The sequence below is a fragment of the Dyadobacter soli genome, from assembly GCF_900101885.1.
In the GTDB taxonomy this organism is placed as follows: domain Bacteria; phylum Bacteroidota; class Bacteroidia; order Cytophagales; family Spirosomataceae; genus Dyadobacter; species Dyadobacter soli.
The window spans coordinates 57,672-115,342 of the sequence record NZ_FNAN01000024.1 but is presented as its reverse complement, the minus strand read 5'-3'; the positions used below and the strand labels follow the sequence as shown (position 1 = coordinate 115,342).

Here is a 57,671-nt window from a genome sequence, read left to right as displayed (position 1 = left end):
ATTGTCGAACAGGCTTTGCTGGGCTACCAATGCAAAAGGCTTTTCGCCCCGCTTCCCATTCCCCACATTCCGCTCGTACCGCACGATTTCTTCGAATGTATTCCCCAAATGCACCGTACCCGCTCCCCGGCACTCTTCGCGCTGGAAGGGTATCGGCTCGTCCAATGCCCAATCGACCTTGAAAACACCCGGACCTTGTCGGTAACCTTCCAAACGCCGTTTATAGGAAGAACTCAGCCTGTCGCCCGCGATACGCACGATCTGCTTTGGGGTTACATCCATTAAAAATACTTTGGCAGAAGGCAATTCATCCACAGAACCAACCATCCAGCCCGTCTGGATCTTCCCGCCAAGCGACTGAAAATAAGCCGCCAATGCATCCGCAATGCGCTGGCTGCCGCCTACGGGAATCACCCATCCTTTAACGTGCGCCGCAGCCATGAGCATGATCCCAAAGGCCGACGTCGCGATATTGCCCAGCGGTTGGATCGAATGTGCCGCCATTCCGGCCCATAACGCACGCCCTTCCGCTGTTTTGAATTTCCTGGCCATCCAGGTAGCCGGCGGCAATGCATTTAGCCCGAAAGCCGCAAGCCTGAAAGGTTCGTCAGGCCATTGCAACGGGCCGAGCAGATCCGGCAGCAACTTCGGAATGGATTCCAGCAGGCCGCCCATCCATTTGCGGTACATAGCGCCGTCGGCACCCAACTGGCGCGCCGTCGCTTCCACCGATTTATCCAGCACCGCCACCCGGCCGCCATCCAGCGGATGTGCCGCGTCGTGCGTCGGCTGGACGAATTTCAGCCCGAAATCCGCCAACGGTAATCGTTCAAAAAACGGCGACATCAACGCCATCGGATGAACCGCCGAACAAATGTCGTGGCGGTAACCCGGTAGTGTCAGTTCCAGCGTTCGCATACCTCCGCCGATCGTGTCCTTGCCTTCAATAAGCAATACTGAAAGTCCGGATTCCTGTAAGGTAATGGCGGCTGCAAGTCCGTTCGGGCCGGAGCCTACCACGATGGCATCGTACGCTGTTGTCGCCACGCGGGTCATGGCTTGGCCGTTGCGAGGATTTTCAATGCCTCGTCGTCCTTGTATTCGTTCATCAATGCTTTCAGCTTGCCTTTCAGGTCGGCTGTAAGCGCTTCCGTTCCTTTTGCTCCATAAATATTGGAAACCTCTTTCGGGTCTTTCTGCAAATCGTACAACTCCCACGAATCGGCACCGCCATAGAAATAGGCCAGCTTATAGCGGCTCGTGCGCAGCCCGAAATGCGGGTGGACGTGGTGCGGCTGCGGGAATTCGTAATAATGGTAGTAAGCCTCTTTACGCCAGGGAACCTGCGCAGTGCTGCTGGCTTTCAGCAATGGAAGGAACGATTTCCCCTGCATGTCCGAGGGCGTTTTCACCCCCGCAATGTTCAGCACAGTCGGAGCCCAGTCGATATTCACCACGAGGTCGCTCACTTTGGTACCCGGCTTGATCACCCCCGGATAGCGGATCACAAACGGCGTTTTCAAGGATTCTTCGTAAATAAAACGCTTGTCGAACCAACCGTGCTCGCCCAGGTAAAAGCCCTGGTCGGAAGCATAGATTACGACCGTATTTTTAGATAAACCGCTTTTGTCGAGGTAATCGAGCAGCTTGCCGATGTTGCGGTCGAGGGAATTGGCGGTAGAGAAATAATCGCGGAGGTAACGCTGAAACTTCCATTCCACCAATGCCTTGCCGGTCAGGTTCTTGTCTGTTACTTCTTTGGAAACCTTGTCGTAATAGGCTTTGAATACTTTTTTCTGCGTAGGATTGAGTCGGTTATACAGGAAATCCTTCTCATAATCCACGCCCACTTTCAGGTCAAACTTCATGCGCATCGTTTTGTCGATGGTCATATCCTGGTCGGCGGCTGCTTTTCTGCCTTTATAGTCGTCGTAAAATGTCGAAGGGAGCGGAAAAGTTACATTATCGTACGCACCCAGGTCCTGCAAATCGGGCATCCATTCGCGGTGCGTCGCTTTGTGGCCGACGATCAGGAAGAACGGCTTGCTGTTGTCGCGCTTGTCGAGCCAGCCGGTCGCGAACTGGGTAATGAGGTCGGACACATAGCCGGTGTATTGGGTGGTGTCGTTCGGCTGTCCTACGAATTGCGGATTATAATAATGTCCCTGGTCGGGCAGCACATTCCAGTAATCGAAACCTGCCGGTAAGCTGTTCAAATGCATTTTACCGATCCACGCCGTTTGGTAACCGTTACTCTGCAGCGTTTTCGACAGCAGCGTCTGCCCCGTATCGAATTTCGTGCGGTCGTTGCGCTTATACCCATTCAGGTGGCTGTATTTGCCGGTCAGCAATGTCGCCCGGCTCGGGCCGCATATCGAGTTGGTAACCAGGTTATTGGTCAGCAATGCACCCTCGCGGGCAATGCGGTCGATATTAGGGGTTTTAACAATTTTATTTCCATAGGCACCAATGCCCTGGTAAGCGTGGTCATCGGAAAAAATAAAAATAATGTTCGGGCGCTGCGCGGTTTGGGACAATGCCGTTGTGATCGGCATCACCAGCGCAATCAGGCCGCAAAAGGCCTTTAAAGTCAACTTCACGGGACGGGTAAGGATAGTAAACATGAAATACTCTATATAATAGGTAGACAAAATAAACTTATGCAAAATCAAATCGCAAGCTTTTACCGGAATTACTTTACGGAGCCGGTTTTCAGCCGGGTTTAAAATTACAAATTGGTGATTTGTTTTCACTATACAGCATTTCTTAAAGCAAAAAGCCCGAAGCGAATAACTCGCCCCGGGCTTTTGAAACCGTTCATAATGGTTTACTTGGTCTTTTTATCAATGGCCTCTGCCATTTCAAGGTGGTGTTTCAAAGTAGGAACTTTACCGCCCGCCCAGGCTTTTACGTCCGGGTCTTTGGCATCTTTCGCGGCTTCTTCAAACTCGCTGATATCTTCCTTGTGGTCGTCGACCATGAAAGAAATGTAGGCTTTGTCGAAATCCTTGCCTTTCTTTTTGGCGAGGTCGTCATACTTTTTCTGCTTGTCGTCGCTTAGCATTGCCGGAAGCGTGATATTCTTCTGAGCGGCAAGGGCTTTCAGCTCATCGTTCGCTTTTGAATGGTCCGTTACCATCATTGCCCCGAATTTCTTCACGTCCGCACTTGCTGCGTTCGTCTTCGCTAATTCGCCGAGTTGTACTTCCATCATACCACCGTCGGCAGCTGCTACCGCAAACTCGGAGTCATCCTCCAATGCGGTCGTGTCGAGTTTGGCTTCGTTCTGCTCTTCGGCAACTTCTTTGCTGTCCTCCGTCTTAGTGTTGTTACAATTTGTAAACGCCACCACGGTAGCTGCCATCAGGATACTCAATGCGATCTTTTTCATAACAGGTTTTCATTTTTTGATGATTTGGGTCCTAAAAATTAAAAAACTGTGCCATCGCGATCGAAAAAACGGATATTTTTGTAGCTATCCGTCGACAACCACAGCGTCCCGCGGGTTGTACTGCCTTTTTCAAAACCACCATCTACCCTGATTAATGAGCCCCGTTACCCCTCTGCGGATCCTGCTGGCCGACGACGACCATGACGATACCTTCCTTTTTCAGGAAGCACTGTCACATATTCCCATTGAAACAAATCTGACGGTCGCAGAGAATGGTATGGAGCTACTGGGAATCATAAAGGACGCAAGCGACAAGCCCGACATTATATTTCTGGACATGAATATGCCTATCAAAAACGGGCTGGAATGCCTGGGGGAAATCCGCGGAACAGCGGGGTATGAACAAGTGCCGATTGTGATACTTTCCACGTCGGTAGCGCAATACCTTTGGGAGTCGGCCTACCGGAATGGCGCAAACCTGTATATTCAAAAACCCACCAGCTTTAATGGCCTGATAGCAATCCTCAAAAAGTGCCTTCTCGAACTTGAAGGAGCGGCGATGCCGGAGGGGCTGGAACAATTTTTGATAGCCAATTAATCTTACAGATTTCAATAAGCATTCAAGTATGAGTGAAGCAACTGCTTTCAACACGGAGCAAGACTTATTTTTTAAACGACTAAGACAAGAGACTGCGGAAAGCCATCAGAGGCTGGAAGACAATCCACTTTCCAAAGCGATACTCACCCTCTCCGCTTCCGTTCATGACTATCAGACCTACCTGGCTGCGCTCTTCGGAGTGACCATCGCCTGCGAGGATCAGGTATTCCCTGCCATTTCCCACATTATCACCGACTTATCGGAAAGATATAAATCGCGGTTGATCATCGACGACCTGCTCGCCACGGGCCTTACCGAAGCGGATATCGACGCGTTGCCGGTATACCGTTTCGAATTTTCCTCGTTGGCCGAGGCGCTGGGAATCATGTACGTGCTGGAAGGCTCCACGCTGGGCGGAAAGATTTTGTACAGGCATATCCACGAAGTACTCGGGCTCACTCCCGAAAACGGCGCTTCCTACTTCTGGGGATATGGAACGCAGACGGGAAACCTGTGGAAAAGTTTCATCTCTTCCCTTACCCAATTTGTCGACGAGCATGAGGAACGGGATGAAGTGATTGGCAGCGCTAAAAAAACTTTTACTATCATTGACAATTGGCTCAGCCACCGTGCTCAAACTACTCGGCCCGGTAGGTCGTAACTGATCAGCAGGAATGAATATTAAGGACATCGTGAATCGCGACATTGTCAATCTGACAAATTGCGAAAGTGAACCCATCCACATACCAGGCAGTATCCAGCCCCACGGTTTTCTATTGGGGATTAAAAAAGGGGATTCCAGAATTGAATTCTGCAGTGCCAACAGCGCCGAATACATGGGTATCGGTCCCGAGAAGGTACTGGGTAAAGATATTTCGGAGATTTTCGCGGAAGAACAAGCTTCCCGCTTCCTGTTGTACACCAGCGAGGAAGTGATCGACACGGCGAAACCGTTTGTTTTCGAACTGAACGGCACTTCGTTCAATACCACCGTTCACCAGAGCGGCGGCAATGTGATCATGGAACTGGAACCCTTCCCCGACGGCACATTACACCTCCCGAACTTATATACCCAGACACGCAACTTCGTGTCGATCATGGAGAAATCCAGCGGGTTACTCGACCTCTGCCAGGAGATTGCGGACGAAACGCGCAGCATTACCGGCTACGACCGGGTGATGATCTACCGCTTCGACGAGCAGTACAACGGAGAGGTGATCGCCGAAAGCCGGCGCGAGGACCTCGTTTCATTTGCCAACCAGAAATACCCGCATACCGACATTCCGGCACAGGCGCGCGAGCTGTACATCCGCAATCCGCTGCGCATGATCGCCGACATCAGCTATACCCCGGTACCGTTGCTGACGATCGACGATTCGGCGGAAAAAGGCAACCATTCGCTCGATTTGAGCCTGTCGATCCTCCGGAGCGTGTCTCCTATGCACATCGAATACCTGAAAAACATGGGTGTGGGCGCTACGCTGACCATTTCGCTCCTGCAAAACCAGAAGCTTTGGGGCCTTATTGCCTGCCACCACTACGCGCCCAAGGTACTACCGCATTACACACGCCTCTCCGCATTATTACAAGGCCATTTCCTGACGTCGCAGATCGCGGTGCGGGAGGTTGCCGAGGAATATAATATTGGTGAAGAAGTTGACAAAGCCCTCGTGGACGCGCTCGCGCTCCTGCACGAGACCGAGAACTTTATGGAGGCCAGCCACCAGTCGTCTTCGCTGCTGAAACTTGCGAATGCTTCGGGTGCCGCCATTTATTATGAAGGGAGGCTGTATACCAACGGCGTAGTCCCCTCGGAGGCGGAGCTGCTCGATTTGTTCAGGTTTCTTTCAAATGCTTATCCTAACCAGACGTTCGAGACGGATAACCTGTCCGACGTTTATCCTGATGCGAAAGGCATTTCCAAATATGCCGCCGGGGTGGTTTATCATTCGATGTTGTCGGGTGAAAACGACGGGATAATATGGCTGCGGCAGGAGAGAATCGAGACCATCAACTGGGCAGGCAATCCCGATAAGGCCATTTTGCCGAATGAAGACGGCGTACGGCTTTCACCACGCAAGTCGTTCGAACTCTGGATGGAAATTGTGAAGGACAAAAGCGCGCCGTGGCGCAAATCGGAGATCAATGCGGCTTCGAGCTTTTCCTATGCTTTGCAAAAACACATTAATTACCGCGTGATCCGGACACAGGAAGATCAGAACAGGACGCTTAACGAGGAACTGAGGCTTGCTAACAAGGAACTCTCGAACCTGAACTGGATTTCGACGCACGACTTGAAGGAGCCGCTGCGGAAAATACAGATTTTCGCCTCCAAAGTGCTCGATCGCGAAGATCCGGACCTGTCGGTTCAGGTGAAGGACTCCGTGGAAAGAATGCGTTTCGCGGCCGAGAAAATGCAATTGCTGATCGAGGATATCCTGGCTTACTCGAAAGCGGGTACCATGGAAAAGACTTTCTTGCTCACGGATTTGAATGACGTAATGCGGAATGTAGTTTCTGAATTGCAGGATACGATCGATGAAAAGGGCGCTACGCTCCATGCGGACAAATTGCCTACCCTCGAAATCATCCCGTTCCAGGTGCATCAGCTCTTCGTAAACCTGATCAGCAATGCCCTCAAATTTATCAAAACGGACGAGCGCCCGGACATCCGGATTACTACCGATGTCGTCGACGCGGCAGACATTCCCGCTGAAAAGACCGCATTAGGCCGCTATCACGCCATTGCATTTCACGACAACGGGATCGGTTTCGAAGCGGAATACGAGAACCGCATTTTCGACATTTTCCAGCGTCTGCACCCCGCTCATAAGTATCCGGGAACGGGCATTGGGCTGGCCATCTGCAAGAAAATCATGGAAAATCACGCCGGGTTTATCGGCGCGAGATCGGTATTTGGGGAAGGTTCTGTCTTCACCATTTATTTTCCCGTCGCATAACAACCGGTACCTGTGAGTACATTGTTCCTCAGCTCAGCCGCTCACCCGGCGCGGCTGGGGATTTTTTATATACTACTAAATGAATGTATAGCGGCTGGCGGGCGGTTTCGGAATGCACTACGGGTTGGTATTAAATTATTATGATTTGTGGGACAACAAACGGTAAACCACATGTCAGTAGCCGCAGCCCTAGCATTCGCCACCGATGAGCCGGTAATTACGGCCCGGCAATTTAAAAAACTCAGAAAGAACCCTGCATTAACGGCCGAAGCGGCAGGGCTTCATTACGTGCAGTCGGCCGACGCGCCCGGCTATATGCGCAAGGGAAAAGCGCCCCGCTTTTACTACACCGACGCCGATGGCCAGCGCTGTAAAGATCCCCAAACGATCAAACGCATCAAGTCGCTGGTACTCCCTCCCGCGTGGACGAATGTGTGGATCAGCGCCGACCCCGACGCACATTTGCAGGCCACGGGCATCGACGCCGCCGGCCGGAAGCAATATCGCTACCACCCCTACTGGAACCTCGTCCGGAACCAGACCAAATATTACAAACTACTCACGTTTTCGGAAGCACTGCCCGCATTGCGCGAGCAGGTGGAGCACGATCTCCGTAAACGCGACTTCGACCTTTCAAAAGCCATCGCGCTGGTGATCAAGCTCATGGACAAGACCTGCATGCGTGTGGGCAACCAACGCTACAAGATCCGGCACGGCTCCTCGGGCATTACCACCCTCGACGCGCGCTGCGCCACGATTACAGGCAGCCTCATTCGCTTTATGTTCACGGGTAAAAAAGGCATTAAACAGGATATCGTCCTGCGCGACAAGCAACTCGCGCGGCTGGTAAAGCAATGCAAGGAAATGCCCGGAAAAAGGCTGTTTCAGTACGTCACCGAAACCGGCGGGAAGTGCGCATTGAACGCGCAGCAAGTGAACGACTACATTCGTCGCTACACGGGCGCCAGCTTCTCTGCCAAGGATTTCCGGACGTGGATGGGTACCGTCACGGCATTTGAATACCTGAGCCACCAGGAAAAAGCCGCATCCCAAAGGCAGCTGACGCGCGTCATAAATACGTGCCTGGATGCCGTAGCGGCGCATTTGGGGAACACACGGGCTGTTTGCAAGAAGTACTATGTGCACCCGGCCGTTTTCAGGGCTTACGAAAACAACCGCATTCAGCGGTTTCTCAACAAAGAGGTAGAAGAAACTGCCTATTTCTCCGAAACGGAGCATCATGTGAAGACATTACTGGCACGTCCGGCCTGAGCATTCTGATGACATTCACACGCACGTGCGTCGCCAGCGCGTGCGTGGCGGGCAATATCTCCTACATATACGCAGGCGAAAAATGGCCTCCACAGCGTGTAAAGCCCCATTTAAAAAAGTGGCACAGCATTTGAAAGCCATGCAACTGTTTAAGAACAAAACTTGTCACAAACTAACATTGACACTCATGGAAACCAATGAAAATCTAGTTGAAGTACTGAACGACCTGATCAGAATTAATAACGACCGTATCGACGGCTACGAAAAAGCACTCGCGGAGGTTGAAGACATAGATGTAGACCTGAGGGGAATTTTCCAGAAAATGGCCAACGAAAGCCGCGAAAACATTAATGAGCTAAGTGCTGAAATACGCAACCTGGGTGGCGAAGTCGCAACAGGTACTACTGCTTCCGGGAAAATCTACCGCGTATGGATGGACATTAAGGCCACATTTACCGGCCACGACCGCACTTCGGTGCTCGAAAGCTGCGAATATGGCGAGGATGCAGCACAAGAAGCTTACGACGACGCCTTGGCCACCGATGCCGACCTTCCGGTAGATATCCGCCAGATCATCGCGAACCAGAAAGCAGAGCTGCTCGAATCGCACAACCTGATCAAGAAATACCGTGACCTGCACCAGGCAGTGAACTGACAAAGCAATATATAACGCGTATAAGAAAAATGGGTGAGACCGAAAGGCTCACCCATTGCTATGTTATTATGTTTTGGAAACTATCGCAGATCCACCACTTCCACGCCCGGATATTGCTTGGCATTGAAAGTGAATGAATTATCAGGAACATTTACATCCGCTACAAACTGGTCTACTTTGTAAGTTACTTCCTGTCCGTTTTTCTGGAAAATTTTCCAGCTGGCGATCGATTTATCAGCCTTGTTCACCTCGATCTGTACCTTATTAACCTGGCTGTTTTTATTGGTTGAGGTCAACTCCACTACTTCGAGCGCCTTACCGGCTTCCTGTTTTTCTTTTACAAAAGCTGATTTAAAGCCCTTTTTGTAGGCTGTGTAAATCTTCGTCGGGTCGAGGTCGCCGCCGGCTGCGGGGTCGACATCCTGCAAATTCACTTCGTTGGTTTCCTTGATGTACGTCGCCATCAGCTTACCGTCGTTAAAGATCTCCTGACCTGCCATTTTCAACCGAAACTTCGTGCCCTTCACGGTCGCTTCTCCTTTCAGCGGCTTTTCACCTTTGGTAATGTAGGTAAAAAGTGCTTTGAAGGATTTGATCTTCTGGTACTTGCTGCTCATGGCGTTCAGGATATCCGATGACTTTTTATCCCCCTGTGCATTGGAAGCCAATGGGTTCAAAAGGAAAATCGTCAATACCGCAAGCAGACAAGCACTCTTCTTCAAATTTCTCATATTCAATGATTTAAATACTTAGTGAGTTTATTAATTTAATTTACACCCATTGCGCGGAGGTGTTCTTCGAGCATGTTCAGATCGTGGAACATCACATCCCGCGCTTTGCTGCCGGTAAATGGCCCTACCACGCCGAGCACTTCGAGTTGATCCATAATGCGGCCTGCGCGGTTGTAGCCCAGCTTCATTTTGCGCTGGATCAGGGAGGTACTGCCCTGCTGATGGGTCACTATTAATCGGGCTGCATCCGGCAATAAACTGTCGAAATCGTCCGGATTCAGCTCGGCCTTGCCTTCCGCGGCATCTTCGCCTTCGTATTCAGGCAATGCGTAAGCTTCGTCGTAACCGCGTTGCCCGCCGATGTACTCGCAAATATCCTCGATCTCGCGGGTATCGATGAACGGACATTGCAGACGGATCACCTCCGAGTTGATCGCCAGCAGCATATCTCCTTGTCCTACAAGCTGTTCGGCACCACCCATATCGAGGATCGTCCGCGAGTCGATGCTCGACGTTACCCTGAAAGACAGACGCGCCGGAAAGTTGGCTTTGATCAAACCCGTAATAACTTTCACCGAAGGCCGCTGCGTCGCCACCACCAGGTGAATCCCCACCGCACGCGCCAGCTGCGCCAGACGTGCAATCGGTGTTTCCACTTCCTTGCCCGCCGTCATCATCAAATCCGCCAACTCGTCGATTACCAGCACGATATATGGCAGGAAGCGATGCCCTTTTTCCGGGTTCAATCTTCTCGCCGCGAATTTCTGATTGTATTCCTTCAAATTCCGTACCGCCGCCTCTTTCAGCAGGTCATAGCGCGAATCCATTTCGATACACAGGGAATTCAATGTAAAAATCACCTTTTTGGTATCGGTAATGATCGCTTCTTCCGCATTCGGGAGCTTAGCGAGGAAGTGCCTTTCCAGCTTGTTGAAAAGGGTCAATTCCACCTTTTTCGGGTCTACGAGCACAAATTTGAGCTCGGCCGGGTGTTTTTTGTAGATTAATGAAGCCAGAATGACGTTCAAACCCACCGACTTACCTTGTCCGGTAGCACCCGCCATGAGCAAGTGGGGCATTTTGGCCAGGTCGGCGATGTGGATATCGTTTGAAATGGTTTTACCCAAAACAATGGGCAAATCGTAAGTCGACTTCTGGAAGCGGTCGTTCGCCAGTACCGATCGTGCAAAAACCGTCTCCCGGTTCTTGTTCGGCACCTCGATACCGATCGTCCCACGGCCGGGCATCGGCGCGATGATACGAATACCGAGCGCGGCAAGGCTCAATGCAATGTCGCCTTCGAGGTTTTTGATCTTCGAAATCCGTACGCCCGCTTCCGGGATGATCTCGTAAAGCGTAACCGTCGGCCCGATCGTCGCCTTGATTTTAGATATATTGATACCATAGCTGCCGAGCGTGTCGACGATCTTGGTTTTATTGCTTTCTAGCTCTTCCTGGCTTACTTTTTCATGCTGATTTTCATGAACCTCGTTCAGCAGGTCGATCGTCGGGAAATGGTATGAGGGCAAATCCAGCATCGGATCATACTGCCCGAATTCGCGCAATATCGACGCGTGTACATCTTCGTCCTCGAACTCCTCTTCGGCGGCTTCGTTCTGCGTCGTATCCTCTACTTCCAGTTCAAGCAACGGTTCGGACGGCACAGCCGATACTTCCATCGGCATTACCGGCAGTTCAATGCTCGTTGACGCAGCTACCGACGGGGCCTGAGGTACGGCCGGCAATACTACCGCGGGATGCGGCGCTACGTGCGGGGCTTCTTCTTCTGTTTCCAGGTCATTATCCGGCTGTTCATCCCCTACCAGTACTTCGTCATCGTAAGTATCATTCACTACCGACACGAATTTGCTCTCAGGCACAGCTGCCTCTTTGGATTCTGCGGGAGAAAGCGATTCTTCTTTTCCATCTTCCACGGCGACTTCCGGTTTCGCATGCCGCGCCTGCCACGACTCGTACCTGTCGCGCACATCGTAAAAGAACACCGCGAAAACGAACAATGCGAAAAGGATCGGCACTACGCTCCCCCATTTCAGCCAGTCGAAAAGCGCGATATTTACCATATAGCCAAAGCCACCGGAAAGGAAGCTCAGGGTATTTTCGGTGTTGCTCATGAGGATAATGTAGCCCATCAGCACACTTACCCACAATGTAAAAAAGATCGACTCCTTGGTAGTCTTGCTCAATGGCAATATTTCCCTGCCGAACGCCATTTTCCAGCCTGCTACAAATGGTACCAGGGGCAGCAATAACGCTCCGACCCCAAACCAGCGGTAGACAAAAATGTGCGAAACCACCGCCCCGAGCACGCCCAGGAAGTTACGCGTCTGTCGGCCCGCATCGCGGATCGATTGATTCCCCAGGCCGTCAAGCACGCTCTGGTCCGACAGCCCGGTGACGATGTAGGAAAAAAAGGATGTTTCCAGGATTAATCCCAGGATGATAAAGAATGTGCCCCAGGCCAACGTATTCTTCGGGCTGGTGAAAATGTGCTCCCAATCGAGGGATACACGAAAACGGGGAGCGGCCGCGGCTTCCTCCGGTTTCTGGCGCTGTGTGTTACCTCTTGGCTTATTGACTGACATTTATTTCAATTCCGGGAATGCGTGAAGTGCTGTTTTACTGATGTTACTTCCTGACCAATGCCTTGCAGATCCTGCTGACCACACCGGGCCCTTCGTAAATAAAGCCGGTATAGAGCTGAATCAGGCCGGCACCTGCGTTTATTTTTTCCAAAGCATTGCCGGGAGTGGCGATACCGCCGACTCCGATAACGGGGAATGCATGATTGGATTGTTCACAAAGGTAACGAATAACTTCCGTCGAGCGATGTGTCAAAGGTGCGCCGCTCAATCCGCCCGCCCCTAACTGCGACACTTCCGCATGATCGGTTACAAGTCCTTCACGGCTGATCGTCGTGTTCGTCGCAATCACGCCCGCGATGCCTGTTTCCTTTACAATATCGATAATATCGTCGAGTTGACTGGTGGTCAGGTCCGGCGCAATTTTCAGGAAAATCGGTTTAGGGTTTGCCTTTTCGATATTACGCGTTTGTAATTCTTTCAGGATTTCGGTCAATGGTCCTTTTTCCTGTAAATCCCGCAGTCCGGGTGTATTCGGCGAGCTTACATTCACCACAAAATAGTCCACCACATCGAACAGCTCGCGAAAGCAGATCAGGTAATCGCTCAATGCCTGCTCGTTCGGGGTATCCTTGTTTTTACCAATATTCCCTCCTACCAGGATTTTCGATTTACGTTTCGCCAGTTTGGCGGCAGCCACCTGCACGCCTTTATTATTAAAGCCCATGCGGTTGATCAGCGCCTTGTCCTTTTTCAATCGAAACAGGCGCGGCTTGTCATTACCTGGCTGCGGTCGCGGCGTCACCGTCCCGATTTCGATATATCCGAAACCCAACGCCTCGAGCTGATCCACCAGTTCGGCATTCTTATCGAACCCCGCCGCCAGTCCTACCGGATTACGAAACCGCAAACCAGCCACTTCCTGAACCAGATCAGGATGCTCGTACGTGTACATTGCGCGCATGATCTGCGGCGCAAACGGTATCTTGAATGCAAAATGCAGCAGCTCACACACAAAATGGTGAATGCGCTCAGCGTCAAACAGGAAAAGTATAGGGGAGATCAGAATCTTATACATCCTGCAAAAATAGAATCTTTCGCAGGAAGGCGCGGGGAGGTTGGGGAATTTTATTTCTGAAAGTTCACGAGGTTACGATCAATCGCCGCCGTCGAGTCTTTTACCCAGTTTTTCGAGCAATTCGTCTATCATAAGTACATCGTGTAAATCTTTGGGGCGCCTGGCAAGTATCTTCAGTTCTCTCAGATCATTGATATGAATAAAATGAATTGTAAGACCTTCGACGGTGAGGAACTCCCTGGCACGACTACGGCAAGTATCATATTCCATGCGGAAGTGAACGACTGTCATGACATCAATAGGGCCAGCCAACCGAATATGCTGCGCCTTCTGAAAATCAACTTCTCTAAGTCTTGCGATTTCGTCCTCCTCGTAACTAAGTGCCATCAGCGTTTTGACAAATCGTTCTTTATTCTCCTTGGTAGGCCTTATCCATACATCGGCGTCTTGCGTATATCGCGCGATACCATTCATAGCCAGTGCCAGGCCGCCAATCAGCATATATTCTAATTTGTTTTCGGCAGCAGCTTTTACAAATCTGAGAAACTCAACATCTTCAACGTCCATAGGTTTATAGAGAATTAGTTTTCTAACAGCCTCCGGATAAACGATATCTTCCCCAATCTCACGAAACAGCAGGCGATGAAACCTTCTCAGCTTCCAGTAGGATTCCCATCGCTCTTCGAGACTGGATTCGATATTCATTTCCAGCTGGTCCTGATCGAGCTCCTCGAAGGAACCGAAGACTTTTATCTTTTTCCTTTCCATGTTGAACGTTGCCTGTTAACAAATATAACCAAAAAAAGCACCCCGCCCGGCGGGATGCTTTCACAAATGTGCAAAGTAACAGAACTACTTTTTTTCCGGCCAGACGTACTCGAAGTTGCCGTTGATCGGGGCGCCGAAGTAATTGACACCCAGGAAATCGAGGCGTTTTTTGTGGGTTTCGAGGCGTTTGCTGAAATCTTCGAAGTTGCGGCCTTCTTTGGAAGTCCAGCCTACTTCGGCCAATGCGGTGGCGCGGGGCCATACCATATATTGTACATAGGCGGGCGTTTTCATGTATTCGGTCCACACGTTGCCTTGTACGCCGAGGATGTGCTTCGCTTCGTCCGCTGAGAGTTCCGCCGGGGTTGGTTCGAAGGAGTAGGACTTCGCCAGGTCGGTGAAACCGCCGAATGCGACGGGTTGGGTCTTGGCATCGGCCTGGTAATGGTCGAGGTAGCAGAAGCCGCCCGGCGTCATCACCACGTCGTGGCGCTCTTTCGCAGCCGCAATGCCGCCTTCGGTACCGCGCCAGCTCATGACGGTCGCATTAGGCGACAAGCCGCCTTCGAGGATTTCGTCCCAGCCGATCATCCGGCGGCCTTTGGCGGTGATAAACTTGTCGATCCGCTTGATTACATAGCTTTGCAGCCCGTGCTCGTCTTTCAAACCTTCCTTCTGAATGATATTCTGGGCAAAACGGCTTTCCTTCCATTGTACTTTCGGGCATTCGTCGCCGCCGATGTGAATGTACTTGCTTGGGAAAAGGTCGATCACTTCGGTGAGTACGTCTTCCAGAAACTTGAAAGTCTCCTCGCGGGGCATGAAAACGTCGTCATAAACGCCCCATTTCGTGCCTACTTCATAAATTTTATCGGGATTGTTGCCCAGTTGCGGATATGCCGCCAATGCTGCGAGCGCATGGCCCGGCATTTCAATTTCCGGGATCACATTCACGAAACGGTCTTCGGCATATTTGATCACTTCCTTGATTTCCTCCTGGATATAGAAGCCCTCATAAGGTGTCCCATCGAACTTCTGATCGCGGTAATGTCCTTTCATGGTCTGCTTGCGCTTTGAACTGATGGTTTTCAGTTCAGGGTATTTCTTGATCTCGATCCGCCAGCCCTGATCATCGGTCAGGTGCCAGTGAAACTGGTTTTGCTTGTGCAATGCGATGAGGTCGATGTATTTTTTCACAAACTCTACCGGCATGAAATGGCGGCAGACGTCGAGCATCAGCCCGCGGTAAGGGTAACGCGGCACATCTTTTATCGTGACATAAGGAACAGTCCATTTGACACCGGCCACCGCCTTCTCGCTGAATACTTCCGCGGGTAGCAATTGCAAAAGCGTCTGAACGCCGTAGAATGCGCCCTTGGCAGTCTGTGCCTGAATGGTCACGCCCTTGGGGGTCGATAGCAGGCGGTAACCTTCTTCACCGAGGCTGGCATCCGAGGATACGGTAAGGGTAATGTCACCCTTGCCTTTCGTGGTTGTTACCGCTTGTCCGGTTGCCTTGGCGAGTTGCGCGGTGAGCATTTCCGCTACATGCGCCCACTTGGCGTCGGCGGGTGCTCCGACCTTCGTTTTTGCTTTAAGCGTCCATGCGCCTTTGGCGGTCAGGACCTGGGTGGGTTTGGGGATTACGTTGATCTGAGCAAATGCAGAGTGCACGAGCACGCAACAGATCAGTCCGAAAAGGAAACGCTTCATGGAGATAGGAATTCGGTATTTATTAAAATAATTTAAAAATAATGCAAGTTATCGTATTCCTATTTTAAAATACTGCGAATCTTAAATTTTTTATAATTTTATGTAATTATTTGAAAAAAGGGTACGTTACCATTAATACTTGTAACTTTGTACTCATTAAAGCTTTACAGCTTGTTTTTGTTACATTTTACAATATGCAATCAGCATTGTTGCGCTGCTTAACTCCTAATAAAATCTAAAATCCTATACCCGTGAAAAGAAGTCTGTTGCTGAACAGCATTGCATTACTTTTACCTACACATCTACTTCTCGCAACCCCCGGCACCCGCCCGGTTCCTGTGAAACATACAAAATCACAGCGAGCGCTCGGTGGTAAGCTTGTGGGCAAAATCGTGGAAGGCCCCGGCAGTACCGGCGTTGCATTTGCTACGGTGGCGTTGCTGATGCCCAAAGATTCGTCGCTCGTCAATGGCGCAGTGGCGGATGAAAACGGCGCATTCACGATCGCCGAAGTGGCGGCGGGCAGCTACATCCTCCGCGTAACCAACATGGGCTACGAGACGCTTTACCGCCCGAATGTCAAGCTGGCTGCCGAAGCCAGCCTGCTCGACCTCGGAAGCATTACCGTAAAGCCCGAGGCGCAAAAGCTCGCCGAGGTGATCGTGAAAGGCGAAAAGACCATGATTGTGGACGATATCGACAAGAAAATCGTCAACATCGGCAAGGATATGCTCGCTACCAGCAACAATGTGAGCGACCTTCTTGAAAAAGTACCGGCCGTCTCGCTCGACGAAAACGGTAACCCGCAGGTGCGCGGAAAAGGCAATGTGGTGGTGCTGATCGACGGCAAGCCGTCCAACCTCTACGGCAGCGACCTGCCTACAATCCTTCAATCTTTCCCGGCAAACCTGATCGAGCGGATCGACGTGATGACTACCCCTTCGGCGAAATATGAAGGCGAGGGAGCATCCGGGGTGATCGATATTATTACCAAAAAGACGAAAATCCGCGGAATGAACGGCGGTGCGCGGTTGAGCCTCGGCAACAAGAACAACAATGCGGCCTCGGGCTACCTGAGTTATAAAGCCGGGAAGTTTGGATTGAATGCATCGCTCAGCGGGCAAACGCGCGGTACGACCTGGGAAAGAGCATTGAGCCGCGACAATTTCGTAACGGAATCGACCTCTCATCTGCAACAGGACGGTACCGGCAGCAACAAAGGCAAGAACGCATTCGGCCGCGTTGGGATGAATTATGATTTCAACGACAAGAATTCCATTGAAGCCGGTGTGAATTACTCGCGTGACAACAATCGCAACAACAGCAATATCCTCAACGAAACAACGCTGGCCTCGGGTGTGGTATCCGAAAGCTTCCGCCGCCTGAACAACAGCAAAGGCAATGGCGACAACGTCAATTTCAGCTTTGACTACCGCCGGAAATTTGCCGATAAAGACCATCAGCTTAACTTTAATTCGAGCTACTCGCTGGGCGGGTCCGACGGGGAATCGTATTTCGCACAGGAAAGCACTGTCGACAGCCTGTTGCGCAACCAGCAGAACCTGCGCAATAACAATCGCCATTCGCTTTTCCTGAACGCCGATTACACCTGGCCCATTACTCCGAAAGCCACTCTGGAAGCCGGCGTGCGCTCCCGCACCAGTTCCAGCGACAACGTGAATGCATTCTATAACCTCGACCGTGAGACGAACAGCTACGTTTTCGACAATAATATCAGCAACATATTCGGCTACAAGGACGCTACTTACACAGGATTTATGACGTTCTCGCAAAAAACCGATCTCTGGGGTATCCGGGCGGGTTTGCGAGTGACCGATTACAACCAGGACATCGACCAGATCAGCCGGAACCAGGATTTCAGCGTGCATTTCCTCACGCTCGTGCCCTCCCTCGCGGTAACGCGCAAGCTGGGCGAATCGTCGCAGGTGAAGCTGAATTACAGCCGCCGCGTGCAGCGCCCCGAGGCCGACTGGCTGAACCCATACACCGACGTTTCCGATCCGCGCAACGTCAAAACGGGTAACCCGCACCTTCGCCCCGAGTTTACGCACAAGGCCGAAATGGGTTATTCCAACTATGAAGCCAACGGCGGCTGGGGACCATCGCTTTTCATGGATTATTCCAACAATGCGATCACGCAGATCCGCACGATCGACGAAGCGGGTGTTTCGCTTACCCGATATGATAATGTCGGTCGCGAGTTCAACTATGGCTTCGAAACCGATTTTTCTCAAAAACTCTTTGGCGACGTGCTGAAACTCAATGGCAGCGGCCGCATTTTCCGTAGCGAGGTGGTTTCGCCCCAGGCGCAGATCGACAACCGTACGTGGAGCTACTCCGGTAACCTCAATGCATTCATCACGCTTCCGGCCGATTTTCGCGCATCTGCGTACGTGAACTACGAGGGCCCTCGCGCGATTGCGCAAGGCACGCGTGAGGGCGTTTTCATTGCCAACATGGGTATCCGCAAAGACCTGCTCGAAAAGAAAGCGACCATCTCTTTCAATGTGCAGGATATTTTCTTGTCGCGTAATTACAAAAGCCAGCTCGCGACGGATACTTATATGCAGACTTCGAACTGGCACCAGACCAACCGACTCGTAAATGTGACTTTCCAATACAGGTTTGGCAAAATTTCCGCAAGTGGTGACGATGCATGATCTTTCGGTCAACAATTGTTAATATATGTGAAAAGGAAGGGTCGTATCGGCCCTTCCTTTTCATTTACAGACAGTTCCCGATTAGCGCAGGAAGCGCTTCCGGAATCATTTTTCCCAACCCGCGGCGCAATGGAACGGTTTTTGCAAATAGCTGGCGCAGGAGTCGATTAATTTTACTTATTTAAACCCCGAACACGCAAAGTGATCTAAAAAACGTGGTTCCAGGCAACCGAAATGCCGCCTACCGAACTTCGACAAAAGGTCTCAAACTTTAAACAAAAATTTTTACACAAATGAAAAAGCTCAAAATGCTGGCCGCATTGCTACTCGTAACGGCTGGTTCGTATGCACAAAAATTGCCTGCCGACTCCATATTCTCGCAATTTTACAAAGCGACGGGTGGGAAAGCGCTATGGGACGGCGTTAAGTCCTATAATCTGACGAGGAGCTATTCCGCCGCCGCAGCCACTCCCTATAATGCGGTGATCACGGCATCCATACCCGAGCAATCGATTTACAAGAATAAAACCATCATGAAACGCAGCTTCGTGTACACCGTGAAGGGCGACCAGGGATGGATCAAAGTGCCGATCGGGCAGAGAACGGACGTGAAAGACCTGAGCCAGGCCGAACAGCAAAATATGCGCATGGAATTGTACGATAACCTTGTGCCGTTCATCAATTACAAAGATCGCGGACTGATTGCAACGACCGTCGGCACTGAAACGCTCAATGGCGCGCAGGTGAACAATGTGGAATTGCAGGGAAAAGGGGTGAAATACAACCTTTACTTCGACGCGAAATCCGGATTGCTGGTTCGTCAGAAAACAAACCAGGGCGGTGTTGAAACCACTTCCGATTTATCAGAATATACCAAATCCGCGTATGGTATTTTGTACCCCGCCAAACTCGTGGAACTCAACAGCTCCGACAAAAAGCCGGTAACGATCAAATCAGCATTGAACGTGAACCAGAATGTAAACGTCGAACTGTTTAAAAGATAAAAACCAAGATTCTCAACGCCTCGATATGGCGGAAAACAGCCTGGGATGAAGAAAGCACTAAAAGTATTGGCCATAATAATCCTGACAGTTTTGATTCTGGTTGGCGTGTTGATCTGGGGACTCCAGACTCCGTTCGGCCAGAATTTTTTAACATCCCAGGCAAATTCCTTTTTACGTAAAAAGCTCAAAACCAAGGTCAATATCGAGAAAGTACGTTTCGATATTCCTGATTGGGTATTGCTCGAAGGCGTCTATTTCGAAGACTTGCACGGGGATACGCTCGTGGCGGGCAAGCGCCTGTACGTGGATCTCGATATGTACAGCCTCATTAAGGGCGACATTGGCATCAACAAAGTAGAACTGGAAGGGATTAATGCGAATATCAACCGCGTTTTGCCGGATACCACTTTCAATTTCCAGTTCATCGTGGACGCATTTGCCGGCGATACCACGGAGATCGATACTACCCCGTCGAAACCGCTCAAAATGCGGCTCGATCAGATTTCGCTCAAAAACGTCCGGTTCTCCTACCGCGACGCGGTGATCGGGACCGATGCTTCGGGGAATATCGACTCGGCATTGGTTAAGTTCGACAAATTCAACCCTACCATTTCGCAATATCACCTCACTACCACCGCATTGCACAATAGTGAGGTAAAACTGCGGATGTACCAGGCATTGAAAGTAGCTGCCGCTGGGCCGGAGCCGAAGCCTGATCCGGCGGATTCACTGGATATTAAGGTGGGAGATATCGATATTGAGAAATTCAAATGGCAGTTCGACGATGAAGTCGCTGGCTTGAAAAACGGCATGACCGTAGGCAAACTGGCCGGGCATGTAAATAATATTTCTATGGGCAGCCAGCGTGTGGATGTGAAGAATGTTTCGCTGCAAAACCTGTCGCTGTTTGCTGAATTTGCCAAAATGCCCAAAAAAGCGGCTGCAAAAGATGCTTCCACAGCTAAGAAAGATACTACCTCGGCTCCCGAGGCACCCGGCTGGTATGTGAAAGTGGGCGAGATCAAACTCGAAAACAACGATATCCGCTACGACGATTTCAATTCACCGCCCGTACCCAAAGGCCTCGACTACGCACACCTCAACATCAAAGACCTGAATGTAGATTTGCGGGATTTCCTTTTCTCGCCCGAAAACATTGCGGGTGCATTGAAATCGGCCACATTCAAGGACAAAAGCGGCTTCCGCCTCGATGCGTTCCGGACGGATTTCGCATACGGTGACCAGGAAACCTATCTCCGCAATCTTTACCTCAAAACGCCCAATACCCTGCTGCGCGACGAGCTGAGCCTTCGTTACAAAAACCTCGACCAGCTTACGAACGACATCGGCAAGGTGAAACTCAAACTACGCCTTACCGACAGCCGCATTGCATTTGCCGATATTCTGCTACTCGTGCCCGATTTGGCCAAAACCCCGCCTTTCGACAAAGAACCGAACGGCGTCGTGAAAGGCACCGGCCAGATTACCGGATCAGTAGACGATATGCTGATTTCCAAGGCAAAATTCACGTTGCTCGACGGCACGGTACTCAGCGCGGACGGCCGTTTGAAAGGGTTACCCAACGCCGAAAAGCTGGATATGGATTTGAATATCAATGAAATATCCTCTACCAAAGCTGATCTGCTTAAAATGCTGCCCGACAGCGCGGTACCGGCGTCGATAGAGCTGCCAGATGCTGTCAAGATCTCGGGAAAAGTGAAAGGTTCGATGGAGAACCTTACTTTGGCTACTACTATCAATACTTCGTTTGGCACAGGTACCTTCTCCGGTAACCTCAAAAACATCACCGATAGCCTGCGGGCGCAATACAATGGCACACTGACGTTTACGGAATTCGATCTGGGCAAGCTCACCAAGCAGCCTCCGACCGAAATGGGTAAGCTCACACTCCGCGCGGATGTGGACGGCCTCGGATATGCCCCGAAAACGATGAAAGCACGGCTGGACGGCAATATCGAGAGCGCGGATATCAAAGGTTATGTTTACAAAAATCTGAGGCTGCAAGGCGATGTCGATCATGGACTGGCGAACGTGTCGGCGGATATGGACGACCGCAATATCGATCTGGATTTGAAAGCTCAGGCCGATCTGTCAAAAGAATATCCGTCCGTCAAAGCGGAGATGGAAATAACCAATCTCGACCTCACCGCATTGAATTTGTATGCGGATTCATTGCAAATGAAGGGCAATATCAAGGTCGATATGCCTTCGACCAACCCCGAAAATCCGCTCGGCACCGTGAATATCGACAGCCTCGTGCTCACGCACCACCGCCGGCCGGTAGGTATTTCCAACATTAATGTGCAGCTCACGGATTCCAGCGGCGGCAGGCAGGCTTACATCGAATCGCCTTTTCTGAAAGCCAAAATGACCGGCCAGTATTCCTACACAGAAATCGGCGACGCGATATTGACTGAGGTAGGAAAGCATTTTAAATCACCAGACCTGACCTACAACGAAGTTACCAAGCCGGTAAACTTTGCCCTCGACGCTACGCTGAACAACCACCCGGCCCTTCAAATTTTTGTACCGGGAATCCGCGAGATGAAAACGGTCCAGCTCCGTGCTCAAATGGATAATCAGAAAGATTCGTCGCTCGTGGCCCGGCTAAGCGTGCCGATGGTAAATTACGACAGCACGATCGTAGAACGCGTGGCGGTGGATTTCAGTACCATAGAGGACAATGCGGCGTTGAATGCAAATGTGGGGTTGGTAAATACGGGCGGTTTCAGAATGCAGAATGCTTCGTTGGCCAGCCAGATCGTCGATAATAATGTAAAATTCGATTTCGTCGTACGCGACTCTGTGAATACGGAACGGCACGCGGTGAAAGGTAACCTGGCCGTCAACAGCAATCAGTACCGTCTCAACCTGCGCGACGACCTGCTTCTCAACTACGACAAATGGCAGACCGACTCCGCGGGTTACGTGCAATATGCGTCCGATAGCGTGTTTGTGAAAAATTTCACGATCAGCAACAACGGGCAGTCTATCAAAATCAACTCGACTACCGAAGCACCGAACGGTCCGCTCGACATTGCGATGTCCAATATTTCCATTGGCCCGCTGATCGAGATTGCCACGCTCGATTCGACGCTGGCCACCGGGACATTGAATGGGAAGGTATTGCTGAGCAACTATATGACCTCACCGGTGTACACGGGCGAGCTGACGATCAATAACCTCGCGGTAACCAAAATACCGGTCGGCGACCTCTCGCTGAAATCGACGAATGAAACTGAAAACCTGATCCGGGTAGCCATGTCGCTCGTGAACGACCAGAACGATGTCAACATCCGGGGGAGCTATAACCTGAAATCCGAAACGCCGATGGATTTCAAAATGGATTTGAAAAAACTGAGTGCCAAAACCATCGAGGCATTCAGTTTCGGCGAGCTGAAACGCGCAGAAGGTAACCTGACGGGCAATATTGCCATCACCGGTTCCACGGATAGTCCTAAGCTCGACGGCGCGGTTAATTTTGACGGCGTGGCATTCAATGCGACGCAACTCGGCTCGCGCTACTCCCTTGCCGGCCAAAAGATCCAGTTCAATGGCCAGAATATCAATTTTAACGATTTTACCGTCACGGATTCGCTGAACCAGGCGATGAAGATCAACGGGAATGTGAGCATTGCGAAACTGCCGGATGTAGGGTATAATCTCAATATTTCTGCCAAAAACTTTAATGTCCTGAATTCGACGCAGAAACAAAACGAGCTGTTTTTCGGGAAAGCCAATATCGACGCCAACCTGACTGTAAAAGGCCAGGGCGCAAAATCGGTGATCGACGGGAATGTAAAAGTCGACCCGGGAAGCAACATTACGGTGGTAATGCCCAGCGATGCGACGGAGGCGGGCGATGCTACTAAGGGTGTCATCGAGTTTGTGGACATGAGCGACTCTACGCAGGTTGTCAGAAAGGATTCCCTAGAAGCCGCACAAAACGTAATAGTCGATTTCGCTTCACAGATCTCGCTCGATATCGATGTGGACGACAAGTCGGAGTTCAAAGTTGTGATCGATGAATTGAATGGCGACAATATCCGCCTGAAAGGTAATGCACAGCTCAATACCGGTATCGCACCGAACGGCCAGCTGTTCCTGCTCGGCTCCTATGACCTTACCGAAGGTTCATATGACCTTACTTTGCAGATCCTGAAACGGCAGTTTGAGATTAAAAAAGGCAGTACGCTGCTGTGGACCGGTGACCCAATGAAGGCGGATCTAAACATTACTGCCGCCTATCCGGTAATGGTCGATCCAGGCTCCATTTCCAGCAAATTTCAGGGTGCGAGCAAAATACCCATTGAAGTACAGATCGTAATCACCGGAAACCTGACCACGCCCAATATCAAATTCAACATTGTGCCCGGCACGGCCATCGACGAGCAGATCAAGAGCGACATCCAGAACCAGACGTTTTGGAATGATATGGTGAACAACCCGTCGGAGATGAACAAGCAGGCTTTTGCATTGCTGATTACCAATAAATTTATCACCGACCAGTCTACGTCCGGCTTCAATGTCGGTTCCAGCGCCGAGGCTGTGGCCCGCCAGAGTGTGAGCCAGCTGCTGAGCGACCAGTTGAACAACCTTGCTTCGGACCTGATCAAGGGCGTCGATCTGAACATTGGCGTAAACTCCACGGCCGACCAATCCACCGGTGCACGTACGGACGTGAACCTGGGATTAAGCAAGGCTTTCCTCAACAACCGTCTTAAAGTATCGGTCGGCAAGAATTTCGAGCTGGAAAGCCAGAACAATGCGGGCAATTCGAATGAGGTGTTCGACAACATCGCGCTCGACTACTCCATCACCCGCGACGGCCGCTACCTGTTCCGTGCTTATCGTAAAAACCAATATCAATCGATTCTGGAAGGTTTTATTATTGAAACCGGGGTCAGTTTTATCATTACGGCAGATTATGACCTGCTCCGTGAAATTTTCCAAAGGCAGCGCAATGAGAAATAGTATATTAAGCTTACTGGCGATCTGTTTCTTCCTGAGCAGCTGCTCGGTCAATAGGTACGTGCCCGAAGGCCAGAGCATTTACGTAGGCAATAAAGTAACCGTCAATCCCGACAGCATTTCCAAGCCGAATGTATCGGGCATCGACGACCAGCTCGAAGGCCTCATCAAGCCTCCACCAAACAAAACGATCTTCGGTTTTCCGTGGAAAGTTTGGTTTTACTATTGGATCGGCGAACCGAAAGATGAGGGCGGGCTGAAAAGCTGGTTCCGTAAAAAGCTGGGCGAGCCTCCGCGTTACGCGACGCAGCGCGTAGTGGATATCAATGCTTCCAATATGGAGGGTTTCCTGGATAATGAAGGATACTATCGTTCCAAAGTGTCGGGCAAAATCGTCCCCAGCAAGAAGAAAAAGCGCAGGACGGCCACTAATGAATATACTGCTTACGTGATGCCCCGCTATGTGATCAACCAGATCAATTTTGTGGTGGAGGACAGCTCGCTTTTCAACCGCGACCTCGTGGCGGCCAAGCAAAAGACTTTACTCAAAAAAGGCGATCCGATCCGCCTGGAAGTGATTACGACCGAACGCAACCGCATTGACCAGGAACTGAAAGGCAAGGGTTACTATTATTTCAACCCCGACTATCTCATCGCAAAAGTCGATTCTACGATCGGAAAAGCGGATTCTACATTGGGGCCGCAGCAGGTCAACCTCTATTTGGAAGTCAAGAAAGAAACTGCTCAAACTTCCCTGAAACAGTATTTCATTAACCGCATTTACGTCAACACAGGTACCGAGGAAAATAAAGACACCGACTCCACGGCAGTCACACGGGGGCGGTTGCGCCGGGGAATCAACATTACCGATCCGGGGAAAAACTACAAGCGACGCATTTTCTACGACGCGATCGGGTTCCGGCGCGGGAATATGTACACCAACACGATGCACGACGTATCACTCCAGCGGCTGGTGAACCTGCAAAACTTCCGGTTTGTCAAAAACCGTTTTGACCTCGTCCCGCGCTCAGATTCGGCATTGCTCGATGTGTACTATGACCTTGCGCCGATGAAAAAGAAATCACTGCAAACGACATTATCGGCCAGTACGAAGTCTAACAACCTTGGCGGTTCGACGCTCGACGTGACCTGGCGCAATAGGAACTTCTTCAAAGGTGCCGAAATGCTGGCACTACGGGCATTCTTCGGGTTCGACGTGCAGATAGGCGGAAACAAGGAAGCGAACCCCAACCGCATTGGCAGTGAGTACATCCGGTACGGTGCCGAGGCGAGTATTTCTTTTCCGCGCTTCATTGTGCCGTTTGCACGCATCAGGCCTGAAAAAAGCCAGGCACTGCCCAAAACGATCCTGTCCCTCAACTATGAAAACCGGGTTCAGCGCAATTTCTTCACCACTACTTCCATCCGGGGCGACTGGGGCTATTCGTGGCGCCGCAACTCGGAGGTAGAGCATACGCTCACACCGATCTCGATCAACTTTATCCAGCCAAGAAACATAAACTATGAAACGCTGGACGATATCCTCTTCGACCCGGATACCAACCCGCTCGACGTGGACCGCTACCTGAGAATGCTGGAAACGAAGTACCTTATCATGGGTTCCAACTATGTCATTTCCTACCACCCTCAGCCTCGGCCTTTCGGAAAGGATCAGTTTGCCATCACCGGGGGAGTAGACTATGGCGGCAACCTGCTCAGCCTGCTTGCCAAAAGACCGGACAGCACCGACGCCCCGAAAGAGATTTTCGGCGTGCCTGTGTTTCAGTACGTGAAGGTGGATGCCGACTTCCGCTATTACCGCACCGTTACACCTTCAGTCAAATGGGCTAACCGCCTTCTCGTGGGCGCAGTCAAGCCATATGGCAACTCTAAAAACATGCAGACGCCACTTTTCAAACAGTATTTCGGCGGTGGTAGCACGGGTATACGGGCGTTCCGCGCACGTGCGCTGGGCCCGGGTGCGGAAGTGCCCGACACCGCCTCAATAAGGCTGTTTGGTTACCAATCGTTCGCCGATATCCGTCTGGAATTCAACTCGGAAATCCGCATGAAATTCACCGATATTATCAATGGGGCAGTGTTTGTGGATGCAGGGAATATCTGGTCATTCGGGGATTCCGCGAGGGCATCGCGGACGAGCGCAGCACTCATCAGCAACAAATTCCTCAAACAGGTCGCTGTCGGCGGAGGCATCGGCCTACGCCTCGACTTCTCTTACCTGATTTTCCGCCTCGACCTTGCTACACCATTCCGCAAGCCCTGGTATGTGAATGAGGTCAAGAATGTGAGCGATGAAGGTGTTGTGGAATATAAAAAACCCTGGGTATTCAATGAGATTGACTTTGGAAGCAAAACCTGGCGAAAGGAGAACCTGATATTGAACATTGCAGTGGGGCTACCATTCTAGCCCCTGCTCCTGCTAACGAATTTCCTGACAAAGCTCAATCAAAACCCCATTCGCACTTTTGGGATGTACAAAGCAAACCAACTTGTTATCGGCACCGCGTTTGGGGACTTCATTTAATAATGTGAAACCCTCATTGCGCAACCGCTCCATTTCCACGAGAATGTCTTCGACTTCGAAAGCAATGTGATGAATGCCTTCCCCTTTTTTTTCAATGAAGCGCGAAATAGCACTATCCGGTCCGGTAGCTTCGAGCAGCTCTATTTTGGTTTGGTTTACCTTAAAAAATGAAGTAGTAACCTGCTCCGATTCGACAGCCTCGCGTTTGTAGGGCTGTACATTAAGCAATGCTGAATAAACACTTTCCGCGACAGCAAGATCCGCAACGGCAATGCCAATATGTTCTACATTCTTCATCATCAAGAAAACGTCATTACCCACCTCACGGCACATTCGCCGTTCCCCAGCGGCCCATTCAATCATTCAATCATTCAATCATTCAATCATTCACTCATTCACTCATTCACTCATTCAGTCATTCACTCATTCACAAAATTCACCTCACTTCCGGTTATCATCCCCCGCCATAATGCTCAGGTAGCTCTCAAACCGGCTCATCGCGATTTTCCCTTCTGAAACGGCGTCTTTCACCGCGCATCCGGGCTCGTTGATATGCTGGCAGTTGTTGAAGCGGCATTGATTAAGCAAGTCACGCATTTCGGGGAAGTAATGGCTGATTTCCTCCTTTTCCATATCGGCCAGTCCGAGCTCTTTGATGCCCGGCGAGTCGATGATGAATGTATCCTTTTCGAGCTCGAACATTTCGGCGAAGGTGGTAGTGTGCACGCCCTTGTTCGCGAATGTGGAGACTTCCTGGGTTTTAATGTCCAGATCGGGCGCTATCGCGTTCACGAGCGTGGATTTCCCGACGCCGGAATGCCCGGATAGTAACGAGACTTTGCCTTTCAGCAGGGTTTTGAAATCATCGAGACCGAGTTCGGCCACCGCCGTGGTGGTAAGGCAGCGGTATCCGAGGCCGGTGTACAATTCCATGAGCTCGGCCTGGAAATCCTTCATTTCGTCGTTCAGCAGATCCTGCTTGTTGAAAACCAATACGCCGGGAATGCGGAACGATTCGATGGCGACGAGGAAACGGTCGATGAAGCCGAGCGAAGTTCGCGGAAAAACCAATGTACAGATCAATATCGCCTGATCCACATTGGCGGCAATAAGGTGTGCGTGGGCCGTTTTGTGTACCGAGCGGCGGATCACATAGTTCTCGCGCGGGACGATCTCGTGGATAATGCCAAAGTTTTCACCTTCATTTTCTACTTCGAAATTCACATAATCCCCTACTGCGATCGGATTGGTCACTTTCAAACCCAATGCTTTGAATTTGCCTTTCAAACGACATTGCCAGATATGCCCGTCCCTGCTATCCCTAACCTCGTACCACGAACCGGTCGAACGAAGTACCAAACCCCTTATTAAACTCATTGCTCTTTGTTTTGGAATCAGCGAATTTAAAAGGACTTTGCCAGAACTCACTAAAATTTGGCTGCGAAGTCAAAACCAGCTACAAAACCAGTAGTTTTCCAACTTCCCTGATTTTTTATCTGCGTTGCGTATAATTATCTCCTTCAAGCTAAAAAATTCCCATTTGTGACCGCTGTACTAATTAGAAAACGTTTGGCCGATCGCCCGATTTGCTAAGGATTTTACAACAAATAATAATATTTTTTAAAATCCCTCCCGATTTTTCTGATTATTTCATACATTAGTACACCCAATCATAAAGAAAATTAAAAACGTCATCCTATAATTTTTTTCTACTCCGCAGAATGGACTTAGTGGCAGAAGAACCGAGTTCGGTCATTGATATTCGTAAAAATCGCATTAGAAGCAGCCTCCTGCTGCATCTGTATCAGTCCGGCGACACTTCCATTAACAAAATGGCCAAGTTGTTCCATGCGAGTATCCCATCCGCAACCGGTATTGTAAACGACCTCATGCGGGAGGGCTGGATTACCGAAACAGGGACAGGCCCAGCGAGAGCCGGCCGGCCACCGGTACTTTATGGCCTGAATGCGAAAAAGTACCTGAACCTGATCATGGACATTAACCGCCATGATACGCAGCTTTGCATTTTTGACCTTCATAACCAACTGATCCTCAAACGAAAAGTTGATATACGCCTCGACGATTCTTCGAATTTCCTGGAAGAACTTTTTGCCTCGACGGACGATTTCCTGAAATCCAACAACATCACCCGCAGCAAGCTGTGGGGAATAGGCGTTTCGATGCCGGGATTGATCAATTCTTCGCAGGGCATTAACTTAACTTACCTGAACCTGACACCGCCGGGTGTGCCGCTGGTAACGTACCTCAAAGAGCATTTCGACCTTCCGGTGTGCCTCTTCAACGATACCAAAGCAACTACCATCGGCGAGCACCGTTTCGGGTATGCAGTGGATAAATCGCAGGTGCTGACGATCAACATCGACTGGGGCGTGGGTTTGGGCATTATTATCAATGGTGAGGTTTTCAATGGCGCATCGGGTTTCGCGGGCGAGCTGGGGCATATCCAGGTAAAACCGGACGGAATGCTTTGCCACTGCGGAAAAGTGGGCTGCCTGGACACGATTACTTCGGCCATTGCATTGATACGCCAGGCGAAGGACGGCATTAACAGCGGCCGCGCGACGATCCTGAAACAGATTGTGAATGGCAACCTGGACCTGCTCGATACTTCTCATATCATCGAAGCAGTTCACGCGGGCGATGAGTTTTCGATTGATTTGCTGAGCACAGTCGGCACCGAGCTGGGTAAAGGACTGGCTACGGCGGTCCATTTGTTCAACCCGGAAGTGATTATTGTGGGTGGTCTGCTGGCGGAAGCCGGGCCGTTCATTTCCAACCCGATCGAGCAGGCGATCAACAAATACTGCCTTTCGGACTTCAAAAACCCGCTTTCGATCCACATTTCGAAGCTGGGTGCCAAAGCGCGCTTGCTGGGAACGCAAGCTTACCTGTTCGACAACCTCATTGCGAAGGAATTCTCCTGATATTTGAATGCTGATGGTACATTCCAATGTGCCGTCAGCTCATTGTTTCTCTCACTTTCTGCATAATCAGCTCGGTAGCACCCGTTCCTGATTTCACGTACCCGGTACTTACATTACCTGCATTAGTGGCCTCAGCGGGGCTTGTAACCCATTTTTCCAGTACTTTTAAAAGCTCATCTCCATCAGCTACCGGGAATGCGCCTCCTTTTTCAATCAAATCCACCGCTTCCTGAAACCGGTGATAGCTTTTGTTCCCAAAAACAATCGGCAAACCGAATGTCGCGGCTTCGAGGATATTATGCAGCCCCACCCCGAATGACCCGCCGATGTAAGCCATATTTCCGTAGCGATAAAGTGACGAAAGCATTCCGATGTTATTGATAATGAGGTAGTCGAATCCTTCCGGATTTTGCCCCGCCGCCACCTCCGAGTACAAAATGGAACGACCGTTCAATTTGGAACGCCAGCCAGCAATTTCTTCGGCTTTGATCTCATGCGGCGCGATAATGGCTTTCAATTTACCCGTCAATGCATTCAGCGCGGGGATGAGCAACTGCATATCCGCGTCCCACACCGAACCTGCAATGAGGCATTGACTTTCTGCTTTAAACAGCCCGATTTCCGGCAGCTCACGCGCGTTCGCTGCGATTGCGCGTACACGGTCGAAGCGCGTATCACCTGCGATGCTGGCATTGGTAATGCCGGCCTCTTTCAACAGCGCTACCGACGCCTGGTTCTGAACAAATAAGTGGTCGAAATAGCGCAGCATTTCCCGAAAAAAACCGCCATATGACTTGAAAAAAATCTGGTTAGAACGAAAAATAGAGGAGAATGAAAGGATATAACTTCCGTTTTTCCGAAGCTCCCGCAGGTAGTTGAACCAGAACTCGTATTTAATAAAAAAGACAATGCGCGGATTGACGATTTCAACGAATTGACGCGCATTGGAAGGCGTATCGATCGGCAGGTAGCAAATCAGGTCGGCGTCGTTGTAATTCTTACGGATTTCATAACCCGACGGCGAGAAAAACGTAAGCAATATGAAATGATCCGGATAGGCCGTGCGGTAAGCTTCCATTACCGGCCTCCCCTGCTCGAATTCCCCAAGCGACGCGGCATGGAACCACGCCACCGGACGTCCTGCCGCCTGATCTGGAAAAGACGTCCTCAGACGTTTGAGAAGGCCCCTCCGCCCCTCGGCGCCGAGCTTTAATTTAGGATTGAAAGGTGCGACTAAGCGGAATAGAAATGCGAAAACCTGAATGGCGATCTGATAGATGATTTTCACCAAAGGAGACTGATTAAAAGGACATTAGAAATGGGAGAAACAACCGGTATTTTGGCGGATTAGAGACCACCGGCAGGCTTTTTTGCTTCTTTTTTCGTTTAAAGAACATAAATGTACAAAAAACCGTTAAAGTGGTGTCGATATACAGCAGCATACGCTATTATTTTGTACTTTCACTGTTCATACGACACATACACATTCACAGGGAATTTATACTAATAATATGATGCGTGTAAAACTTTTACTTTCAGTAGCTATTCTGTTTGCACTATCGACAGAAATATACGCTCAGCGCAGGTCTGTGAAGAATAACGAGGACGCCGAGGAGACCTATAAATCATTTACCTCTGTGGGTATTACCACCAATACCAACTCCGGGATTCTCGGGGGCGCAGTATTCCGCCAGTCGTCGGCGCTGGGTTCCAAAATGTTCGGGAAGAATACATACCGTTACCTGGCACTCGAACTCGTGAATGTGAAGCATCCGAAAGAGCTTTCCACGCAGGATTTTGTAACAGGAGCAAGGCTGGTTTACGGCAAGCAGAACTACCTGTTTGTGCTGCGCCCCGAATATGGCCGTGAAATAGCGCTTTTCAGCAGGCAGGATGATGAAGGCATTTCGATCAGCGGGATTGTTGCCGCGGGTCCTTCACTGGGCTTCGAAAAGCCGTATATGGTTCAATACCAGGGCTCCGACGGCCGCGTGACCACCCAGCCGTTCGACCCTAACAGAGCAGGCGATATCATCGGTGCGGGCAGCTTTTTCTCCGGTTTCGGGAAATCGAAAGTAGTGCCCGGCCTGCACATTAAAACTGCTATGAGCTTCGAATTGAGTGCCTTTCGGGATAATGTGACAGGCGTTGAGATCGGTTTTATAGCCGAAGCTTTTTCAAGAAAAATTACCATAATGGCGGATGCGCAGAACAAGGCCTTTTTTACATCCGGATACCTGACCCTTTATTTTGGAAGTAAGAAAAGATAATTACCATTACAGATTGATATGATTGAATTGCCAGTAATACCATCGGAACGCAGAAAACGTCCCGATTGGCTTCGGGTGAAGCTCCCCGCAGGCCCTGAATTCAGGAAAGTAAGACAGCTGGTCGATAATTATAAACTCCATACCATTTGCGAAAGCGGCAACTGCCCGAATATGGGAGAATGCTGGGGCGCCGGAACGGCCACCTTCATGATCCTAGGGAATGTGTGTACCAGAAGTTGCAGTTTTTGTGCGGTAGCGACCGGCCGGCCTAACGAATACGACACCGACGAACCTCGTCGCGTAGCGGAGGCGATTAAGCTGATGCAGGTGAAACATGCGGTGATCACGTCCGTCAACCGCGACGAACTGAAAGACAAAGGCGCGGAAATCTGGTATCAGACCGTGCGTCAGGTGAAGGAAAATACGCCTGAAACCACGATCGAAACGCTTATTCCGGACGTTAAAAGCAACTGGGACGCGCTGATCCACATGATCGAAGCAGGCCAGGAGGTGGTTTCCCACAACATGGAAACCGTGGAACGTTTATACCGCGCGGTACGGCCGCAGGCTAAATACACCCGCAGCCTGGAACAGATCAAACGCACGAAGGAATTTGGCCAGCGCACGAAATCGGGCATTATGCTGGGCCTTGGCGAAACGCAGGACGAAGTTTACAAAGCCATGGACGACCTGGCCGAAAACGGTCTCGATATCCTTACTTTGGGACAATACCTTCAACCCACTAAAATGCACCACGAGGTGATCGAATGGATCACACCGGAAATGTTCGACAACTACCGGGAAGAAGGGTTGAAACGTGGATTAAAATACGTGGAATCCGGACCACTCGTTCGTTCGAGTTACCATGCGGAGCGGCATGTGAATGTGCCAATTTGAGCTAAAGAAGAATTTAATTGAATACAGCAAAGCCGGCCGGTGCAAACCCGCCGGCTTTTTTCATGCCTGGAAATCAATATTTGTAACCACTGGCGAAGTCGAATTTGATTAAGCGTAAGAAATATGTAGGTTTATGTGGTACACTACACTACTTAAAATCAATGGCTTCTCTAACAAAAGTTCTCAAAGAGTCCGTAAAAGACTTGACGCGTCACGTAAACTTTACCGGCGCCATTACACGCAACAACAAACGCTTCAAGATTCCGGTAATCAACAACATTGGCCTCGCCAATTTCAACATCGACGAGGCAGGCTGGTTCTCCGAACTGGTGAAATCCATGCAAATGCCTGCCAACAGCAGCTTCATCGATGTAGGCGTCAATGTAGGTCAATCGCTGATCGCGTTCCGAAGCTGCCGGGATAACCCCTACTATGGCTTCGAACCGAGCCCGCATTGCGCATCCTATCTCGTCCAACTCATCCGATTGAATAAGTTGCGAGATGTACACGTGCTGCCGGTGGGCCTTTCGTCACATGCAGAAGTCCTGAAATTTTACTACAAAGCCGGGGCGGATTCTTCGGCTACCATGATAGGTGACCTCAGGCCCGGCCACTACAATGAGAAGGATGTCAGCTATGTACCGGTATTCGCTTTCGACGAACTCAACCTGGGCAATATCAGCGATATCGCTTTCATCAAGATCGACGTTGAAGGAGCCGAGCTGGAAGTATTGACAGGCTTGAAAAACGCACTCGCAAAATACAACCCGGTAGTAACCTGTGAGGTACTGGACTGCCACGATGCCAAAATCAGCCTGCATATCTTGCAGGAGCGGGCCAGCAAGCTGGTCGAACTAGTTAAAAGCCTGAACTACACCATATACAGGATCAGGACAGAAAAAGGGTTGAATTTTGAGAAAATTGAGGAAATTATTCTTAAACAATACGATTCGCAAAGCCATTATCTAAATGATTACTTATTTTTGCCCTCGACTAGGAAAATAGAAGAGCTTCTCAGGAGGTAATTTTATCACACATTTAAAACATTCTTTAACTTCTTATTTCGTTTCCAATGCCATACTTATTCACCTCGGAGTCCGTATCTGAAGGACATCCTGACAAGGTCGCCGATCAAATATCAGATGCACTGATTGACAATTTTTTAGCATGGGATACCAACAGTAAGGTGGCCTGCGAAACACTGGTGACGACCGGGCAGGTAGTTTTGGCCGGCGAAGTAAAAACCAACACCTACCTGGACGTTCAGAAGATCACCCGTGAAGTGATCAAAAGGATTGGTTACACGAAGAGTGAATACATGTTTGAAGCAAACTCCTGCGGTATTCTCTCGGCCATCCACGATCAGAGCGCGGATATCAACCAGGGCGTGGACCGTGCGGCAGCAGCGGAAGATTTCGAATCGAAAGCGAATGCACAGGGAGCCGGTGACCAGGGTATGATGTTCGGATACGCAACCCGCGAGACAGCGAACTATATGCCGCTTGCACTCGACCTTGCGCACAAGATCCTGCAAGAGATGTCGTACATCCGTAACAACGAGCCTTCATTGATCCCTTACCTGCGCCCGGACGCGAAATCACAGGTAACGATCGAATATAGCGACGACAATGTACCGCAGCGTATCGATACCATCGTGGTTTCGACACAGCACGACGACTTCGATAGCGAAGAAGCAATGCTTGCGAAAATCAAAAGCGACATTATCGAGATCGTAATCCCACGCGTTAAAGCGAAATTGACGCCTGAGCTGCAAAAACTGTTCACAGGCGATATTACCCACCACATCAACCCAACCGGCAAATTCGTAATCGGTGGTCCTCACGGCGATACCGGTCTTACAGGCCGTAAAATCATCGTAGATACGTACGGTGGCAAAGGTGCACACGGCGGTGGTGCATTCTCCGGAAAAGATCCTTCCAAAGTAGACCGTTCGGCTGCTTACGCTACACGCCACATCGCTAAAAACATGGTTGCTTCCGGCCTTTGCGACGAAGTACTCGTTCAGGTTTCTTACGCGATCGGTGTGGCTGAGCCTTGCGGTTTGTATGTAAACACTTACGGAACATCGAAAGTAGCTGACAACGACGGCACTATTGCTGCCAAAATCGGTGAAATCTTCGATATGCGCCCTTACGCGGTAGAGCAACGCCTGAAACTGCGCAACCCGATTTATTCCGAAACAGCTGCTTATGGCCACATGGGACGTAAGAACGAGATCGTGAAAAAATCCTTCAAAGGTGCCAACGGCGAAGAAAAAGAAGTCGAAGTAGAACTCTTCACCTGGGAGAAACTTGATTTCGTAGACGCGATCAAAACGAAATTCGCTTTGTAAGAATATATATTTGATACATTGGAAAGAGGCCGGCAGCGATGTCGGCCTCTTCTGTTTTTAGGTACTTTTTCAAAATATTGTTTCAAATATCAATTTTCGACATCATCTTTGAACTTAAACTTGAAATAATAATAAGGTTTTGCCAATATTCCCAGCTAAACTCCGTTCTCACGAGACTACCCTACTAATTTAAACTGCGCCGTCGCCTGCACTCAATGCAATATCACAAAGTCAAATTCACAAATCCGGAGAAAAGTACCTTCTTCCCAACCCTGAGACATCGGGTAGACCAGTATTTTTCGTCCAATGAAATTTGTAAGTCGGGCGGCTCCGGCATCATTTACAAGGCATTATTTATGTTAAGCCTGTACCTGGTGCCTTACATTCTGATTCTTTCCGATCATTTCAGTCTGCTGGCAATGGCCGGTTTCGCACTGGTGATGGGGCTTGGCGTAGCCGGAGTAGGTATGTCGGTCATGCATGATGCCATTCACGGCTCACTGGCCACCTCGACGCTGCTGAACAAGTTTTTCGGCGCATCGATCTATCTGCTGGGCGGCAATGCCTATAACTGGGAAGTGCAACATAACCGGCTGCACCATACTTACACCAACATTCACGACGTAGACGAGGATATTACGGGTAAATTTCTCCTGCGGCTTTCATTCCAGGAAAAACAACGGTATATCCACAGGTTCCAGCACATTTACGCCTTTTTTCTGTACAGCCTCATGACGCTTTCGTTTCTATGGAAGGATTTTAAAGAAATCTCGCTCTTTAACGAAATGTCGAAGTCGGGCATGACCAAGCCATTCCCCAAAAAAGAGCTCATTAAACTGGTGCTGACTAAACTGGGCTACGTAGTGTTCATTTGCGTCATTCCGCTGGCCTTTACGTCCATTTCGTTTGGAGAATGGCTCGTCGGGTTCCTGATTATGCACGGAACTGCCGGGATGATACTAAGCACTGTATTTCAAATGGCGCACGTGGTGGAAGGTGCCGAGCAGCCCGAACCTGACCAAACCGGCTGCATTGAAAACGCGTGGGCCGTTCACCAGTTACAAACCACTTCCAATTTCGCAGGAAAAAACCGCGTCCTGTCATGGTTTATCGGCGGCCTCGACTACCAGATCGAACACCACCTTTTCCCTTCCATCTCCCACATCCATTACCACGCATTGTCACCCATTGTCAAAGCCACCGCTTTGGAATTCGGGCTGGTTTACAATGCAAAGGCCAATTTCGGAAATGCATTAGGCTCGCATGTGAGGATGCTAAAAAATATGGGAACGCGGTAAGCCACGTTCCCATGTATATCTGAAATCTTTCAGTCAGCTCAAAAATGCGCCGGCTCTTCTAATTCGCTATCCCTTGCTACACGTTCGATCATTTTCATTTTCTCGAAGTTTTTAGGGCGGGAGAAGAATGTGTAAATGGCCGGGATAACATAAAGCGTCAGCACGAGGGAGAATAGCAGCCCGCCCATGATCACGATCCCCATCGACATCCTACTTTTACCGGCGGAACCGAGCGCCATAGCAATGGGCAATGCACCGAGCACTGTCGCCAGACTGGTCATCAGAATGGGCCTGAAACGCATGGTTGCTGCTTCTAATGCAGCCTCCTGAATGCTCCGGCCCTGCTCGCGCAGCTGATTGGCAAATTCCACAATGAGGATACCGTTTTTCGTCACCAGACCGATGAGCATGATCATCCCGATCTGACTGAAAATGTTTAGTGTCTGATCGAAGAACCACAGCGAGAATACTGCGCCACCGATCGCCAGCGGTACGGTAAACATGATAATGAACGGATCGACAAAACTTTCGAACTGCGCAGCCAGGATAAAGTAGATCAGCACCAATGCCAGGAAGAACGAGAACATCGTGTTCGACGAACTTTCGGCGTAATCGCGGGACGAGCCACTCAATGCGGTCTGGATCGCCTCGTCGTTCAACTTGTCGCGGACGCGGTCCATGGCGGCTATTCCGTCACCGATAGTCTTGCCTGGTGCAAGTGCCGCTTGCACAGTTGCACTCATGTAGCGGTTGTAGTGGAAAAGCTGCGGCGGGCTGCTCTCTTCTTCGGCCCTTACGATATTATCCAGCTGCACCATGCTACCCGTATTGGTTTTCACAAACATACTCTTCAAATCAAGCGGCTCGTCGCGGTTAGCACGGTCGTACTGACCGATAACCTGGTACTGGCGGCCATTCATGGTGAAATAGCCAAAACGCTGCCCCGCAAATGCCAACTGCATTGTCTGCGCCACATCCTGCACCGACACGCCCAGCGACTTCGCCTTTTCGCGGTCAATCACAATCTGGATTTCAGGCTTACTGAATTTCAGGTTGACGTCCGTAATTGCGAAAGTAGGATCGTTGGAAACTTCCTCCATAAACTTGGGAAGATATTCTCTCAACTTTTCAAAATCCGGTGCCTGGATCACATACTGAATGGGCAAGCCGCCGCGGGAATCCACCGAAATAGTCTGCTGCTGCACGACGAACGATTTGGCGTCGGGCATTGATTTCAATTTTTTATTGATATAGTCAGCGATTTCCTGCTGCGACTCTTTCCTTAATGTCTTATCTACCAATGCAATGCGGCCGCTACCGGTGTTCGCCGCACCCAGCCCCGAGTTTCCAGGTGAAGTAATCAGCATCAGCCCCTTCTTGCCCGGCATCGAATCCATCAGCATGTTACCTACCTCTTGCACATAACGGTCGGTGAACTCGAATGAAGATCCTTCCGGCGTGGTCATATTGATGCGGAACCAGTTGCGGTCGTCGAGCGGCGCCAGCTCCGATTGCAGGCCTTTGCCGAAGAACCAGATCATCCCCATCGTAATCGCCACCAGCGGGATCGCTACCCAGCGCATTTTCAGGAACCGGGCCAATGCATTGCCGTAATCGTTGGTGATCTTCTCAAAAAACGGCTCCGTTTTTTCGTAAAACCAGCTTTTCTTATGCGTTTTGCGCACGAGGTACGCATTCAGCATGGGCGTCAGCGTGAGCGACACAAATGCGGAGATCAATACAGCCGCGGAAATAACGATACCGAACTCACGGAACAGTTTTCCTACAAAACCCTCCATAAAAATCACCGGCAAAAACACCGAAGCCAAGGTAATGGATGTAGATAAAACCGCAAATATGATCTCGTTAGAACCCTTAATGGCCGCTTCGATCGGGCTCATACCCTGCTCGATCTTCTTGAATATATTCTCCGTGACCACGATACCATCATCGACCACAAGCCCGGTCGCAAGTACGATGGCGAGCAGCGTGAGCACGTTCACGGAAAAGCCCATGATGTACATAATGAAGAATGTACCAATGAGCGAAACGGGTATATCAATGAGCGGACGGAAGGCAATGAGCCAGTCGCGGAAGAACAGGTAAATGATAATTACCACGAGCACGATGGCGATCAGCAACGTCTCCCCTACCTCTTCAATCGAGCGCTCCACGAAAATCGTATTGTCGATCAGCGTATCCAGCTTGTAATCCTTCGGAAGCTCTTTCTTGATCGCCGCCATGCGTTTATTCACCTCTTTCGCAATGTCGAGGTAGTTGGCGCCCGGCATGGGTGAAATAGCCAGACCGATCATCGGCACATTGTCAAGTCGCAGGATCGTCTCCTCATTCTCTGGCCCGAGCGTTGCCGAGCCGATATCTTTCAGGTGGATCGTCTGTGTCGCCGAGTTTTTGATGATCATTTCATTGAAATCGTCCTCGGTACGGAAGCGGCCGATTGTCTTGACGGTCAGTTCGGTATTGTCGCCGGCAAGCTTTCCGCTCGGCAGCTCCACATTTTCCTTATCGAGCGCCACTTTGACATCCTGGGTCGTAATGCCCAATGCTGCCATCTTGATCGGATCCATCCAGATCCGCATCGCGTATTTTTTCTGCCCGAAAATGCGGATTTCGCTCACACCTTCGATCGTCTGAAGGCGTTGCGCGATCACGTTTTCGGCATAGTCGCTCACTTCGAGGTGGGAGCGCGTATTGCTGGTAAAAGTCAGCACGATAATGGGTTCCGAGTTCGCATCGGCTTTACTTACAACCGGCGGGCCGTCGATATCGAGCGGTAATGTACGGGAGGCGGAACCTACTTTGTCGCGCACGTCATTCGCGGCGCGCTCCATATCCACGCCAATGTCAAATTCGACGGTTATCTGGCTGGTACCCTGGCTGCTTTGGGAGCTGATGGACTTGATACCCTCGATACTGTTCAGCTGCTTTTCGAGCGGCTCGGTGATCTGCGATTCGATAATGTCGGCATTCGCGCCGGTGTAGCTCGTGCGGATGGAAACGACCGGCGGGTCGATCGACGGGAACTCGCGCATCCCCAGGAATTTGTATCCCAGAAACCCGAACAAAATGATCAGCAGGTTCATCACGATCGCGAGAACCGGCCTTTTAATGGAAAGGGTTGAGATACTCATAGGTTGACCTTCACGGCGGTGTTAGGTTTGATGGCAATGATACCCGAGGTAATCAGCGAGTCCCCCGGCTGCAAGCCTTCTATGATCTGGATCTTTTTGTCGGTGCGCAGGCCGGTGGTAACCATTGCTTCCTGCGCTTTGCCGTCTTTCACGACGAATACTTTTTTACCCTTTAAAACCGGCACGATGGCTTCCGTCGGGATCATCATCGCCGCGCGGTTCGCGTCGAGGTCGGCCAGTACTTTCACGAACATTCCCGGCACGAACCGGCCTTCGGGATTGCTCGCCAGCGCACGTACACGCAGCGTACGAAGGCTTTCATCCACTTTCGGGTCGATGGCCAATATTTTCGCACTGTATGTCGAAGGGTCGCCGTCGAGGTTGAATTTCACGGTGCTTCCTACCCGTATGCTCGGGCTGTATTTCTCAGGAACCGTAAAATCTATCTTCACCGGATTACTTTGCACAATCGTAACGATGGGCGTACCCGGAGCCAGAAATGCGCCTTCGCTGATGAATTTCAGTCCTATCCGGCCGCTGAACGGTGCGCGGATCTCCGTTTTTTCAAGCTGTGCTTCGATTACCTCTTTTTCAGCCTCCAAAACACGGATATTATTCGAAGTAACATCGTATTCTTCCAGGTTAATCGCCTCCACATTCAGCAACTTTTTCTGTCGCGCTTCTATTTTTTTGCTCAAATCCTGATTATAAGCCACTTTCTGCAATTGTGCCTGCAACTCGCGGTCGTTGATTTTCGCGATAAGCTGTCCTTTATTTACATACGACCCTTCCTTGATATCGAGCTTCACCAGGCGGCCCGATATTTCCGCCATCAGATTCACCTCTTCGTTTGGCAGCACCGTACCGGATGCAAAAATCTGGTTTTCAATGGATTCCTTACCCACAATAAATACATTCACCGGCACAGCTCCGCCGGATGACTTCGCACCTTTTCCTTCCCCTCCTTTTTTCGCATCGGAGCCCTTGCCTTCACCGGATTTCGAGAATATAAACAGTTTCCCCAAAACCAGTGCGACGATGATCCCCGCCACCAACATAATCGTACGCATAGAGTTTACTTAAAATAAAATTCGTTCTGAAAGAGTAGTAATTAGTTATATTTTGCCAAAGCACTATTTAAAGATACTTCATATTGCAAAAAGAGGCAATGTAGATCTTTTATACTTCTGCATCGCAAAGCTTTCCCGAGCAGTTTGCTGAATGACACTTTCCGGCTGCTCAATGCCGTTTTTGGCACCGCGGCGTTTTACTATCTTTATCCTATTCATCACGAACCAAATCTTTCACACGATGAAATTAGCGTACACCATCGGTTACTATCTGATCATCACCATTATTTTATCATTAACTATGCACACCTACGGACAAAGCGCGGTCAAGAATTACAGTACAGAATGGAAGAAGGTCGATGAGCTCATCGGCAAAGGGCTTAGCAAAGATGCCCTTGAACAAGTAAGGAAAATTTACGGGCTAGCTAAAAAGGAAAGGCAGGACGCCCAACTGATCAAAGCGGCCATGTATATGGCCCAATTACAAACCGAAAACCGCGAGAACAATGCCATTTCCTCAATCAGGGAGCTGGAACAGGAAATGGCTGCCAGCGCAGGCCCCGCGCGATCGATCCTGACCAGCCTGGTGGCCTCGGAGTATTATTCCTATTACCAAACCGTCCGCTGGCAATTGTACAACCGGACGGCCACAGTGACCTTCGACAAAGCCGACATTGCCACCTGGGGTACCGAAGATTTCCATGAAAAAATAGGCGCATTGTTTCTGGAATCGATTCGCGATGAAGCTGTTTTGAAGAAAACTACACTGGATAGTTACGACGCCATCATTACGAAGGGCAATATGCGCAAGCTACGCCCGACGCTCTTCGATCTGCTCGCATTCAGGGCATTGGATTATTTCTCTTCCGACGAACGCAACATTAAAAAACCTGCATATGCATTTGAAATCGGCACCGCGTCCGCATTCGATCCCGCGGCGGACTTCGTACACAGGAAGTTTGAAACCAAAGATTCCGCCTCACTGGAATACCACGCTTTGCTACTTTACCAGAAACTGATCGCATTTCACCTGGAAGACAAAGACCCGGCAGCATTGCTCGACGCCGACCTGGCGCGGTTGCAGTATGTGAACCAGAAATCGGTGCATCCCGATAAAAGCGACCTCTACTTTATGGCTGTCAGCCATGTTGCGGACCAGTTCCAATCTACGCCCGCCGCGGCGCAAGCCTGGTATCTTAAAGCTCAATGGCTGAATGGAAAAGCAGATTCGTATAAACCAGGCCGTGACACAGTATTCAGATTCGAAAGAACTAAGGCGCTGAAACTGTGTCAAAAAATTATTCTTGAAAACCCGGAAACTGAAGGTGGCGTCAATGCGCAAAATCTGCTCCGCAACATTACGCAAAGGACATTTTACCTCTCGGTCGAAACCGTCAATACAGTCGATAAGCCGTTCAGAGTGCTGGTAAAATACAGGAATTTTAACAAACTGCATTTACTCGTTATCAAGGCCAACGATTTTATCAAAAACAAACTGGAAGACCGCCACTCGGAAACTAAATGGAACACACTGGCCAATGCGCTGCCGCTCCGCAGCTGGGAACAAGCGCTCCCCGAGACAAACGATTACCAAGAACATAGCGTAGAAATAAAAGCGAACGGCCTGCCATCCGGCGAATACATTTTGCTGGCTGGCTCGGCTCCCGATTTCAAAAATACCGATGCCGTCCTTGGGGCAACGCTGTTTTATGTCTCCGACATCAGTTTTGTGCAGAAAGCAAACGATTTCTTCATCCTGCACAGGGATAGCGGCGAGCCGCTGGAAGGTGCAAAAGTACAGCTTTGGGAAAGGGCATACAATTATAATTCCAGGGATTATACCAGAACTAAAGGTACTAAGGTTACTACCGATGTGCATGGCTACTTCAAAAGACCGGCTATTCGGAAATCGAATAGAGGTGAGCATCATTTGCTGGAAATTACTTATAAAAATGACCGGCTTTTTTTACAAGAAAGCACCCAGCTCTACTTCTATAATGAAGCTGAAACGATTGAAGAAAAGTCCGATCACGTGTATCTCTTCACCGATCGAAGCTTGTATCGTCCCGGACAAACCGTTCATTACAAAGGAATTGTTCGAAAAGGAAAAACTGTTCTTACCGACCAGCGTGCTGAATACACTGTTGGGCTGTACAATCCAAATTCGGAGCGCGTCACAGAGGCAAAGCATCATGTAAATGCTTATGGAAGCTTTTCAGGATCATTCAATATTCCACAAGGCGGATTGACGGGCAATTTTTACGTTGAGGTCAGGGACGAATACCGCGCTGATTTTCATGTGGAAGAATACAAACGTCCAAAGTTCGCAGTAGCTTTCGACTCCTTGAAAACGGCCTATAAGATCAACGACCGCATAAAGGTCACTGGGAAAGCAATCGCCTACGCCGGTAATGCTATTGACGGCGCTACGGTGAGATACCGGATAGTCCGCACGCCGCGAATGATCCAGAGTCAGCAGTTCAAACGCTGGTGGAATCCCGCGCTGCCCACAGAAATTGCACATGGCGAAGCGGTTACTGACGCAGCAGGGCTATTTGAAGTCAATTTTGACGCTATTCCCGACCTAAGCGTCGATCCCGAGCTCGATCCGGTGTTTAGCTTCGATGTGCTGGCAGACGTAACCGACGTCAACGGTGAAACGAGAAGCGCTCATACCGGTATTTCGGTTGGTTACAAATCTTATGTCCTGAGGACCAACATTCCGGAACGTCTGGAAGTGGAACAGCTCAAATCGTTTGCCATCCGCACCGAAAACATGGTCGGAGTATTCGTACCTGCGGAAGCGACGATCCGCATTACGCGCATTGTTCCTGAAAAACGATTGGTCCGAAACCGTTACTGGCAACAGCCAGACCAGTTTGTAATGACAAAGGACGAGTTTGTCTCTAACTTTCCACATGACTTGTACGATCAGGAAAATGAAATGGAAAATTGGCGGGAGGAAGGCAATGAAGTGAGTAAGATCGCCAGTCTCTCGCCAGAGACCGAGTTGCCGGTTTCAGAATTCAAACTTACGCCAGGCTTTTACAAAATTCAGATCAACACCGTGAACGCGGCGGGCGAAAACCTCAGCGACACCCGATTCATGGAACTGAGCGATGCCGCAGCCACAAAGCTAACTCGCCCGAACTACATCGTACCTAGCCATAGCAGGGCAATAGAACCCGGTGAAAAGGCGAAGTATACTCTGGGAACAGCAGCGGAGCAGGCCTTTCTGATCAGCAGCACAAATAGAAAGTCGGCTCATAGAGGCTTTTCTTTTTTTTATATGCATGATGAAATCCGGTCATTTGATTTTACAGCTTCCGAAGAGGATCGTGGTAGTTATTCGGTGGATTATATGTTTGTAAAACATAACCGCATGCATACCTACATGGAAACCATAACCGTGCCCTGGACAAATAAAGATTTGAAAATTGAATACGAAACGTTTCGCGACAAAACACTGCCGGGTAGTAGGGAAACCTGGAAGGTTAAAATCAGCGGCTATAAGCAAGAAAAGGTCGCAGCCGAAATGCTAGGCGGAATGTATGACGCTTCGCTGGATCAATTTTACTCACATTACTGGACAAAACCATATTTCTGGCCCATGCGGGTTGGGCTCGGATACTGGGCAGACAGCGGGAATTTTGGCATCACCAATTCAGATACGAGGCACTCGGGTTTTGGGACATATAGAGCATTTGAAAAAACATACGACCGGCTGATCCGCACTCAAGTTGCCGACAGACTTTACAGGTTCAGAGGGGTGGCTGATAAAGCAGCCACTAGGCAGCAATCGGACATAAGTGTCGCCACGACTTCGTTAGGGAAGCCAATACCAGGAAAAACAGCTGAGACAGAAACCGCAAACAAGAAACTTAGCGAGATCGGAATAGACTACTCTGAATCGGATGAAAACTCAAAAATCGGCTACGGCGTAAAACGCGACACCAAAATGCCGGAGGCCGGCATGCCCGCTCCAACAAAGGAAATGCTCCGTACCAACTTCAACGAGACCGCCTTCTTCCTTCCCGATTTGAAGACGGATAGTGAAGGTAACATCACCTTCTCGTTCACCATGCCGGAAGCGCTTACCCGGTGGAAATTCCAGGCGCTTGCGCATACGCAGGAGCTGGCTTTGGGTTACAGCAGCAAAGAAATCGTCACGCAGAAGGAGCTTATGGTACAGCCCAATGCGCCGCGTTTCCTGCGCGAGGGCGACCGGATCAGTTTCCCGGTAAAAGTGGCGAATCTGAGCAGCTCGGCCGTAAATGGCGAAGTATCGCTTCTGCTATTTGATACTGAAACAAATGAACCGCTCGATAAACTTTTCAAAAACGAAAGGCCGTCAAGCCAGTTTTCCATCGTGGCCGGGCAAAGCAGCACCGCATTTTTTGCATTGGAAATACCAAAAGGCTTTACCAAAATGGTCACCTGGCGGGCGGTAGCGAAAGCCGGAAAGCTGTCGGATGGAGAAGAGAATATGCTGCCCGTCCTGCCGAACCGCATGCTTGTAACAGAAAGTATGCCTATTTCGATGAAAGGCAACGGCACGAAGCATTTTGCATTTGAAAAACTACTCGGCTCCGGCAAATCCGCCACGCTTACGCACGAGTCTGTCACGGTCGAATATAGCAGTAATCCCGCCTGGTATGCCGTGCAGTCGCTGCCTTACTTGATGGAATATCCGTATGAATGCGCCGAACAGACGTGGAACCGGTATTATGCGAACTCGCTGGCCTCGCACATCGTCAATGCGTCGCCACGGATCGCCGAGGTTTTCAAGTCGTGGAAAGGTACCGATGCCTTGCTGAGCAATCTGGCTAAAAATCAGGAGTTGAAATCGCTGCTCATTCAGGAAACGCCCTGGGTATTGGCTGCAAAAACGGAAGCGGAGCAGAAGCGCAATATTGCATTGCTGTTCGACCTCGTCACGATGGAGAACGAGTTGAATGGGAGCATGCTTAAATTGCGGGAAATGCAAAGTCCAAATGGCGGTTTTGTGTGGTTTAAGGGCGGACCTGATGATCGCTACATCACGCAATACATCGTCGCCGGCATTGCCCATTTACAGAAAATAAATGCGCTGCATGCCTCTCAGGCGACCTACATCAACGCCATACTCGAAAAAGCCCTGCCTTACCTCGACGAGCGCATCCGGGAGGACTATGACAGGTTGGTCAAATCCAAAGCCAATCTGAAACAATATGTGCCGGGCGCGGGCGACCTGCAATATCTCTATACCAGGAGCTTTTTCTACAAACCGATCCCGGCAGGTACACAAAAAGCTGTCCAGTACTACCGCGAACGCGCCAGGCTCACCTGGGTGTCTCAATCCAAATTCCTTCAGGGCATGACCGCATTGATATGCCACCGCTCGCAGGACACGAAAACCGCCAACCAGATACTCGAATCGTTGAGGCAAACCGCCGTTCGCAACGAAGAACTCGGCATGTACTGGAAAACCAGCCAGCGCGGCTGGTGGTGGTACGAGGCGCCCATTGAGCGCCAGGCCTTGCTCATTGAGGCATTTCAGGAAATCGCGAATGACCAGACTGTCATCGCAGACCTGAAAACCTGGCTCCTCAAAAACAAGCAAACCAACAGCTGGGAGAGCACGAAAGCTACCGCGGAAGCCTGCTATGCGCTGTTGATGAACGGAAGCGACTGGCTGGCCGAATCTCCGCAGGTTACCGTCCGTGTCGGCAACACGGAGGTCAGTTCCAAAGACCAAAAAGCCGAGAATGGTACCGGGTACTTCAAAAAAGCCATCGACTCGGGCATTACCGCACAAATGGGCAATTTGGACGTGATCGTGAATGGTAATTCGGGAAAAGCCTCCCCGCCCTCCTGGGGCGCCGTCTACTGGCAATATTTCGAAGACCTCGACAAGATCACCTTCGCCGAAACGCGACTGAAACTCACTAAACAGCTTTTCATAGAAACAAACAGCGACAATAGCCCCGTCCTCACGCCGGTACGCGAGGGCGATGCGGTGAAAGTGGGCGATAAAATCAAGATCCGCATTGAGCTGCGTGTCGATCGCGACATGGAATATGTACATATGAAAGACATGCGGGCATCCGGCCTCGAACCGGTGAATGTGCTGAGCGGCTACCGCTGGCAGGGCGGCTTAGGTTACTACGAAAGCACGCGCGACGCGAGTACCAATTTTTTCTTCAATGCATTGCGGAAAGGGACTTATGTATTCGAATACCCGCTTTTTATCACACACGAGGGCGATTTCAGCAACGGTATCACCACGATCCAATGCATGTACGCGCCGGAGTTTACCGCCCACAGCGAGGGTGTAAGATTAAAAGCATTACCTAAAAAGTAAAGTAGGCAGGAGGCATTCAGGCTATCTGACTGCCTCCTGTATTTTTAGAATAGCGTTTGCGAAGGCCTCCATATCCTCTTTTTCTCCCAGCATGGCATGTTGAAGAATCCAGACGGCGTCGGTGTCGCACGCCCGCTCGGCAACGGGGCAATGCGTTTGGCTGTAATCGGCGGTTTCGGGAATGGCGTAGCACATAAAGGTTTTATTCTGAAAAAGGGGCTGCTTGTAAAGCGGATGCGGATAACCCTTGAAACTCGGCACCCCTTCGGCTGCGAGCATTGCAGCAAAGTCACTTTTCGGCAAACCGCCGAACTTCGACGCGTCGTATTTGAAAATATAAATATGGTAACCGTGAAGCGTAATGTCGTCGTTGCGCTTCAAAGGAGATATTCCTTCTATTTTCTCCAATAAATCATTCAAATACAAACCATTACTATCCCTCCGCCGGGTTTGTTCTTCGAGGCGTTTGAGTTGTTCCGTGAGCAATACGGCCTGCATTTGCGTAATGCGGTAGTTGCACCCCGGATTGTAATGCTCATACCATTGCCCGCCTTCAATCCGGCCAACATTGCGGAGGGAATGCATGGTCGCATACAAATCGTCGTCATCGGTAATGACGATGCCGCCTTCGCCGGAGGTGAGATTTTTGGAGGATTGGAAACTAAAACTGCCCACATGCGCGATCGAACCTAACTTCTTGCCCTTGTACTCTGCACCATGGCCGTGCGCGGCATCCTCGATCACTTTGAGGTTATGCCGCTTTGCAATGTCCATAATCGCATCCATATCGCAGGCTAAGCCACCGAAATGCACAGGGATAATCACTTTCGTACGCGGGGTAATGGCCGCTTCAATGGCCGCCGGGCTGATGTTGTAGGTATCCGGATCGATATCCACGAAAACAGGCACACAGTTGCATTCGATCACCGACGATGCCGTGGTAATGAACGTATAAGGCGGCACGATCACCTCGTCGCCGGGCTTCACACCGCAGGCCATGAGCGCCAGCCGAAGCGATACCGACCCATTCACGCACGTAATCGCATATTTGCTCCCGCAATACGCTGCAAATGCCCGCTCGAAACGCGCCACTTCGTCTCCGCAATCGGGGTTGCCCCACTTACCGCTTGCCACCACCGCAGCCACGGCGTTCACTTCATTTTCATCGTAAATGGGCCATGGGAATGTTTTGTCAATGGTTTTGGGTCCGCCGTAGATCGCGAGTTGGTCCTTTTTGCTGCTCATGGGTATGGTATTCCAGGAATATGGTGGCAATTTTTACCGGGAATACGCTCCCAAAACCGATTCGGGCTATTTCCGGTGAGCCAATGGTGCATTATAGTCTTTTTGACAGATAATCCAGTATTTATCCCACAAATCCTAATCAGCATCCATTTCATGAATAACAGACAATTACTTTACGCTCTGCTGGTTGCCGGCATGTCACTGGGCACGGCCTGGGCCATTCGCGGCCAGTTCGGGCACGAACAAGGCGCGGCCTGGGCGGGCGGCATCGGTGGGCTGAGCATTGTGCTCGTCGCCCGGCGAAAGGATTGGTACGCCAAAGCCTTCCAGCTCGCATTGGCGTCCGCGGCGGGCTGGGGCGTAGGCGGCATTATCAGTTATGGAAAAGTGGTGGGCTTCGCGCGCGGGCTCGAATTCGGGAATGTCTATTACGGATTTCTGATGCTCGGCATTATCGGCGGGCTGTTCGGGCTCATTGGCGGCGGGCTGTTTGGCCTTACCCTCGCCGCCTCCCGCGAAAAACCGGTGCAATGGCCGCAGCTGATCACGGAAATGACCGCCGGCGCCATCCTTTTTTACTACCTCCTGATCGAAGAACTCGGTTGGCTTATGACCCCTCCACGCTCGGAAGCATGGGCGGCTTGCTTTGGAATGACCGTCGCACTCTTCTGGCATATGATCCGCCACAAGCAGCATTCTGCCATCCGGTTGGCCGTTTTCGCAGGGTTAGGTGGTGGTTTCGGGTTCGCATTCGGTAACTTTCTGCAAGTAATGGGCAGTGTTTCGGGTATTCGCTTCAATTTCTGGAATGTGATGGAATATTCGATCGGCTTTTTCGGCGGTGTCGGAATGGCGTACGGCACGTTCACTTCCGAATGGGAAACTACCGATACCCAGGCCTCCCGCTCCCGCCTGCTCGCGCCCATTATCACTCTGACGTTGATTATCCCCTTCGTCGTGTGGGACCAGTCATTCGAAACCGAAAGGCTGGTTAAAACCATCCAGCACTTCGATCCCCTGGCCGATGCCACGGGTATTACCAATTACGTGCAATGGGTTGCGCTACTCCTGGTGCTCGCGTTTGGGGCCTATGCGGTATTTAAATATTATGTTCATGCAAAAGCACCATTTTCGGAGCTACACCATGAGGCAATCCAGCTGTTTTTCTTCTTGAATCTCGGTTTGTACACCATTTACAGCATCCTAATGACCTGCGCATTCATGAGCCTGTACCGCATTGAGCAATACCTCTACATCCTGAATGTAGCCGCATTGGGTTTCCTCATGAAAAAAGCCCACGCCTCCTTCTCCGACCGCGGCCTGAACATCAGCCGCTGGGCCATCAACTTCGCATTCATCATCGCCATTTTCGCGATCCTCACCGCCGTGGCCATCAGCACGCACGGCGAGTTGAATGGGGCTAACCGCCGGTTTGAGTGATGGTACGAACTGAAAAGTTGGTAACTGGCGCCATTTTAGTAGCAAAAAAGCATTAGATTAGTATACCAAAAATCCGGTCATGAACGCGCTGTCAGACATTGTTGAGATATTGAAAGAGCTAAAACCGGAACTTGCGGATAAATATCACGTGAGTTCCATAGGCTTGTTCGGCTCGATCGTTCGGGATGATTTTACCGTAAACAGCGACGTTGACATTATCGTGGATTTCAGCCGACCTGTGGGTGTAGAATTCATCGACTTGGCAAATCTGATTGAAGACCGGATTGGCAAACCTGTTGATCTCGTCTCAAAAAACGGCGTTAAACCACGGTACTATCAGGAAATTGCAACCGAAATAGTTTATGTCTAGCCGCAAACCTTCGCTGCTGGTTCAGGACATTCTTGATAGCGGAAACAAAATTCTCTCCTACACACATGGTCAGTCATTTGACGAGTTTGCCAATGATGACAAAACGATTGACGCCGTAATCCGAAATTTCGAAATTATCGGCGAAGCGGCGGCGCGGTTGCCGGAAGACTTCAAAGACCAGCATTCATCGATCGATTGGCACAAAATGAGAGGCTTTCGAAACAGAATTGTGCACGATTATTTCGGTATCGACCTTGTCATTGTCTGGGAAATCAGAAACCAGTATTTGCCGACTTTAATGTGTGAATTGAATTCTCTGGAATTTTAAATCGCTGTTTTAAAAATCTAAAAGCCATCCCGAATGCAACGGAATGGCTTTTAGATTCTAAGGATGACGTTTGATTTCTAGCGGTGTAATCCAAGTTCCTTCAAAAGGCGGATCACCTTCTCCGGTTCATCGGTCTGGATAATATTGGCACCGTTTTTAGTGAGACTTTTGAGCGCTTCTCGGCCGTTGCCTTTTCCTATTTCCGCGTCAGGAGCGCCCAATGCGTTGATCCACACCCTCGCTCCTTTACTTCTGATCAGGCTGGTAACTTCCGGCGTGTAGAATTTCGAATCGATATGGATTACTTCCGCTTTGAAGCGGGTCAACGCCGAGTCGGCCATGGCTTGCGAGTAGGCCCGCGGCATGAGCATGTATTTGCCGGAAGCTACGTCGACTTTCGAGAGGATTTCATAGTCGCTGTCGAAGAAGAATACAAAATCTTCGGCGTCCATTTTTTTCACTACTTCAATTACCTTGCCGATATGCTCCGTTTTGAGGTCGAGGTCGACGAGAATGTGCCCTTTTGCAGTTTGCAGGGCTTCTTCTAACGTGGGAATCGTTTCTTCCGTCACTTTGCCGTTGGAGACGAGGCGTAGCTTGCGGAGCTCCTCGAAAGTTTGTGTTTCAAGATCGCCTTTGCCGGTCGTAGTGCGGTCGACTTTACCGTCGTGCATGAGCATTGGAATGCCATCCTTGCTCACTTTTACATCAATTTCTACGATATCAACTCCCAATCGGATCGCTTCGCGGATCGCCGGCAGCGAGTTTTCGGGAAGTTCGTGGTGCACCGCGCGGTGGGATGCCACCAGCACATTTTTAGAATTTGGGCTCAGAAAGTCCTTCCTGATCGGCCCGACTTGCGCATGGGTTTTAGAAACTATAAACAATAGCAGGATGGCAGGTAATTTAATGCGGGTCATTCTTGGTTGAATTATTAAAATACTACTTCGTAATCGTCAGTTCGTCCTTCACCTCGCCTTCCGGGTTCAGGCACCGGTAATGCAGCGTGTTTCCTTTGATCGAAATGTGCTGGTACAGCGGGCCGTCTTTGTACCTTACCAACGCATAATCCTCGTTCGGCCAGCGCTCCTGCTTGCCGGGAATGCTGATGGACATCAGGTAAATGGTGCCTTTCGCCGGGCTCGTCACTTCTTTGTCGTTATACATCGGCTTCGTACGCAGGTAGTAATGCATATGCCCGCTCATGACCATATCCACATGGTATTTGTCGAAAAGCGTGCACCATTCGCGCTTGATCTCGTCATAAGGCTCTTCGAAATTGTAGGGCGGGAAATGGAACATGGCGAACTTCCATTTGGCTTTCGAATTCCGGAGCTGGTTTTCTATCCAGGCGGTTTGCTCGGGTACGGAAAGCGTGGCGTCGATCATCAGGAACAATGCATCCTGATAGTTGAATGCGTAGGTCATCTCCGAAGGCTGCCCAGCGGGGCCATTCTCCGGCAGGCTGAACATTTCCTTGTACATCCACGCTCCCAGGCCATCCTGGCTATCATGGTTACCCGGCACGGGCATCAATGGGCGCGTAGTGAATGTGGGGCCGGCGTGTGCCCAGAGCTGGTCCCAATCATCGCGGTGCAGGCCGGTGGTGACGAGGTCGCCGGCGATGGAGAAGAATGCCGTCTCCGGGTGTCTTTTAATGGATTTCTGCGCCATATCGCCCCAAATAGGCGAGTAATGCGTGTCGCCGAACCAGATGAACGAAAAGTCCTTCACACGGTCGGAAGCGGTCTGGAACGACGAAGGTACCGACCATTGCGACTGCCCCGTACCGATAGAGTAATGGTACAAAGAGCCCGGACTGAGCCCTTTGAGCTGCGCGGTAAAGCGGTTCACAAAGCGATCGTTTTGCAGCAGCCTGTCCTCCATATTGAATGCCGAAGCGTTTGCAAAAAGCGTGTCGGAAGAGCCTTGCTTCCAGTATTTCACTTTGCTTCTGAGCACTTTGGGGCTGGTGCGCCATTGGATATTGGCGGTGGTAGCAGGGTCGCCGCTCCACGTCATAATTACCTGGTCGGGTTTTTCGGTAGAGGGTGTCGAGGTCTTTCTGAATGCATTCACGAGGTGTGCCTCGCGGGCACGTCCGCGCACGGTGGTGAAGAGCGTCTGGCCTTGCAGTTCGTCCGGGACTTCTGTTAATATCAAACTATCCCAGTCGTGATAGGTAAATGCGCCCTTCTGAATTGTGCCCAATGCATATTGTGCCGGCACTACATTGGAAACCGCCAGCTTTTCAGCTTTGTCGAGCGGTGCCACGCTGATGAAATAAACTGGCCGGTCTTTGTCAAAACCATTGATTCCAAGTCCGACCTGTCCTTTTTCGAAGTCCTTTTGCCAGACTTCGTAAGTATATTCTTCATTCCGGACGACCATTTGCGTTTTCTTGAAACCACTTTTTTGCAGCCAGAAAGGCACCACGGCCTGACCGGTATGCCGCATCAGCGAAACCCGCACCGGCACATTTACTTCGAAAGTCCAGAAGCGCGTCGCCAGCGTTTCCTTATCGCGGTCGCTGAGTACGCTCAGAATGTAGTTATCTGAAATGGTATCCAGCTGCGCAGGCGTAAGCGACGCATACAACCGGGTTACCGCGCGGTCGACCACTTCTTTCACCGTTCTTTCCGGTTGCTCACCGCCGAGTGCGTAAAAAGACATCCAAACCGGGCACAGCAAGGCCCACCAGCGCAATCTTTTGTTTTTGATCATGGCTATTTCAAGTTTCCCGTCAGGTATAGATACACTTATTTACGGGATTTACAGTACCGACTTATTATCCGTTAAAAACACCCGCGTACTCTCCGTGTACACGTTACCCTGGGGTGTTTTGTATTTCAAATCCACATAAAAAGCACGGAAGCCGCTCGCCGGTAACTCAGCGGTCACTTTTACATTGGATTGCCGGCTTATTTTCAAACTTCGGGCCGTCCAGGTATCATTGCGCAGGTCCTGGTCCGGTGAATTAGCCGACCACAGAATCACGTCCACCAGTGCGTCCGGCGTTGCCTTAATGTCGAGGTTTACCTTCCGGTTGGCTACCGATTGGCTCCATTTGCATTCGGTATAAGGCCGTTTGTTAATCGTCGCGCCGAAGAATGCGCTTAATGCCTCCATTGCCTGCTTGCCGTCGCCGAGGTCGTGGCCGGCATTGGGTACGTAATGCAGCATGTTTTTACCGGGAATTTTGTCGAGGTAGTTTTTGATATTATCCACTACCCAGTATTCGTCGTTCGTTCCCATGAAAATCATTTTCGGCATCGTGAGCTTCGCCCGGTAGGAGTACGGATCGATCATCGCGGTAATGGCCTGCCCATCCGGTGAGCCGGTCGATTGCGGAATGCCGAGTTTTACATAATCCTCGATCTGAATGCTGTAATCGCCCCATGATTTGATCTGATAATCAAGACTTACCGGCATATTCAGCACATCGATCACCATCGGCGCGATCGCCTCCACGCGCTTGTCGCTCGCGCCCGTGAGCCATGTCGTCCACCCGCGTTTGGATGCGCCCGTCACCACGAAGCTGTTGACCGTATGTTTCAGTTCTTTTTGAGAAAACTGCTGCACCGCGTCCATCGCCTTCACCGCGCTTTTAACCATCGGAAAAAGCAGCGGCCAGGTATAGTCCTTGTCTTTTTTGAAATTGTGTAAAGTGTAAGAAATCAACGCATCCTCTGTCAGATCGTCGAAAAACGGCTGGTTTGGGGTCTGTTTCAGCAACGCCACGATGGCCTGGTTCGTAGTAGCCACTGCACCGAGTGATTCGTACGTTTTTTCATCCTTTTTGCTGTTCCAATTGGGCTGTCCGTTGGCATTGGAGCCGCCTGTTATGAAAAGTAATGCGTCGTCATGACGGTTTTCTTTCGGTACGATCAATGTCAGTTGATGTGTCCAGGTAAATTCGCGCCATTTCTGGGAGGTCAGCAGGAGCTGGTAAAATGTCAGATCGCCGCGCTTGAAAGTCTCTTTCAGCTCCCATTTAAAAGTCTTGTCGCCATTGCCGAGGTAACTTTCCAATGCATTTTCAGGGGTCACCTTTTGTGCATTTGCAAAAACAATGGCCAAGGTTGCCAATAACATGGCGGAAATCGATCTGACAGCTATTTTCAGAAACATGATCACTCGTATTTGGGTTGATGAATCGGTTTTACTTGCCTTGCGTAGCCGACTTTGGCGCGGCACCTGCCGGTCGGGGACTGTCTTTGACTAATTTCAATGCCTGTTCGATATAAATCTCGCCGGTCATCTCGCCCAGGCTAGTCCGACTTACATAATCGTATCTTTTGAAACTGTTAAAATCGACTTTCGTAAGCATGTAGCCGAAAGCGTCGTTCGTCAGCCCGAACAGGAACGGCTGTTTGGTATTCATATGCCTTTTGACATAATACCCGATATTAGGCAATGCCTCGCCGGGCACTGTCAGTACTTGCGCCGTGCCGATATTGAGCAGGTTGAGCTGCGTCACAATGCGGTTATCGCCCGCCATTTCATTTTTAATCGGTGATTTTTGAAGGATAAAACGCATGATCTCCGAATCCACCGGAAACTCAATCCTGCGGGAAGTGCAATACACCTCCGGGTCTTCCTGCACGGCCGCGTCTTTCACGATCCGGAATGCCTCGTCGGCCAGCAGCTCGCCTATTCGCTTACATTCGCTCCAATCGTTGGCTTCCTTGCCGTTTTCGGTACGGTTATCTGCCGTTACCATTCCGCCCTGTGCGCCGTTCATAAAAATGGCCGTCCCGCCGCCCTGTGACTCGATGCGGTCGTACAGCGGTCCGCACAGGTCGGGACTCAGAATGCCCCTGCCCGACCCGATCACCTCGGGGTGGATCGCGTAATTTACCAGCGTCGCTATCGGTTTGCCTTTATTAGCGCCGGAAGCAGCCACGGCCTGGATCACGCCACAACGTGGATCGTAAAGCTGGTCGGCGTAGTAGTTATAGGCGATCTTGCCTTTCGCGTCGCCCACGGCTATTTTCAATGAAGCGTCTTCCAGCTTCCCTACCGCCTCGTTCACCGCGTCGGCGATCTGCTGCACGCAGCGGTCGAGGTAAGCCAGATCGGCGAACGACTCGCCCTTTTCATTCGGAAAACCATACGCATCGGGCCCGCTATGCGTGTGCGTAGCGCCTATGAGCACGTTTTCGGGCGCAATGCCTTTGATCAGCTTCCTCGATTTGTTGCCCAACGCAGCCGGCCACCCGAGGTTGTCCACATTCACAATAGCGATCCTCACCACTCCTTTTTCCATCACGAATGCCCTCGCATACAGCTCACCGTTCTTCTGCGTCGCTTTTTTGGGAGTACCTATTCCTCCCGAAACCGGCAGCAGCGGATCGGGCGTGATCACCCGCACGGCCGCCGCAGCCCTGAAATGCTGCCCCATCGTTACCTGATTCAGACACAGGCAGAAACAGCAAAAGAGAATAACCCTGGCTTTCATTTTTTGAATGGGTTTACCTTTTTAAAAACTAAACCGGAACTGTGGAATGATCCCGACAGTCCCGGTTTTAAATACTCACCTTAAAACAAATATGACTACCACGGCTTGCCGGTTCCTTGCAAAAGCCATTGTTTCGACCACGCGCTGTTACCGTTGTCGGCCTGTGAGAAGCTCGTTAATTCCAGCTTACTCACTGCGGCCTCCGCATTCGTTTTGTTAATGCGCAGTTCATCCTGCATGTAATAGAACCGCACGGGAAGCACTTCCCGCTTAGCCGCAGGACCGGCTTTCAATGCAGGCAGACCCGTACGACGGAAATCAAACCACGCCTCGGTGGCGGCTGTCCAGCTTGCGATCCATTTCTGCTCAACCACCTGTTTCAATGTATTATCGAAAGCCACGCCGGGCGTAGCAATGTAAGCCGCATATTTGTCGCCCACCGTCCACGTTTCCATCGACGCCTTCACCCCGGCCTCGTAACGGTCTTTCGCAACACCCGCAGCCCAGCCTTTCAGTGCGGCCTCCGCGAGGATGAAGTTCACTTCCGCAGCCGAAATCAGCCTTGCGCGGAGCAACGGGCCTTTTGCCGCTTTGTAAATGTTGTTCAGGAATGATACGTGCGGGTTAAACGACGTCTGCCCCGGTGTCGGGTTCAGGTTGTAGGCCGACGGCAATGCCGAAAAGCTTGGTGGTAAGCCAACGTATTCCGGATCGGTGTCCACTTGCGTATTTTTGACCTTATCCGGCGAAAGAATGCGCTTTCCGTCCACGATCTTATCGGTTCCGGCCGGCTGGGTAGGGTCAACTACGAGCGGGACTTCCACTTTATTGGCCCAGATTCCGAGGCGCGGATCTTTCAAGGTCTGCAATCTATCCACGAATGTGGCGCACATTTTAATGCGGCGGTAGTTGCTGCCGCTGGCATCGATCACGGTATTGGCCGGCCACGAATCCGCTTCGCTGTTACCCGGGAAGCCCATGGTGGCGTCGTCCGCATTGGAAGTAATAATAGGATAGTTGGCAGCATTGGCCACGATTTTCTCGATACCTGCCTTGGCCACGTCGGGTTTCTTGGCTGAAATGCGCATATAGTAACGCAGCAAAAGCGAATTGGCCATTTTGCGCCATTTGGCCGGATCGCCGCCGTAGTACACGTCCACATTGTCGACGATACCCTGGTAGTCGGCTTTCGGTTTGGAGAGCAGGGTGTTGGCCTTTTCAAGATCGGCAATAATACCTTCGTAAATCACATCCTGGCTGTCGAATGTTGGCAGAATGTCGGTCGTCGCACCAGCCTCGCCTTTCAATGCATTCGTATACGGCGCGTCGCCCCAGAGATCGGTGATGAGGCCGAACATGAACGATTTCATGACCAGCGATACTCCCTGGTGAAATTCGAAATTCGTCTGGATCGCCCGTTGATACACGAGATCGTTGTTGCGGAGCACGTCGTAATAGGCATTCCAGCTCTGATCGCCGCCCCAGTCGTAGTCGTTATGCCCGCTCGACCA

Annotated in this window: 38 protein-coding genes (2 of these 38 cut by a window edge); 19 read left to right on the top strand and 19 right to left on the bottom strand. The window is 50.5% G+C overall.

The window, feature by feature from the left end:
* The 3 genes from BLQ88_RS31420 to BLQ88_RS31410 form a co-directional block, all read right to left on the bottom strand.
* A protein-coding gene (locus tag BLQ88_RS31420; RefSeq protein WP_090157008.1) for a phytoene desaturase family protein crosses the window boundary here: on the bottom strand, positions 1–1,047 show its 5' portion. 399 nt of this gene lie to the left of the window's left edge; 1,047 of the gene's 1,446 nt are visible here — the first part of the coding sequence; it begins with the start codon at positions 1,045–1,047; the stop codon falls past the left edge of the window.
* Positions 1,048–1,052: 5 nt separating this feature from the next.
* Entirely contained in the window at positions 1,053–2,624 is a 1,572-nt protein-coding gene (locus tag BLQ88_RS31415) for a sulfatase family protein (RefSeq protein WP_090157007.1), read from the bottom strand.
* 203 nt (positions 2,625–2,827) lie between these two features.
* Positions 2,828–3,391: a DUF4142 domain-containing protein gene (locus tag BLQ88_RS31410; RefSeq protein ID WP_090156981.1), complete on the bottom strand. Its 564-nt coding sequence runs from the start codon at positions 3,389–3,391 to the stop codon at positions 2,828–2,830.
* A gap of 154 nt (positions 3,392–3,545) precedes the next feature.
* Here BLQ88_RS31410 and BLQ88_RS31405 point away from each other — a divergent pair, with 154 nt between their 5' ends.
* The 5 genes from BLQ88_RS31405 to BLQ88_RS31385 all read left to right on the top strand — a co-directional run bounded on the left by BLQ88_RS31405 (position 3,546) and on the right by BLQ88_RS31385 (position 8,876).
* The gene (locus tag BLQ88_RS31405) at positions 3,546–3,989 is read left to right on the top strand and encodes a response regulator (protein WP_090156980.1); all 444 of its coding nucleotides are present in this window, start codon (positions 3,546–3,548) and stop codon (positions 3,987–3,989) included.
* Positions 3,990–4,017: 28 nt separating this feature from the next.
* Positions 4,018–4,650: a biliverdin-producing heme oxygenase gene (locus tag BLQ88_RS31400; protein ID WP_090156979.1), complete on the top strand. Its 633-nt coding sequence runs from the start codon at positions 4,018–4,020 to the stop codon at positions 4,648–4,650.
* A 13-nt stretch (positions 4,651–4,663) separates the two neighbouring features.
* Positions 4,664–6,949 (top strand): ATP-binding protein, encoded by a 2,286-nt coding sequence (locus BLQ88_RS31395; protein ID WP_090156978.1) that lies wholly within the window; start codon positions 4,664–4,666, stop codon positions 6,947–6,949.
* A gap of 171 nt (positions 6,950–7,120) precedes the next feature.
* Positions 7,121–8,221: a DNA topoisomerase IB gene (locus BLQ88_RS31390; protein ID WP_090156977.1), complete on the top strand. Its 1,101-nt coding sequence runs from the start codon at positions 7,121–7,123 to the stop codon at positions 8,219–8,221.
* 187 nt (positions 8,222–8,408) lie between these two features.
* Complete coding sequence (locus BLQ88_RS31385; protein ID WP_090156976.1) at positions 8,409–8,876, top strand: ferritin-like domain-containing protein; 468 nt, start codon at positions 8,409–8,411, stop codon at positions 8,874–8,876.
* Between the two features lie 80 nt (positions 8,877–8,956).
* Here the strand turns inward: BLQ88_RS31385 and lolA1 are convergent, their stop codons facing one another.
* The 5 genes from lolA1 to BLQ88_RS31360 all read right to left on the bottom strand — a co-directional run bounded on the left by lolA1 (position 8,957) and on the right by BLQ88_RS31360 (position 15,766).
* The gene (gene lolA1 / locus BLQ88_RS31380) at positions 8,957–9,607 is read right to left on the bottom strand and encodes an outer membrane lipoprotein periplasmic chaperone LolA1 (protein ID WP_176885168.1); all 651 of its coding nucleotides are present in this window, start codon (positions 9,605–9,607) and stop codon (positions 8,957–8,959) included.
* Positions 9,608–9,642: 35 nt separating this feature from the next.
* Positions 9,643–12,210 (bottom strand): FtsK/SpoIIIE family DNA translocase, encoded by a 2,568-nt coding sequence (locus BLQ88_RS31375; protein WP_090156975.1) that lies wholly within the window; start codon positions 12,208–12,210, stop codon positions 9,643–9,645.
* A gap of 43 nt (positions 12,211–12,253) precedes the next feature.
* Positions 12,254–13,285, bottom strand: a complete 1,032-nt coding sequence (locus tag BLQ88_RS31370) for a quinone-dependent dihydroorotate dehydrogenase (RefSeq protein WP_090156974.1) — start codon at positions 13,283–13,285, stop codon at positions 12,254–12,256.
* Positions 13,286–13,363: 78 nt separating this feature from the next.
* A complete protein-coding gene (locus BLQ88_RS31365; protein ID WP_229212950.1) occupies positions 13,364–14,053 on the bottom strand; it encodes a hypothetical protein in 690 nt (229 codons plus the stop codon).
* 84 nt (positions 14,054–14,137) lie between these two features.
* Positions 14,138–15,766 (bottom strand): beta-N-acetylhexosaminidase, encoded by a 1,629-nt coding sequence (locus BLQ88_RS31360; protein ID WP_090156973.1) that lies wholly within the window; start codon positions 15,764–15,766, stop codon positions 14,138–14,140.
* A gap of 251 nt (positions 15,767–16,017) precedes the next feature.
* Between BLQ88_RS31360 and BLQ88_RS31355 the strand changes: the two genes are divergently transcribed.
* The 4 genes from BLQ88_RS31355 to tamL all read left to right on the top strand — a co-directional run bounded on the left by BLQ88_RS31355 (position 16,018) and on the right by tamL (position 26,871).
* On the top strand, positions 16,018–18,447 hold the full coding sequence (locus BLQ88_RS31355) for a TonB-dependent receptor (protein ID WP_229212949.1): 2,430 nt from the start codon (positions 16,018–16,020) through the stop codon (positions 18,445–18,447).
* A 293-nt stretch (positions 18,448–18,740) separates the two neighbouring features.
* Positions 18,741–19,451, top strand: a complete 711-nt coding sequence (locus BLQ88_RS31350; RefSeq protein WP_090156971.1) for a hypothetical protein — start codon at positions 18,741–18,743, stop codon at positions 19,449–19,451.
* A 45-nt stretch (positions 19,452–19,496) separates the two neighbouring features.
* The gene (locus BLQ88_RS31345; RefSeq protein ID WP_090156970.1) at positions 19,497–24,446 is read left to right on the top strand and encodes a translocation/assembly module TamB domain-containing protein; all 4,950 of its coding nucleotides are present in this window, start codon (positions 19,497–19,499) and stop codon (positions 24,444–24,446) included.
* Positions 24,436–26,871: a translocation and assembly module lipoprotein TamL gene (gene tamL / locus BLQ88_RS31340; RefSeq protein ID WP_090157004.1), complete on the top strand. Its 2,436-nt coding sequence runs from the start codon at positions 24,436–24,438 to the stop codon at positions 26,869–26,871. Before BLQ88_RS31345 ends, tamL begins: the two co-directional genes overlap by 11 nt.
* Before the next feature lie 12 nt (positions 26,872–26,883).
* Here the strand turns inward: tamL and mce are convergent, their stop codons facing one another.
* Together mce and rsgA are read right to left on the bottom strand one after the other, a co-directional pair.
* On the bottom strand, positions 26,884–27,288 hold the full coding sequence (gene mce, locus BLQ88_RS31335; protein WP_176885166.1) for a methylmalonyl-CoA epimerase: 405 nt from the start codon (positions 27,286–27,288) through the stop codon (positions 26,884–26,886).
* Positions 27,289–27,429: 141 nt separating this feature from the next.
* Positions 27,430–28,365 (bottom strand): ribosome small subunit-dependent GTPase A, encoded by a 936-nt coding sequence (gene rsgA / locus BLQ88_RS31330; protein WP_090156969.1) that lies wholly within the window; start codon positions 28,363–28,365, stop codon positions 27,430–27,432.
* A gap of 344 nt (positions 28,366–28,709) precedes the next feature.
* Here rsgA and BLQ88_RS31325 point away from each other — a divergent pair, with 344 nt between their 5' ends.
* A complete protein-coding gene (locus BLQ88_RS31325; protein WP_090156968.1) occupies positions 28,710–29,933 on the top strand; it encodes an ROK family transcriptional regulator in 1,224 nt (407 codons plus the stop codon).
* A 34-nt stretch (positions 29,934–29,967) separates the two neighbouring features.
* Here BLQ88_RS31325 and BLQ88_RS31320 read toward each other — a convergent pair whose 3' ends face one another.
* Complete coding sequence (locus BLQ88_RS31320) at positions 29,968–31,224, bottom strand: 3-deoxy-D-manno-octulosonic acid transferase (protein ID WP_090156967.1); 1,257 nt, start codon at positions 31,222–31,224, stop codon at positions 29,968–29,970.
* Between the two features lie 220 nt (positions 31,225–31,444).
* On the opposite strand from BLQ88_RS31320, the gene BLQ88_RS31315 reads away from it, so the two are divergent.
* The 5 genes from BLQ88_RS31315 to BLQ88_RS31295 all read left to right on the top strand — a co-directional run bounded on the left by BLQ88_RS31315 (position 31,445) and on the right by BLQ88_RS31295 (position 36,751).
* Positions 31,445–32,203, top strand: a complete 759-nt coding sequence (locus BLQ88_RS31315) for a hypothetical protein (RefSeq protein ID WP_090156966.1) — start codon at positions 31,445–31,447, stop codon at positions 32,201–32,203.
* Between the two features lie 18 nt (positions 32,204–32,221).
* The gene (gene lipA, locus BLQ88_RS31310) at positions 32,222–33,100 is read left to right on the top strand and encodes a lipoyl synthase (RefSeq protein WP_090156965.1); all 879 of its coding nucleotides are present in this window, start codon (positions 32,222–32,224) and stop codon (positions 33,098–33,100) included.
* A 161-nt stretch (positions 33,101–33,261) separates the two neighbouring features.
* Positions 33,262–34,125, top strand: coding sequence for an FkbM family methyltransferase (locus tag BLQ88_RS31305; RefSeq protein ID WP_090156964.1), 864 nt, complete (start codon positions 33,262–33,264; stop codon positions 34,123–34,125).
* Between the two features lie 47 nt (positions 34,126–34,172).
* The gene (gene metK, locus BLQ88_RS31300) at positions 34,173–35,453 is read left to right on the top strand and encodes a methionine adenosyltransferase (protein WP_090156963.1); all 1,281 of its coding nucleotides are present in this window, start codon (positions 34,173–34,175) and stop codon (positions 35,451–35,453) included.
* Positions 35,454–35,668: 215 nt separating this feature from the next.
* On the top strand, positions 35,669–36,751 hold the full coding sequence (locus tag BLQ88_RS31295; RefSeq protein ID WP_090156962.1) for a fatty acid desaturase family protein: 1,083 nt from the start codon (positions 35,669–35,671) through the stop codon (positions 36,749–36,751).
* Between the two features lie 38 nt (positions 36,752–36,789).
* Here BLQ88_RS31295 and BLQ88_RS31290 read toward each other — a convergent pair whose 3' ends face one another.
* Positions 36,790–39,903 (bottom strand): efflux RND transporter permease subunit, encoded by a 3,114-nt coding sequence (locus BLQ88_RS31290; RefSeq protein WP_090156961.1) that lies wholly within the window; start codon positions 39,901–39,903, stop codon positions 36,790–36,792.
* The gene (locus BLQ88_RS31285) at positions 39,900–40,973 is read right to left on the bottom strand and encodes an efflux RND transporter periplasmic adaptor subunit (RefSeq protein ID WP_090156960.1); all 1,074 of its coding nucleotides are present in this window, start codon (positions 40,971–40,973) and stop codon (positions 39,900–39,902) included. The genes BLQ88_RS31290 and BLQ88_RS31285 overlap by 4 nt, the downstream gene beginning before the upstream one ends.
* Positions 40,974–41,214: 241 nt before the next feature.
* Here BLQ88_RS31285 and BLQ88_RS31280 point away from each other — a divergent pair, with 241 nt between their 5' ends.
* Positions 41,215–47,316 carry an alpha-2-macroglobulin family protein gene (locus BLQ88_RS31280; protein ID WP_090156959.1) on the top strand — a complete coding sequence of 2,034 codons (6,102 nt, stop codon included), beginning with the start codon at positions 41,215–41,217 and terminating at the stop codon, positions 47,314–47,316.
* A gap of 21 nt (positions 47,317–47,337) precedes the next feature.
* Here the strand turns inward: BLQ88_RS31280 and BLQ88_RS31275 are convergent, their stop codons facing one another.
* Positions 47,338–48,561 (bottom strand): DegT/DnrJ/EryC1/StrS family aminotransferase, encoded by a 1,224-nt coding sequence (locus BLQ88_RS31275; protein WP_090156958.1) that lies wholly within the window; start codon positions 48,559–48,561, stop codon positions 47,338–47,340.
* A gap of 153 nt (positions 48,562–48,714) precedes the next feature.
* Here BLQ88_RS31275 and BLQ88_RS31270 point away from each other — a divergent pair, with 153 nt between their 5' ends.
* The 3 genes from BLQ88_RS31270 to BLQ88_RS31260 all read left to right on the top strand — a co-directional run bounded on the left by BLQ88_RS31270 (position 48,715) and on the right by BLQ88_RS31260 (position 50,699).
* On the top strand, positions 48,715–50,001 hold the full coding sequence (locus tag BLQ88_RS31270) for a hypothetical protein (protein ID WP_090156957.1): 1,287 nt from the start codon (positions 48,715–48,717) through the stop codon (positions 49,999–50,001).
* A gap of 79 nt (positions 50,002–50,080) precedes the next feature.
* Positions 50,081–50,371: a nucleotidyltransferase family protein gene (locus tag BLQ88_RS31265; protein WP_090156956.1), complete on the top strand. Its 291-nt coding sequence runs from the start codon at positions 50,081–50,083 to the stop codon at positions 50,369–50,371.
* Positions 50,364–50,699, top strand: coding sequence for a HepT-like ribonuclease domain-containing protein (locus tag BLQ88_RS31260; protein WP_090156955.1), 336 nt, complete (start codon positions 50,364–50,366; stop codon positions 50,697–50,699). The genes BLQ88_RS31265 and BLQ88_RS31260 overlap by 8 nt, the downstream gene beginning before the upstream one ends.
* A gap of 77 nt (positions 50,700–50,776) precedes the next feature.
* On the opposite strand, the gene BLQ88_RS31255 is transcribed toward BLQ88_RS31260, so the two are convergent.
* The 5 genes from BLQ88_RS31255 to BLQ88_RS31235 all read right to left on the bottom strand — a co-directional run.
* Entirely contained in the window at positions 50,777–51,619 is an 843-nt protein-coding gene (locus BLQ88_RS31255) for a glycerophosphodiester phosphodiesterase family protein (protein ID WP_090156954.1), read from the bottom strand.
* A 22-nt stretch (positions 51,620–51,641) separates the two neighbouring features.
* Positions 51,642–53,423, bottom strand: a complete 1,782-nt coding sequence (locus tag BLQ88_RS31250) for a purple acid phosphatase family protein (protein ID WP_090156953.1) — start codon at positions 53,421–53,423, stop codon at positions 51,642–51,644.
* A gap of 48 nt (positions 53,424–53,471) precedes the next feature.
* Positions 53,472–54,830: a PhoPQ-activated pathogenicity-related family protein gene (locus BLQ88_RS31245; protein ID WP_090156952.1), complete on the bottom strand. Its 1,359-nt coding sequence runs from the start codon at positions 54,828–54,830 to the stop codon at positions 53,472–53,474.
* Between the two features lie 31 nt (positions 54,831–54,861).
* Positions 54,862–56,160, bottom strand: a complete 1,299-nt coding sequence (locus BLQ88_RS31240) for a hypothetical protein (protein ID WP_229212947.1) — start codon at positions 56,158–56,160, stop codon at positions 54,862–54,864.
* A gap of 95 nt (positions 56,161–56,255) precedes the next feature.
* Positions 56,256–57,671, bottom strand: the 3' portion of a protein-coding gene (locus BLQ88_RS31235; protein ID WP_090156950.1) for a SusD/RagB family nutrient-binding outer membrane lipoprotein. It continues 228 nt past the right edge of the window; the window shows 1,416 of its 1,644 coding nt (coding positions 229–1,644); its start codon lies beyond the right edge, outside the window — the gene reads right to left on this strand; the stop codon is at positions 56,256–56,258.

What these genes read in the sequence shown, in the direction of transcription:
- BLQ88_RS31415 (WP_090157007.1), bottom strand. Translation starts at nt 2,624, where the DNA reads ATGTTTACTATCCTTACCCGTCCCGTGAAGTTGACTTTAAAGGCCTTT.
- BLQ88_RS31410 (WP_090156981.1), bottom strand. Translation starts at nt 3,391, where the DNA reads ATGAAAAAGATCGCATTGAGTATCCTGATGGCAGCTACCGTGGTGGCG.
- BLQ88_RS31405 (WP_090156980.1), top strand. Translation starts at nt 3,546, where the DNA reads ATGAGCCCCGTTACCCCTCTGCGGATCCTGCTGGCCGACGACGACCAT.
- BLQ88_RS31400 (WP_090156979.1), top strand. Translation starts at nt 4,018, where the DNA reads ATGAGTGAAGCAACTGCTTTCAACACGGAGCAAGACTTATTTTTTAAA.
- BLQ88_RS31395 (WP_090156978.1), top strand. Translation starts at nt 4,664, where the DNA reads ATGAATATTAAGGACATCGTGAATCGCGACATTGTCAATCTGACAAAT.
- BLQ88_RS31390 (WP_090156977.1), top strand. Translation starts at nt 7,121, where the DNA reads ATGTCAGTAGCCGCAGCCCTAGCATTCGCCACCGATGAGCCGGTAATT.
- BLQ88_RS31385 (WP_090156976.1), top strand. Translation starts at nt 8,409, where the DNA reads ATGGAAACCAATGAAAATCTAGTTGAAGTACTGAACGACCTGATCAGA.
- lolA1 (WP_176885168.1), bottom strand. Translation starts at nt 9,607, where the DNA reads ATGAGAAATTTGAAGAAGAGTGCTTGTCTGCTTGCGGTATTGACGATT.
- BLQ88_RS31375 (WP_090156975.1), bottom strand. Translation starts at nt 12,210, where the DNA reads ATGTCAGTCAATAAGCCAAGAGGTAACACACAGCGCCAGAAACCGGAG.
- BLQ88_RS31370 (WP_090156974.1), bottom strand. Translation starts at nt 13,285, where the DNA reads ATGTATAAGATTCTGATCTCCCCTATACTTTTCCTGTTTGACGCTGAG.
- BLQ88_RS31365 (WP_229212950.1), bottom strand. Translation starts at nt 14,053, where the DNA reads ATGGAAAGGAAAAAGATAAAAGTCTTCGGTTCCTTCGAGGAGCTCGAT.
- BLQ88_RS31360 (WP_090156973.1), bottom strand. Translation starts at nt 15,766, where the DNA reads ATGAAGCGTTTCCTTTTCGGACTGATCTGTTGCGTGCTCGTGCACTCT.
- BLQ88_RS31350 (WP_090156971.1), top strand. Translation starts at nt 18,741, where the DNA reads ATGAAAAAGCTCAAAATGCTGGCCGCATTGCTACTCGTAACGGCTGGT.
- BLQ88_RS31345 (WP_090156970.1), top strand. Translation starts at nt 19,497, where the DNA reads ATGAAGAAAGCACTAAAAGTATTGGCCATAATAATCCTGACAGTTTTG.
- tamL (WP_090157004.1), top strand. Translation starts at nt 24,436, where the DNA reads ATGAGAAATAGTATATTAAGCTTACTGGCGATCTGTTTCTTCCTGAGC.
- mce (WP_176885166.1), bottom strand. Translation starts at nt 27,288, where the DNA reads ATGATGAAGAATGTAGAACATATTGGCATTGCCGTTGCGGATCTTGCT.
- rsgA (WP_090156969.1), bottom strand. Translation starts at nt 28,365, where the DNA reads ATGAGTTTAATAAGGGGTTTGGTACTTCGTTCGACCGGTTCGTGGTAC.
- BLQ88_RS31325 (WP_090156968.1), top strand. Translation starts at nt 28,710, where the DNA reads ATGGACTTAGTGGCAGAAGAACCGAGTTCGGTCATTGATATTCGTAAA.
- BLQ88_RS31315 (WP_090156966.1), top strand. Translation starts at nt 31,445, where the DNA reads ATGATGCGTGTAAAACTTTTACTTTCAGTAGCTATTCTGTTTGCACTA.
- lipA (WP_090156965.1), top strand. Translation starts at nt 32,222, where the DNA reads ATGATTGAATTGCCAGTAATACCATCGGAACGCAGAAAACGTCCCGAT.
- BLQ88_RS31305 (WP_090156964.1), top strand. Translation starts at nt 33,262, where the DNA reads ATGGCTTCTCTAACAAAAGTTCTCAAAGAGTCCGTAAAAGACTTGACG.
- metK (WP_090156963.1), top strand. Translation starts at nt 34,173, where the DNA reads ATGCCATACTTATTCACCTCGGAGTCCGTATCTGAAGGACATCCTGAC.
- BLQ88_RS31295 (WP_090156962.1), top strand. Translation starts at nt 35,669, where the DNA reads ATGCAATATCACAAAGTCAAATTCACAAATCCGGAGAAAAGTACCTTC.
- BLQ88_RS31290 (WP_090156961.1), bottom strand. Translation starts at nt 39,903, where the DNA reads ATGAGTATCTCAACCCTTTCCATTAAAAGGCCGGTTCTCGCGATCGTG.
- BLQ88_RS31285 (WP_090156960.1), bottom strand. Translation starts at nt 40,973, where the DNA reads ATGCGTACGATTATGTTGGTGGCGGGGATCATCGTCGCACTGGTTTTG.
- BLQ88_RS31280 (WP_090156959.1), top strand. Translation starts at nt 41,215, where the DNA reads ATGAAATTAGCGTACACCATCGGTTACTATCTGATCATCACCATTATT.
- BLQ88_RS31275 (WP_090156958.1), bottom strand. Translation starts at nt 48,561, where the DNA reads ATGAGCAGCAAAAAGGACCAACTCGCGATCTACGGCGGACCCAAAACC.
- BLQ88_RS31270 (WP_090156957.1), top strand. Translation starts at nt 48,715, where the DNA reads ATGAATAACAGACAATTACTTTACGCTCTGCTGGTTGCCGGCATGTCA.
- BLQ88_RS31265 (WP_090156956.1), top strand. Translation starts at nt 50,081, where the DNA reads ATGAACGCGCTGTCAGACATTGTTGAGATATTGAAAGAGCTAAAACCG.
- BLQ88_RS31260 (WP_090156955.1), top strand. Translation starts at nt 50,364, where the DNA reads ATGTCTAGCCGCAAACCTTCGCTGCTGGTTCAGGACATTCTTGATAGC.
- BLQ88_RS31255 (WP_090156954.1), bottom strand. Translation starts at nt 51,619, where the DNA reads ATGACCCGCATTAAATTACCTGCCATCCTGCTATTGTTTATAGTTTCT.
- BLQ88_RS31250 (WP_090156953.1), bottom strand. Translation starts at nt 53,423, where the DNA reads ATGATCAAAAACAAAAGATTGCGCTGGTGGGCCTTGCTGTGCCCGGTT.
- BLQ88_RS31245 (WP_090156952.1), bottom strand. Translation starts at nt 54,830, where the DNA reads ATGTTTCTGAAAATAGCTGTCAGATCGATTTCCGCCATGTTATTGGCA.
- BLQ88_RS31240 (WP_229212947.1), bottom strand. Translation starts at nt 56,160, where the DNA reads ATGAAAGCCAGGGTTATTCTCTTTTGCTGTTTCTGCCTGTGTCTGAAT.